We start from the raw sequence: 47,800 nt of genomic DNA on the forward strand, positions 1-47,800 counted from the left end.
CTGTTTCTACAATATTTTCTAGAAAAGACTAGGCATAACTTTGCCAATGTATTATATTACAAGAGTAATAAGTCCCCTTCAGGGGAGTATATGGAAAACATAGAGCTACGCCTCACGCAGAACGAAAAGTTCGACTGCTAACAAAGGCATCCCTCCAATATAAATTTCGATAAACGTCTTAGAGCAATTACATACTCTTGAGACGTTTTTTTCTACAGGATATTCAATTGTTAGTATCACTGCTTAAATCTTAATAAAAAAAGACAGCCACTGAATGACGAATGCATATGGTGGCTGCTTTTCTATTTATTGTTGAGATACTAAAATAGCTTCAATAAAATCGAGTATCGCTTCTGAGTTATTGTCTTTTTCTAATACCACATTTGAGATATCTTTTACGCCTGGTCTTGCATTACCAACCGCGACACCTATCCCTGCTTTTTTAAGCATTTCGATATCATTATCGTTATCTCCAAATGCAAGAATTTCTGAATCATTAACGTTTAATATTTTTTGAATTTTTTCTATCCCTTTAGCTTTGTGAACCCCAGGCTGGATCAAATCTATTGCAGTGTGTCCACTTGTGACCGGCGTGATTCCATCTCCCAAGACACGATGAAAATCTTCGAGTACTGCCTCTAAATCTTGAGGCTCCACAATAAGCGCGAATTTGAGAATGTCATCCGCAATATTATTCAGTGAGTCAACCCACTGAATTCGATGATTATAGTTTATAGCAAGGTCATAGAACTCTTGTGTTTGTTGTTTCGTTAGATATGCGGACTGTTTTCCACATACCAAAATATTTACACCTTCATATCCCCCAACGATATCGAATACTTTATGTACGGTATCCCACGGCATCACTTCGTGATCAACGTCTTGGTAGTGGTGAATCACGTTAGCACCATTATCCGACACAAAGGACATTTCTTTATGGCGAGGAAAGAATGAACGAAGTTGGTAGTATTGATTTCCACTCGCCACCACGAATTCGACATTTTACGTTTTCATCATATCAAATAACATATCAAAGCGTTGTCGGTTGTAATCTTTCATATCATTCAAAAAAGTTCCATCCATATCAACAGCAATCAATTTAATCATATTTTCGTCACCCTTCTTATCTCTAAACTCAGTTTTTTGTGAACTTAATCTTCGAGACTGCATCTTTTTCTTTGCCATTCTCAAAGATGCACCGCAACAATCATCCGTACAGTTCTCGCAAACTTCCAATCAGCTAACTACATTCATTATACAGACCTCAAGTAGTGTTTAACAGTTAGAAGAAACTCTATGTTTTTTCACACGAATACAAGCTTTAATAAATCAAACCAAAGGAATACGTCACCTTAAAACACCTCTTAAAATAGAATCCATACAAAATCCTTTACTTCTTATTGCAAAATAAAGCTACCTTCATAAGAAGGTAGCCTCCTATTGTCGTAAGTCTTTTTTACGTAATCTAATGTTCAAAGGCGTCACCTCAACAAGCTCATCATCACTAATGTAATCCAGTGCATACTCTAAGGTAAGTGCGATGGGCTCTTCAAGTTTCAATGCATCTTCTTTACCACCGCGTCCATTACCACGGTAACTATTTAATCGTTTATTACGAATTACGTTGACCCACATATCGTTTTCTTTGTTCGTAACTCCTACTATCATCCCCGGATAGACTTCCGTTTGGGCACCGATAAAAAAACTTCCTCGGTCTTGAATATGAAACATAGGAAAAGCCATCGAATTACCGAAACTATTGGAAATTAGTGATCCACGTTTGGGAACATTCATGCCACCAGCTTGCACATCATACTTATAATGCTGACGCATCATGATCGCATTGCCACGCGTCATATTAATAAGATCTGTTCTAAATCCCAAAATGAGACGTGCAGGGATGTACCAGTATTGTCGAACCGTATCATTGTGTTGTTCAACATTATATAGATTTCCGTGACGTAAGCTCATTTGTTCAATAATCTTTCCACTATACTTCTCAGGAGTCTCGATAATCACCCGATCAATTGGTTCATACGTTACGCCTTTACGTTCTTCAAGAATTACGTGGGGTTTTCCGACGGAAAGTTCATATCCTTCGCGGCGCATTGTTTCAATCAGAATCGAGAGATGTAACTCCCCTCGACCCGAAACAGTAAAGTAATCTGAAGATAACCCCGGTTCTACCTCAAGACCCACGTTAACCTCCAATTCGCGATCGAGTCGTTCTTTAATATTACGACTGGTGATAAACTTACCTTCTTTTCCTTGCAGTGGTGAAGTATTCACATAAAAGTTCATGGACAGTGTGGGTTGTTCTACCATGATTGCTTCCATAGGCAATGGAGCCTCTAGAGAACAGAGTGTATCTCCAACAGTGATGTTCGATATTCCTGATATCACAACGATATCTCCACTGTGGGTTTTCGTAACTTCTTTATATGTTACACCATTATAAACGAACATTTTTTTGATTCGTGCATGAGAATACTTTCCGGAGTTATCGATGATACAGATAGCTTGCCCTTGTTCTAAAACACCTTGGTGGATCCGTCCAATCCCAAGACGTCCTAAATATGTGTCATAGCCCAGTGTTGATACTTGCATCTGTAGTGGTTGAGTATCTTTATTCGGATAAATTTCTGTATGTTCCAGGATTGTATCAAAGAGTACATCCATCGAGGCATCCCGTATATCTTGATGACGACTTACCTTGAAATCTCGGGTAATACCATAAAGTATCGGAAAGAATAATTGCGATTCATCGGCATCAAGTTCCAAAAACAAATCATATATTTCTTCAAGAACCGCCTCTGGTCGGCGTTCAGTCTTATCCATTTTATTAATCAGTACGATTGGCTTAAGATTTTGTTCTAATGCCTTACGTAGTACGAATCGTGTCTGGGGCATAGGGCCTTCAACTGAATCTACCAACAAAATCACGGTATCCACCGTCTTAATGATGCGTTCCACTTCCCCCGAAAAATCTGCATGACCGGGTGTATCAACTATATTAATTTTGGTATCTTTATACATAACCGAGCAGTTTTTGGAGTAGATTGTAATTCCGCGTTCTTTCTCGAGATCATTACTATCCATCACACGATCCACTGATTTTTGCACATGATTGAAAACACCTGACGCGGATAAGATTCCGTCAACAAGTGTACTCTTACCAGCATCGACATGGGCGATGATGGCAATATTTATTATTTTTTTCAGTATTTATTTTCTTCGCTTCCTATTTATCTTTTAACTAAAGTACAGGAAGGCACACTAAAAAGATCTGTTTTATGTATAATCTTTTAGTACCTTCAATACGCTCTATTTATTTCGATAATATAGGTATTGGAGGTGTCATGACTAGAATTTGTTCGTTTGTTGACATGATATAACCTCGCTTTCGCACATTATATCATAGTTTACAAAAAAAATGAAAAGTAGCATATTCTGATTTACCTGTGATATAGTATACGTCGTTAGGAGATTAATTATGAATTTTACATCTATAATTAAAAAAATAGCTCCCCTACCCGATTTTGATGTTTTTACTCAAGGTATCTAATCGTTAAGAGGATTATTTTTTGATTAAAAACATCAGATTTAGAAAACCAAGTTTTATACTTATAATTATTTTATTGGGCTTCCCTCAACTTCACGAGGCAATGTTTGCCCCTTCATTACAAACTATTACACTTAATTTTGATATTTCTATCGCTAGCGCTCAAGCGACACTAAGCATTTATTTTGTAGCGTTTGCGATGGGTGTCTTATTTTGGGGGTTTTTCTCAGATAAGTTTGGCCGTCGTCCCGCATTACTATGGGGATTTGCTATATACTGTCTGGGAACTGGCGTAATGCTTACGAGTTCATCGTTTGATTATTTCTTAATAGGACGCTTTGTTGTAGCATTCGGTTTAGCGACCGGTTCAGTCACCACTCAAACTATCTTACGCGAGAGTTTTGATACACAGATTCGGAGCAAACTGTTTTCGCAAGTATCCATCGCACTCGCAATTGTTCCAGGAATTGGACCCTTGCTCGGCGGTTATATGATTGAGTCATACAGTTTACGATTACTCTTAGTAGTTTTCTTAGTCTGTGGACTTAGTATTGTAGCTTTAACGTATTTACGTCTTCCCGAGACAAATGTCGTCGCAACGACACGCAATGCTAATTTTTTTGCCGTCTTTATGCGAATGCTTCGATCAAAACGAGTTTGGATGTATGGTTTTTTTATTGCAGCCATGAACGTGATTATGTCTATTTACTATGTCGAAGCACCTTTATTATTCCCAAAATGGTTTGGAATATCACTTGCTACAACAGGTAGTCTCGGCATCAGCCTCGCAATTGCAACAATTCTTGGTGCATCAATTGCACAATTACTGCTTAGAAACCATGCGCCAAAGCAAGTGCTTCAGATTGGAAACTATGTACTTATATCTGGATCTATTTTAATGCTTTTCTTTGGATATATCGCAACGAGCACAATCCTATCACTGACACTGTATATGGGCGGAATGTTCCTTGTTCGTGTCGGAACGGCCATTTCTTTATCAAACGCTATAAGTTTAGCACTTGAGGATTTTCAGGATGTGTATGGTACTGCTGGGTCCATTCTTAGTCTCGGATATTATCTCGCAATAAGTGTGTTGTTACACATCATGTCTGTAATCCACAACGGTTCTTTATTAGTCATGCCGTTGTACTTTATCATTTTAGCGCTCTTAATGATCGCTATGTCCGGACGCAATGACTAAAAAACTCTGCTATGCAGAGTTTTTCTTTTTATATGATTTATATCTTCGATTAATTTGGATAAAACACCAACTTGCTATGTGCGTTAACACAAGCGTGACGAGCGTCAATACCAATGCTCCGAATAGCGTTGTTTGCGGTTTAATTACCCCTAACACACCGTAGATGATGAGCGGATGAATTAAGTAGTAATATTTATAGTATTCACGTATCGACTCCTTGAACGGCATCCTAATTGTAAATGGCAATTGTAATGCTGTTGTAAACATATAGAAAACGGTCGGAATCGTCATAAACATCAAATTACTGTCCAAACGATCTACTTTTTGAAGCAGCATCACTTCAACTAAGAATAGTAGAAAACTAACTACAAGTTTGGTCAAAGATGCTTTTACAAACACAATGTTCTTTGCTTCCATCGCGTATCCCATAGCAACAAAGAATGTTCCAAAGAATAAGAAGTTACGTGTTGTAATGAAAATATTGTAGTAATATGTGTTTAAAATTGTTTGAATTGCATTTGGTAGTAGGCCAAAATAGGTCTCGGTAGCTCCCAACGCAAATAGAAGAAACGACACAATCAGTAGAGAACTCAGCTTGAATCGTTTTAACCAAGCATTCGTGAATAATAGTGCAACAATCAAGGCAGGGTAATACCAAAGATGATAGTATGTACCAGAATAGAGTATCCCAACAAGAAGGCCTACGGGGTACAACATCGGCGAAAGTCCCATTTCTTTAATATATTGGAGTCCAAATGGTAGATAGATCAGGCACCAAATAAGATATGATGGAATCAACCCTTTAATATAGCGGTTGAAGTATGCTGGGTTTTGTTTTTGTTTTTTTGCGACAAAATATCCTGACGTTATGAAAAAGAATGGTACAAACAACCGCGAGATCATATTATTAAACAATAAATCGAGCGGATATGAAATATCTTTAAAGGGTCTCAAGTGTAAGATGACAATTAACACCGCACCAAAATACCGAAGAAAATCTAAGTTCTCAAATCTTGGTTTCTCTGCACAATCATTGTATGTATCATATTGATCAATTGCATGAAAAAAGAGGCCAATTGAAACGGCAATTGGAATGAGATACGTCAAACTATTTTCGTAGCCAGTCAACACTTCATAATTTCTGAGCAAGATTGCAAGAATAAATACAACCACACTGATAATCGTCGCTTTTTTAGTCATTATAATTCTCTTTCTCTTATTTCTATTATACATGAATTTACTTCTCGTTTATCAACCTTACAGAAATGTACTAAAAAAGAGGCTTACGCCTCTATCTCGTGATCCAACCAGGATGCTATTCGTGCAACAATGGCTGTTGCCTCGCGAATTCTTAGTAGGTCATGCTCTTTATCAGGGAGCACTTCGAGTGTCTTATCACTGCTCCCAATGGATTCAAAAAACTTTTGGCTTCCTTGCCATGGTAAAATAGGATCGTTTTCACCATGAAGTATCAATACTGGATGCTTATACATACTTGTGTGTTCCCAAATGAACTCTTGGGCTTCAACTAATGATTCTACAATAAACGTTCTACTTGCACGTTTCAGTACATACGGCGAATCCATCGCCACTAATTGCTTGATACCAGCATCACCCGATGTTCCCATGAGTTCTAAGAACTCATGAATCGAAATTGAAGATTCTGTAATCTCTCGAAATTGTGGTTGTGGCAAGAGTCCAGGACCTAATAATATTTGCCCTGCTATCGCATAAGGATACATGATGCCATAGACTGCCGTAATCATACCACCTAGACTAAATCCCATTGTATAAACTGGAAGACTTGAGTCACGATCTTGAACCCACGTTACGCATACATTCAAGTCATCCGCAAAGTCTTGGAAATGCTTTAATTCGCCAAGAGGGGCTGTCGTCCTGCCATGACCACGGACGTCATATTTAAAGACATTGTATCCATGAGCATTGAACATTGGTGCTAACCGTGAATAGTGAGCACTGTATTCGACAAAACCATGACTGAATACAATTGTTGCTTTCGCATTCTCCACTTCATGATATTGGTAGTAGATATCATAATTATCATATGTTTTTAATGTGCCATCCATACATAAAGACCTCATTTCTAACTTCTGTATCTTATCACAATAATCCTTCATGCTCCACTGTAGCGCCATAAGAAAAGCAAGGATCCCCACCCTTGCTTTTCTCTGCTCTGCATGTCTGCAAGTGATTAAATATCACTTACATCCCCGTCTTTCTAAATACCCCACCGTATTTAGAAGACTTATTAACACAAGGATTATGTCTTGTGTACTTTTAATTTACCACAATTATGATGTTAATGTTATAATATTACCCCATTTTTAGTCCCATTAACCATATTTTTGTTCAAATTGTATAAAATTGATAGGTTTTAGATGAAAAAAGATAGGGTTTCCCTATCTCTCAGCAAGTCGAACACCAACGCCCCATACAGTTTGAATGTATTCAACGCTAGGATCGATGCGACGTAATTTTTTTCGAATACTGCTGATGTGTACATTCACGGTATTCTCATCCAAGTTTTCACTGTCGCCCCACACACTGGCATACAGTTGTTCCTTTGACACAGTACTATTTGGATTCGACAAGAGTAGCTTCATAATTTCTGTTTCTTTTTTAGAAAAGTCAACGACTTCCCCACCCAACTCGAAACGGTATTCGTTTGGAAAGAATCGGATATTTTTGAAACGTATTCCTCGATTTCCACTCATTTCGTGATCCAATGAAAGTTGTTCTTCAATTCTTTTGATGAGAACAGGACTTTCGATTGGATAAACATAATAATCATTAGCCCCCGCTAAAAGCATCCCCATTACCCGACTCGGATCTAATCCGTCAGTCAAAACAATTATAGGAACAGGACTCTCGTCTCGAACCATTTCCAAAATCTTTGCACTTGGCAAATCAGGAAGACTCATATCGAGTAAAATCAAATCTGCAGTATGCGCTTCAAGAATATTGATCGCTTCATAGCCGCTGAATGCGTTAATCGTATGGTAGTGGTCTCGTAAAGTTTGTGATAATTCTACGCCTAACATACGATTGTCTTCGACAATAAGTATTGTTTTCATGCTTTCCCCCTTTGCACTAGTATATCACGTAAATTTAATTAAGTGATTATTAAGCTCCTATATTGGGGTTTTTGACGTTTATATGGTAAAATATCTACGTTTGTTGGAGGAAAAGTCTGTGAAAATTGTATCTCAATTTCTAATTATCGCTGGTTTTACGTTTATCGGCGATAGCATTACAGCATTATTCAAACTTCCGATTCCTGGTAGCATTATCGGATTATGTTTGTTATTTGCTGCACTGCAATTTAAACTCATAAAAGTCTCATCAGTCGAAATGGTCGGCACTTGGCTCAAAGATAATCTCGCTTTTTTCTTTGTTCCAGTTACTGTAGGCATCATGATTTATTTTGATGTCTTACAAGCAACATGGGTAGAGTTCGTGATTATCTTAATTATCTCAACCCTCGTCACCTATGTTGTGAGTGCCTATGCAGCGACCAGGGTTCAAGGAGATAAATAGATGGATAAAATATTTACAAGCCCACTGTTTGGACTAGTTTTGTCGATGGGAGTATATGTACTAATGACAAAGGTACAAAAAGTTCTAAAGTCAGACTTGTTCAACCCACTGCTCATGTCGAGTATTTTTATTATCGCTTTCCTCATGATTTTTAATATTTCGTATGAATCATACAATATTGGTGGCCAATTTATCTCTGCACTCATTGGCCCTGCGACAGTCGCACTCGCAATTCCACTATATATGAACCTTGGAATGCTCGCAAAATATAAGCGCGTTATCCTCGTTTCAATCAGCGCAGGGGTTTTAGCTCACGCCATTACAATCGGTGTTCTAGCATCAGTTTTAAAACTATCACCTCAGATGATTGCTACAGTAATCCCTAAATCTGTAACAACGGCGATTGCCGCTGATGTTGCTGTCTCACTAGGAGGTATTTCAACACTTACTGTCTGCATTGTTATTATTACCGGAATCTTTGGAGCTGCACTTGCACCATTGCTTAATAAAGTATTCCACATTGATAGCCCAATTGCTCAAGGCTTAGCACTCGGAACTGCCGCACACGCGGTTGGAACGTCGAAGGCTATTGAAATGGGAAAAGAGCAGGGAATTATGTCTACCCTCGCATTAATTTTGACAGGAATTTTTACGGTTATCATTTCACCAATTACCAAGATAATAATTTTTGGACTACTTGGTATCTAAAAGGTCGACTTAAGTCGACCTTTTTCATTGTTTATTTTTTATGAATATAACTGATACTCTCAGCTAAATCAGCAAGAATGCCACCAACGTATATATATTTTTCATCATCTTGAGTTGCTTTTTGAACCGAGGATTGTTTGTTTGTCGCGAACAAGTCTTTTTGATCCCATTTCGCGTGCAACGTTACATCTTCAATAACAATGTCACTTTCAAAGTTCCAAGGGTATTTCAGTGCTTCATCGTGGAACCATCCCTTGAAGATAGCGTCATTACGTGTCGGACGTTGTGGTTCTGGAAGATAACTTCCGTCTGCAACAAGGATGCTCGATATTTGCGTTACAGCATCACCAGCGTCAAATTTAACTTTGTAATCATTCATAGTTTATCCTCCATCTGTTCTTGGTGATTTTACTATCTCATGAAGTAGTTTGTTGATGGGGATAATGTCATTAAGTATGTCATTCATGTCACGAATATAAACTTTTTATTAAACTATGAAAGAAAATTGACAAATAAAAAGGATACGTTGTATCCCTTTAAAAATCTAAAATCACAATTTCTGGGCGAGCAAAGAATCGGATAGGCAACATTCCAACTGTCCCTCCCACGCCCGACGATACGTACATTGAGCCTTGTGGTCGACGAATCATTCCGTGAACGAGCGTTTGGTCAAATTCTGAATTTGTAATTGGCGCATATAAGCCAAATAGTGTTACCTGCCCCGCATGTAAATGACCAGCTAATGCCATGTCAACGTATGTGGACTTCGGCAATTTTTCAAAGTAATCCGGATTATGTGTTAGTAAAATTGATAATTTGTCTTCATGAATCGGAAACACCGGGACACCTTTAATGGCATCATCAACCCCAATAATATCGAGACCGTGATAATTATAAATTTCGTTAATGAGCACTGTTACACCAATATCTTGTAGCATCGTAACCGATTTTTCATATTCTCGATAATCATGATTTCCGAGAACCGCAACCTTGGGTGCATTGATACTATTGATATATTCAAAGATAGGGGTATTCTGCTTCCCTTCTTGATGGATATAATCCCCACCTAATAGCACTAAATCCGGTTTGAGAGCATTTACTCTACGAACAAGATTTCGGGCAGCTCCATGCAAAAATGGTCGTCTCTTGTGATCAAACTGTAAATCAGAAATGAAAACAATTCGCTTTCCCTTTAATTCATCAGGAATCTTATGCTTTGTATCAAAATCTATGGGTTTCAAATATATATTCTTTAGCCAACGGTATTCGATAAACGAATAAATGAATATTCCCAGTAACGCAATTAGTAGATATTTAATCAATGGTTCTTGACCTTATTCAGGGCAACTGAAGTCGGTACTGCAATAACCACGCTGGCAATGATTTCGAATATACCATTTGATAAAAGAACAGATCCAATCAATACAAGGGCGCTTGTTGGTGCTGCAGCTAAAATTTCTGGACTTGCAGAACCTGTTGCCGCAATATACATCGCAAGTAATACTGCGACCGTATGAACAAGAGTCGCCACTATTGAGGTAACAGAAGCTACCACGACAAAGTTTTTTGTGAGCCGTTTCATCAAACCAGCTACCACTACGATACTCAGTCCAAAGATAATCCGTGGCAGAACCGATACTAAAGGATTCACAAACAATACATCGAAAACTCCTACTGGTCGTGTTGCAGCAATGAACATCGCAGCGACACCAAATGCAGTTGCGTTTATTAACGCTGCTTTTGCCCCGAGTACAAGCCCGGCAATAATAACTGGAATATGCATTATAGTTATCGAAACAAAACCAATATTGATCATTCCTAAACCTGGCACCAGTGCCAAGATAAGTGTAATCGCAATGAACATTGCGTTCATTGTTATGTCTCTAACTTTCATCGTTTAAATGCTCCTTTCTGATAGATCTCGTAGAGTCCATCATTTAGTAAAAATTCATCATATATAAACGCTTCTGTTGCTCCATGAATAATTGAAGCATAACCACCTGTTATAATTTTTGTACAAGAAGTTCCCAATTCTTTTTCCATTCGCATCGCCAATCCTTCGATTTGCGAGACAAGTCCATATAAGGCACCCGATTGAATTGCATCAATAGTCCCAGAGCCAATCACTGTTTTTGGAAATTCTAATGCAACTTCTGGTAGATGGGGAATATATTCAGCGAAAGCTCGCATGGATGTCCCAATCCCCGGTATAATGGCACCTCCTAAAAACGAACCAGTTTCATCAACAACCGTTAGTTTTGTCGCACTTCCGACATCCGCAATAATCACTGGTGTTTGGTACTTTTGAATTGCACCCCATGATGTTGCAATGAAATCTGCCCCAATGTCATTTGGATTATCCAACTTAATCGTTAGTCCATCAATGGAAGTTGCATCAATCATAATTGGTTTCTTTTGAAAGAGTAATTCAATTGTTTCAATAAACTGAGCTTTGATCATTGGTACAACGCAGGATACGATGATATCCTCCGGAATTTCTTTAATAATTTCTTTAAATTTAATGGTATAGTTTTTAATTACATCTTTTTTGTAAGTGTCAATACGCGCTTCTAAAACTCGCTTGTTATCTTTATAACCGACAATGACCGTATTGGAATTACCGATGTCTATCGTAATAATCATACATTCACTCCTAGCGTTTGTTGCAATATTACAATACACGATATTTCACTTTTTTGCCACTAATACGACATTTATGGAGAGGCGCTCATTGCGCCTCTTGACTGTTGTATGCGTACCCAAAGGCAGATATTTCAACTGTTTGCGGAATATAACTAAAGTTATGTACATATTGAATCAACACTTTGAATTTTCTGTCTTCATTTTTCACAAAATATGTACAGTTTCGACAGTTGTTTTTCGATTGTATTCTTTCTTTCACTGCCAAATCGTATCGGTCATAAACTTCAATCTCATGAACAATTACATCTCTTAGTGTGTGAACTTGTTGAATGCCGATAATCAAGTTACAAAAATCCAAGGTAACCAATACTCCAAGTCCAAAGAAAACCATCAATACATAAAATTCAATTGATATCTTCATTTACGTACTTCTGCCATCCCATTCCACTTCCCTACGAGTGTAGTTCTTAAAATATCCTTAAATTCGTTCGAAAAGACAATCATTCCTGTCGCAATAATTGTTACAACAAGGACCATACCAAACTCTTCAAAAAAAGACTTCAAATGCCCCACCCCCTTTCCATTAATGCAACGATTACTTGCGTCATCAAAATCAAGAACAAGCACCCAACCGAAATCAACGGAACTAAACCCAAAGGAGTATACATTTCAACATTTTGTGAATATGCATGTAAGCGTTGCTGTCTCAGTCTTCCATTATTGATTTCAATAATGCGCTGTAACTGCCGGGTTGCATCAGCCGTCGATTCCACACAATATCGGTACAGATACTTCATCGTTTGACGTATCTCTGGCGTTGACGCGCGCGTCATGAAACCAACAAATGCTCCATGATCTTCTGGATTTGTTTCAATTGTTTTAATTAAGTTTTTCACATCTTGTTCTAAATTCCTAGGTACCGTTTCTAAACTTAATTTCAATGCATGAAGAAGTGTATTCGCCTGAATAAATGTCAAAATTGATTGAATCCAAATCATGAACGAAAATTGAAGTGTAGCGCATGTTTTACGATATACTGAATTCAATTTTTTTTCATAAAATGTAATAAACAGTGGAATTACAATTAGAAATCTATTTGAGATACAAGCGCACACTAGACATGTACCCACCACGACATACACAGTTCTTTCATAAGATACGCCAATTAAGTTATTTCTTTCCCGAATGTCGTGCCACAACAGACTACGTATAAATTTTGTGCCAAAGATAATCCAAAATGCAAGCAAAAGAATATTAAACAACATGCTCCCTCCTTAAAGTTAGTTCACGGCGAAGAATTCTAAAAACGATACATGTAAAACCATTGATTAAGACTAAGAATAGGAACAGCATTATTTCATAGTTAGGAAGTATTGACCGTGGAGTTGCTTGCATCAACATTTCGCATACAATATGGGTAACTAGAATACTGATTGACGAAAGTAATACTAACAATTTAACTGTTTGAATCAAACGCCCACTATACCCATTTACAGCATCGTACCAATAGTCAACTTCAGTTTCTAAATCATAAAGTTTATCGTCGATCTCCTTGTCGCCATGGATGATGTCCACAGCTAAAACAGAAATCAGCGTCTTCCATGAATAATGAGAATGAATCAAAGCGAGTTTTTTGAAGTCAAAATCTCCACTTTCAAATTCTAAGAGTGGGAGTTCTCCAGCATTATTTTCAATATTTCTCATGCTCACTAAAATGTTGTGTGTAAAACGATATCTTATTATCAAACTTAGTGTCATTTGATATTGCGCCGTAACCCTTTCTTTGTTTATCTCGAAAGTCGTAAGAGATGCCACAATATCTTTGATAAAAACAATTAAAGTAAGCAGATACACACCATTTATAACTATCGAAAACTTAAACATCATGAGGATAAACAATTGTGCGCATGCATAAACGCAAATACTCTTTACCTTCACCACTGAACACCATACAGGTCTGCACGACTTTTGATTTTCTCAGGAAGTTTATCCAAATCGACAACTCCACCATGTTGATAGATTGTCACTGTTGATTCCTGATTGAAAACGACAATTTCCCTTACACGTCGCACAATGCCCTCACTCGTGTGCAGTAAATCAATATGTATTCCAACATCAAACAGTGTCTCTATCTGTGCCAACATGCTTACACTATCAAATGACGCCTCATTCATCATGAACAAAAGACGGTTGGGTATCTCTTTAGCACTTCGAGCATGGATAGTACTTATTAAATGTAGTCCTGTTGAAACACATTTTAATAATTCAAAGGCTTCCGAACCTCTTACTTCACTTAATAGCAGCCAATCAGGTCTTTGGCGCAATGATGCTTTAATTGCAGCATCATATGACATCATTTTATTCGTCTTCAGCGCAACACAATCCCGACTTGGATGGAGCACATCATAGTGAATTTCCATACTGTCTTCAAGCGTAATCACGCGTTCTTTGTCACCAATAAACTGTGTTAAAAATTTTAACAACTCCGTTTTCCCCGATCCTGGTAATCCACTTATCATTACATTGCAACGACACCGTATGCTACTCACCAAAAAGTCCAAAGCCGCTTGCGATATGTATCCTTTTTCAGTTATTGATTTAACATCATAACGGCATTGTCCACTTGTCTTACGAATTGAAATACAAACGTCTTTAGATATTGTTGGATGAAGAACACTTATTCTTAGAAAACCAATTTCTGTTTCAAAGATTGGATTACTCACTGTATACGGAAGATTCACAGCATTTGAAAGCCGCAAGACAAATCGGTATACGGCGTCTTTATCACTAAAATCATTAACGACATAGCGCCCCTTATTTAGGTCATCAACCCACAAATCTTTGCCATTGTAATTGAGATCAGTCACATCCTCTTGATCTACATACATCTGGAACATTTCGAAATCAAATCTAAGAAGCATAATACTCCTCAACCATAAGTCTATCTAAAGAATATGTATATCCACTAATTTTTCTTTCAATCCCAAAGCGCATCGCATTAGGGAATAAAGTCGTTTCAAATCTCTTAACTGTGACTTCTTCGCCATAATTCTCATGAAATACATTCATAACATTTACCAGTAATGCCTCTTTAGGATAGTCACTCGCAATATTTCTTCGCATTGCTTGATGGTGGGCAAAACGAATTTGAAAATGATGAGAGGCCAATATAGCCACAAACATTGCGAACCCACTTATACACGCAACAATCGTGATGAGACCAACACTCCAAAATATATGTTTCATAGTTTCAACCTTTCGTTAGTTCAGTTCCATTTTTCACAGAATTGGGTTCAATTTCATTTTTATCCAATCTTCTTTCCCTGACATAACTAAGTATGAAGTGATACCTAAATATCCTAAAAATATCTATGGTATAATACACATATGAAAAAATTCGCATTCATCATGGCGACTCTATTGATCTTAACGGGTTGTTCAATAAAGTCTGGTGATAACTACACAAAATACGAAGCCCGTACCTCCGAAGTTGGATTTGATACTGTCATGACCTTCGTCGCATATACAAAAGATGAGGCAACTTTCAACGACTACTTTAGTAAAGTTAAAGCAGCTTTTCTGCGTTATAATGCTTTATTTGATAAGTATAATGACTATGAAGGCGTCGCAAACATTAAAACTATCAACGACAACGCTGGAATTGCGCCCGTAACCGTTGATCCCCTAATTATAGAAATGCTTGAACGCTCACGCGACTATACCGAAGTTTCAAATGGTTATTTCGATATTACTTATGGCTCTGTTATGGAAATTTGGCATGACTATCGAGAGGAAGGTATTGAAAAGAATGCATCTGGCGAACCTGGAGAAATCCCAACACAAGATGTTCTCGAAGAAGCAGCACTCCACGCAGGATGGCAATTTGTCGAAATTGATAAAGCAAATAACACCGTCTTTCTTACTGATGCCAAAACAAGACTTGATGTAGGAGCGATTGCAAAGGGCTACGCAACGGAACTTGTTGCTTTAGAACTTGAAGAGGCTGGATTAGAATACGGTGTTGTAAGTGGGGGCGGAAACGTTCGTACCATCAATACGAAGCCAGATGGTGAAGCATGGGCGATCGGTGTTGAAAAACCATCAATGCTTGTTAAAAATGAAAGTCTTGATGTATTCCGGATTCCACATTCGATGTCAATTGTTACATCTGGTGATTACCAACGCTACTACATAGGCCCAAATGATGTAACTTATTCACATTTAATCAATCCAAAAACATTACAACCGCAATCAGTATTCCGTTCAGTAACTATATTTACACCTGATTCGACCATGGCAGACGCACTTTCGACTGCTGTCTACATGATGTCATATGAAGAAGCACAGACTTTCATTCAAGACTTCAATACAAAATATCCTGATAAGTCAATTGATGTGTTGTGGGTTTCGGAAGATCATCCTGAATGGTATCAATTGGAAGACTATGACTTTACTTTCACTGACAACATTAAACAATATTCCGCTTTCGCAAATAAATAAAGCAAACAAAACTAACCGAACCACCAATCTTGCACAAGGATATGGAGGTTCGGTTTTTATATAAAAAGAACTCCTTTATAAGAAGTTCCCAATGATGACCATCAAATCATACACAAACATAATTGTTATAAAATTTTTGATGATATATTTAAATGATAGACGTTTTACCAAATCTTTAGTATATGCATTGTAATTCTTTAAGACACGTGGTGCTGTAATTAACGTCAGTAATGCAAGCCAAGGTATCACACCAAGTACAACGGCGGCTACAATCGCTGCATACACACTGATATAAAGTATTTTCATCAGAACTACTGCATTTTCTTTACCAATATAGTACGGCAACGTATACCGCTTAACAAGCACGTCTGCCTCAATATCACATGTATTGTTCGCAAGCATAATACTTGATGTGAGAAGTGTCGGTGGTAAGAAAATTATCAAGAAATAGATAATGTTCACGAGATTAAAGTGCATCGTGACATTTGGAGCCACAAAGTTGAAATCGACCAGTAGCCCTGGGTTGTTAGCATGAATCAAGATAAACGGAATAACATAACCATAGAGTACGCCAGAAATAATCTCTCCATATGGTTGGCGAGAGATTGGTACCGGACCCCATGTATACAAAATTCCAATCCCAAAACAAATCATTCCCAAGATCAAAATGACAAAATCGGTCAAATATACTAAATATAAACCAGATATAGTAGCAATCATAAGCATTGCATAAATGATTGCACGTCCTTGGTTTCGTGTATAACCAATATCTTGGCCATTTTCTTTTGAGTCGATGTAATTATTGATAGCGGTCGTCGTTAAATCAAAGACAAACATACCAACAAAGAAAACAAGTGTTGCATCCCAACGGATCTGTGATCCATTAAATACCATTACGCCAAGCGTTAAGGCAAAGGGAAACAAACTTGTTATTTTAGTTTGTATTTCAGTGTATTCTAATATTTTTTTCATGTATTACTTTCTCATTGCTAAGTTTAAGATACGCATGAGTTCCTCTCGTTTGGTATCTATGATATCAAGATTTTCAATTGCTGTCTTGGCTGTTGCATAATATGTTTCAGCTTTCGCAATTGTTATCGCAACACCTTTGGAATTGCGAACATATTGGTTCACTTCCTTACGTGTAAGTTCATGTTGTTCCGCTTTTTGTAATGCTTCTGGGTAAGTACTAAAAGCATGAATTAATGGTAATGTAATAACGCCTTGCTCAAAATCTGATTGTACAGGTTTTTTAGCAACAGATTCATTATCATCAAAGTCCATCACATCATCCAACAATTGAAAAATCATACCTATCGCATGTCCAATTGTTTGATAGGATTCTTGTTGTTCACGAACATCATCCGATGTTGCGACTCCTGAGTACATTGCTGCTTCAAAGAGTTTCGCTGTTTTACCATCAATAATTGATAAATAATCTTTAACTTTTAACTTGTAATTTCCATTATTAATATGTTGATTAAGTTCACCCAATGCAATGGCTTCCATATACGTCGGTAAACTGTAACCAAGATAGGTTTCTTTTTTCTCTGTTTTATTAGCTAGTGACATTGACGCTGCCATTAGGTAATCTCCACAAATAACAGCTGTTTTACGTCCATACTTTTTATGGAGTGTTGTTACGCCGCGGCGTGTATCTGCATCATCCATGACATCATCATGAACCAGTGTTGCCAAATGTAATAATTCGATCGATGCAGCAAAAATTACAGCATCGTGATGGATTGATCCATCTTTGTTTTGTGCAGCTGCAAGAACTGCTGCTGCGCGGATGTATTTTCCTTCGGATTTTAAAAGGTGTTCTATATACTTTCTAACTATTAAAGGAGAGGTTGATATTGTTACACCAACCTCCCGTTTAACATATTCTAAGTATTCTTCAAATATGTTCATTAAGATTACCTACTAATCGTGGTAGATGTACCACTTCTTAACAAACGGTATTCCAGACCACCATTTTTTGAGTTTTGGCATCACCCAGTAATCTAAGCTTAATGTGTTTCCACCGAAGATTAATGCGATACCCGCTACTACCATCCATACAGTATTTAAGTATAAACCAGTTGTCATTAAGAACATCACTTGTAATACAACTGACATACCTGTTGCCAGCGTCGTAAAGAGTCCTACAATTAATGCTAAACCAATTCCTATTTCCATAACAACAACCATTGTTTGCATAAATACTTGCAATTGTGGGTTAGGAATAATCACGTCATTTACAAACCATGTCATCAAGTTGAAATCAATCTTGAAAGCAAAGTCTTCAAGACCTGATTCTAGAAGAGGTTTTCCAGTTACAAAGATTGGTTGAATAATGTTTAAGAAGTTCCAGTGTAACAAGACAGATCCAGCAGCTTCGCCACCACCTGCTCCTGTTGCCCCTGCGACTGCGTCAGCAGCGCCAGTAGCACCTGCTGTTACATCAGCAGCGATTTTACCAGCACCGTTAACGACTGAAGCTCCAGCGTTCACAACAGTTGTTGTAGCTGCTTGAGTTGCTTCAACGACTTTACCAATAACGGATGATCCAGCATTGATATCGGCACCACCGGCACCAAGTAAGCTATCATACCATTGTTGTGCACCACCGAAGAATCCTGAAAGTTTAGGATCTCCTGCTAACCAGCCTTCGTTAACTTTTTTAATTCCTTCAAATAACCAAATTGCTCCTAACCAAACACGAAGTGGGAAGAGTAAGAAACTTGGAGTACGGTTTGAGAAGTTTCCACCGACAAAACTACGACGGTTACGGATTGTAAAGATTTCATGTTTCAAGTAACTGAATACTTTGTTCCAACCTAGAACTTGGAGGAAGTAAACACAGTTCATCATGTGTTTTGCAAACATTGCAAAGAATGATACAAGATTAAACTCAACTTTTCCAAGTTTAATATTTGCAGTTCCCCAACGTCCACCGATACATACCATTGTTCCATGGAATGCTGGTTTGTATGCTATTAGGTTTTTACCACCACGAATTTGTTCGGCAATATTTTTCGCAACAAGACCACCACTTTGTTCAGCATTTTCAACCATTTGTGGTAATGGACGTTCTTCACCTTCAAGCACGAAGTATGTGTTATCACCGATAACATAAACGTCTTCGCGACCTATTGCACGTAAGTACTGGTCTGTTTCAATACGGCCACCACGTTGTGCTGCTTCAAGTTCTGTACCTGATTGCGCTGTAATGTCTGTACTTTCAATACCAGCTGTCCAAATAACTGTGTGAACAGGGTTTTCTTCAATATTACCGTTGATATCTAAATGAATAGCATCTTCAGTAACTTTGATAACTTTTGCGTTAAGTTTAATTTGTACGCCCATTTTTTCTAAACGGTTTTGTACTTTGTTTGCGAGTTTTTCTGGCAATGTCATAACGGTACGTGGCATTGCGTCAACTTCTACCATTGTTACATCGCTTGGGTCAATTGAGAATTTGTCACATAATACTGGAACGTACTCTGCAAGTTCTCCCATCATTTCTACACCCGTGAATCCTGCTCCTACAACATAGAATGTTAGCAAGAAACGACGTTTTTCAAGGTTTGGTTCTTGTGATGCTTTAACAAACACATCATTGATATGGTCACGTAAGCGAACTGCATCATCGTATGACCACAGTGTAAATGTATTTTCTTTAGCGCCTTCAATTCCAAAGAATGTTGGTTTTGAACCTGCTGCGATTACAACATAATCGTATTCGTAGCTTTCATTTGCACCTTCAACGACTTTTTTGTCAAAGTCAATTTTTTGAACTGTATCAAGTTTTACGTTGACATTACGGCCAGCAAAGATTTTTTTCAAATCCATGCGAATTGAATACTCATCAACACGTCCTGCAGCAACTTCATGAAGTTCTGTCAACATCGTACTGAATGGATTGCGGTCTATAATAGTGATTGATACTTCTGGATCTTTTTTGAATTTCTTAGCTAACTTTTTCGCAGCTAAAATCCCAGAGTATCCTGCTCCTACAACAACTACTCTCTTTCCCATTTTCTATTTCTCCTTTAATTACTTTTGCCTTCATATTATAGCGTATCGCTAATTTGTTCACAATCTTGGGGTTTGTTACATCGAGTTGTTTCATGCCCCAAAAGAAAACTCATGCAATTTCCTTTCGAAAAAGACATGAGTTTGTGAAAGTTGTGTATTTTGTTCACAAAACCTTAGGCAGGTTTCACAACTATATTTACGATTTTATTCTTGATAACAATTTCTTTTAGAATTTGCATTCCTTCAAGGTTCTTTTGAACTTGAGGTTGCTCGTATGCGAGTGCTTTTAGAGCATCATCATCAAGTCCAGTAGCTGCCATGAATTTAGCACGGACTTTACCGTTGATTTGTACGACAATCTCAGTCTCGGATTTCACAAGTTTCGTTTCATCAAATGTTGGCCATTCGGTATAGCTGATTCCCGTTTCTCCACTTAAAATTGTGTACAGTTCTTCCCCGATATGAGGCGCAAATACTGCTAGCATTTTAACAAATCCAACCGCATATTCTTTATAAATTGTTTCGGCTTTGTAAGCATCGTTAATAAATGTCATTAATTGTGCTAATGCTGTATTCATGCCAAATGATTCAATATCTTCAGTGACTTTTTTGACTGTTTGGTTATAAGAGAAATCGAGTGATCCATCATTCGCATCAACAATTTTTCCTGATTCGACAAGCAAACGCCAGACACGATCTAACCATTTACGGTTTCCATCAAGTCCTTGAGTACTCCATGCAGTTGCACCATCTAGCGGTCCAATAAACATTTCGTAAACGCGTAGCGTATCGGCTCCGTGACTGCGAACAATATCATCAGGATTCACAACATTACCACGAGATTTACTCATTTTTTCGTTATTTGCACCTAAAATCATACCTTGATGGAAGAGTTTCTTGAATGGTTCTTTCGTATTCACAACGCCAATATCATAAAGTACTTTATGCCAGAAACGTGCATATAGTAAGTGAAGAACTGCATGTTCTGCACCTCCCATGTAAAGGTCTACTTCCATCCAGTGATTAATAAGTTCTGGATCGGCGATTGCTCCTTCATTGGTTGGATCAATATAGCGTAAGTAATACCAGCATGACCCCGCCCATTGCGGCATTGTATTGGTCTCACGACGGCCTTTCGATCCATCTGGGAAAGTAACATCTAACCAATCACCAGCATTAGCTAGTGGTGATTGACCATCCGGTGCAGGTTTGTAGTTTTCAACTTCTGGAAGTTCAAGTGGTAAATCTTCAAGATCAACTGTACGCATGGTTCCGTCTTCCATATGAACAATAGGAATTGGCTCTCCCCAGTAGCGTTGGCGGGAGAATAACCAGTCACGTAGTTTATAGGTAACTTTTGCTTCACCGTATTTATTGTCTTCTAACCATTTATTCATGATTACAAGTGCTTCTTCTTTGTTTAGACCGTCAAGGAAGCCTGAATTAATATGGTTGCCATCTTCTGTATATGCAGCTTCCGCGATGCTTCCGCCTTCAAGTACTTGAATCATCTCGATATTGTATTTCTTTGCGAACTCATAATCGCGCTGATCATGTGCTGGTACTGCCATGATTGCTCCAGTACCATAAGCTGCGAGCACATAGTCTGCAATATAGATAGGCACTTGTTTCCCATTAACCGGGTTAATCGCATAGGCACCCGTAAAGACACCTGTTTTGTCTTTATTTAGCTCGGTACGTTCTAAATCTGACTTATGCATAACTTGATCTACATACGCGTCCACCGCTTCTTTTTGCTCAGGAGTCGTAATTTGACTTACAAATGGATGTTCCGGAGCAAGGACTGTATAGGTTGCACCGAAAAGTGTATCTGCACGTGTTGTAAATACCGTAAATTCTAAATCATGGTTATCAACTTTAAAGATTACATTTGCTCCTACCGATTTTCCAATCCAGTTGATTTGCATTTCTTTAGTTGATGCTGGCCATTCGACCAAATCTAAATCTTCTAGTAAGCGTTCTGCGTATTCTGTAATACGTAAAACCCACTGACGCATCGGAATACGGATAACATCAAATCCACCGACTTCCGTTTTCCCGTTGATAACTTCTTCATTCGCAAGAACGGTTCCCAAGTCAGGGCTGAAGTTTACAGGCTTCTCATCAACATATGCTAGGCCCATGTCGTAGAGTTTCGTAAAGATCCACTGTGTCCACTTATAGTAGTGAGGATCCGTCGTTGAGATTTCACGAGACCAGTCATAAGAAAGTCCTAGTGACTTAATTTGTTTCGTAAAGTTTTGAATATTTTCTTTCGTAAATGCATCTGGATGATTTCCTGTTTTTAATGCGAATTGCTCTGCTGGCAAGCCAAAAGCATCCCACCCAATTGGGTGTAAAACGTTGAATCCTTTCATACGTTTGTATCGTGCTAACACATCTGTGGCTGTATAGCCGCGGGGATGTCCAACATGAAGTCCATTCCCTGATGGGTATGGGAACATATCAAGGACATAATATTTGGGGATATCAAAATTTCGAATATCTGTTTTAAATGTTTCGTTTTCTTCCCAGTATTGTTGCCATTTTTGTTCAATTTTTAAATGGTTATACATCGTTTTTCCTCCTGTAAAATAAAAAAAGCACCTGCAAAGGACGAATGTCTCGCGGTACCACCTTAATTTCTCATCTCATGTTTGAGACAAGCGCTCTATCCCTTAACGCGGGGCTACGGAATTTCTTACTGAATTCAGAAATTCTGCTCCAAGACGAGTTCTTTATTGTTCACTTACTGATTCGCACCACCCATCAGCTCTCTTATAGTTTTCAATAAATACTATTTCTTTTCATCGCTATGCCTTTATCTTATGTGTTTTGGTTTGAATTGTCAATTTCCAAACACAAACTATTCTAAAAAACCACGCCGATTATTAACGTGGTCTGAAATATTGGTATAATCGCTACGCAACAGCTCATTTCTTTTTATAGATTGCGAACCCAAATTGAATGGGTGTACTGAGTGTATCCAACGCCGCTAGGGTCGCTATTGCATGTTTCGGAGTACGATGATAATACGGAGTCATCGCCAGAAGATTATTGATGGTCGTTTGTCCTGTCAAATGAATGGTATGTTCAACACGAATGAGAGTTTCCAATTCAAACCCTTCATATGTAGGCAATACAACCTCGTTCTCGTAGGGCTTATCATAGAGGATTGATTTCAGTCCCCATAAATGTTTTTCGAGTGGAAAAACCACGACGAAATGTCCATCATTTTTCAGAATACGATAGACCTCATCAGATGAGAATGGTGCAAAAATACTATATGCGAGATCAAATGCACTATCCATCAGTGGTAACTTCGCAGTCGATGCAACTGCAAGCATCATTTTCTTATTTCGTTTCGCAGCACTGGTGACTGCTTGTTTTGAAATATCGATTCCATAGACAGTTTTTTCCTGCTGAAGCAACGGTTCGGCATACCAACCCTCACCACAACCAACATCGGCCAAGCTATTCGCTGAATATTTTGTTACAATATCTTTAAGAGCTTCTCGAAATACATCGTAGTATCCGTCATTAAGGAACTGAGTTCGCGCCTGAATCATTTTGGCATCATCGCCGTGTTGTTTAGATTTAGAACTTTGTGACTGTAATAGGTTCACATATCCAGCCTTTGCCCTATCAAATTGATGACCTGTTTCGCACACATACGATTTGTTTTGGAGTACCAGTTGTTTTTTACAAACCGGGCATTGAAATAAGCTCATAGTTTTACCTCATCTTGTCTTCACAATTATATCACACAATTTTACTTTGATTTAGTTGAATTTTGTACCACTTTACTTATAATAAACACAAGGAGAATTAATTTATGAGAAAAATATTGCTTACAGCAGTTGTTTCGTTGTTGGTACTTGTCGGATGTACATCGGCAAATACAAACATTATGAAAGGTTACAAAGGCTTTGATAAAAAAGACCACCACTACCAAGCAATGAGTGCTAGTGATATGGCAACAGCACTTGAGAATAAAACTGAAGGTATTTACTATTTAGGATTTGAAACATGCCCATGGTGTGTCGCCCTTGTTCCTGTTATGGAAGAAGCTGCTGCAGCAGGAAACCACACAATCAACTATGTTGATACACGTGGCAACGATTACACACAAAATGCCGATGCTCAAAAACGTATTGAAGCATTCTCAAATTCATTACCTGAAGAGCAACGCATGACTGGTGTTCCTTATGTTGTCATTATTGGTGGCGATGGATCAATCCAAGTTAACATTGGAACAGTTCCTGGACACAATGCGCCAGTTGACCCATTGACAGAAGATCAAGCGAAATTCTTACAAATCAGACTTACTGAGATGTTTAGTTCCGTTAAATCAAACGCCTAGTTTGTCCATTTTATATAAGCACCTAAAAAGGTGCTTTTTTTATTAAAAAGATAGCAGCCGAGCTGCTATCTAATAAGGTTCTTAATTAAGATGAGTTCTAGATTTTCACCCGGGAAGAGTATGTTTCCCGAATCTTGGTAGCCTAGTGCTCGAAAAAAATGCTGTGCATCTTGGTCTGCTCTTCCGGAAGTCATAACTAGGTAATTTCCCAATGCCATCATTTCCGTTTCCCAGTAATTAATCATTTCAGTACCATAACCGCGGTGACGGTAAGGCTCTAGAATTTTAAAGTAATTGAGGAATGGATACTGATCCCAGAACATATTGTATCGAATGATACCTACAATTTTATCGTCGACTTCGTACACCAGAACACGTCCAAGTTCAAGTTTTGATTCAAACTCTTCACGTTCGACGTGTGTGTCCAATTCCATTAGAATATCAATGTCTTCTACTGTAGCTCTACGAATCATGTCAGCCACCTCCATGTTAATTCTATTGTAATGAGTAATTATTTTTTGTGCAAGTTTATTTGTTGAATAAGACCTAACCTTTTCTGTACTTTTGCGTAACGACGTCGCGCTACTGGTAGTCTTATCCCATTTTTCAGGACTAGAAAATCTGTTTCTAAGCGCTCTACAGCCGCCAAGTTAACAACGACACCGCGATAGATCTCTATGAATGGCGATTTTCGTAATAAATGAATCCAGTAATGAATCGGTCTTCGATCCTTGTACTCTCTTGTTTGTGTTCGGATCAGAATATGGCGTTTGCATGTTTCAATTGTGCAAATCTCAGAAACATCCACGACCGAGCACTCCCGTCGTCCCACTTGGACAAACTCTGGGTTGTAAAGTGGGCGTTGGATTAGTCGCGACACAACCCGCAAGGTCATCTGACAGTTATCTAAGTTCTTAAGACAATGGTGCCTTGGTATTTTAAAACCGATGAGGAGCGTTTTGCGGCGATCATAACGGTGATTTGCGTAATCAACAATGTATAGACCCACCGGCGGCTCTTTAGTATATGTTATTGTTTCTTCATTAAGTTCGGAATATAAGTCAAGCACTTCTTTTACGCAACGACGCGAAAAGCGGTCACGCAAATCAACATGGACATGAATCATTGGACTCCTTTCAAAAGTTCATTGACATCAAAAAGTTCGTATCCAGCAAGTTAATTTTATAGGTTTACTATGAATAATCCGCTATTTCAGCACCTAACATGCTGTAGTATCCTATGTTCCCGATAGTAGTATTGTAATGAGATTCAACGTAAGACGCAATGTTTTTATTCATTCGTCAAATAGCGCATTTTCGTTAGTATTTCCTGATAGCGACGACGTGCGACTGGCAGTTTTAGGCCATTTTTTAGAATGACATGATCCTTGTTGACGGTTACAACTTGGCATAAATTTACCAGAACCCCTCGATAGATTTCCAAAAACGGCCATGCTTCAAGATAGTCTTGCCAATATGAGATTGTATTCGTATCAAGATATTCATCGGTCGCTGTTTTAATCGACAGCCTGCGTCCTCTTGTTTCAATAACACAAATCATCCCGACATCAATGCGCACAACACGACGTTTACCAAGCGTTATCTCTTGGGGTTCATACTTTGGTCGATTGATAATTTTTCGAATTGCTTTGAGAATCTGTTCTTTGTGGTGGCAGGACTGAATACAGTGATAGGATGGAACATCAAACCCTATTAAAATTGTCTTACAGGGATCATGATATTTCATAATACAATCCGCAATCATCAAATCTACATTTTCTGGCGAATCAATAACGGTGAAGGGCTGATTGAACAAATCTTGATATAGCACTAAAATTTCTTTAACACGTATGTTTGAATTCCGATTTCGGATGTTTAATTGAACTCGAATCACTGGCATCTCTCCTCGATTTTTGCATAATCTAATATGAACCAGTTTTATTGTAAAGATTCTTTGTATTAGCGGTCGTTTATGTATGGCGAACGGTCATATTTTTAAATAAGTAACCGTTCGCCACATTCCTATCTAAATAAAAAAACTCGCCGAAGCGAGTTATTTTATTTTAAGAAGCATTGCATTGATTGCGACGATAACTGTTGAAAGTGACATTAATACAGCTCCAACTGCTGGAGACAGAATAAATCCAACGCCCGCCAGTATACCAGCCGCCAATGGAATTGCAATGAAGTTATATCCAGCTCCCCAAAGTAGATTCTCTTTCATCTTACGTGACGTATTACGTGCTAAGGACACGAAATGAAGAATATCCGAAGGATTACTCTTAACAAGAATAACGTCCGCTGAATCGATTGCTACATCCGTTCCAGCACCAATTGCTACACCGACGTTGGCACGTGCTAAACTTGGCGCATCGTTAACACCATCACCAACCATAATGACGGTCAGCCCTTGATCTTGATACTCACGAACAATGCGTTCTTTGTCTTCTGGCATCAATTCACCATGAACATCATCGATACCAAGATTCTTAGCAATCACTTGAGCTGCTTGTTTATTATCACCCGTTAACATTACTGGTTTGATACCTAGTGCTTTGAGTTGACGAATCATCTCACGAGAGTCTTCTTTGATTTCGTCTCCTTGAGCAATCCAACCCGTATTGCGATCATCCACGAGTAAGAAACTAATAGAATAACCTTCACCTGATAACGCCTTAAAGGCTGCATCATCATATGGAATATTATTGTTTTGAAGATATTTCACACTTGTGATTTTCACGTCGTGACCTTCAAGCGTTCCTTCAAGACCAATCCCTGCAATTGTCGTGACATTTTCTGCCTTCAAGAGTGTGATGCCTTGCGCTTCTGCTTCATCAAGAATTCCAACTGCTAATGGATGGGATGATGACTGTTCTAAGGTTGCGAAGTATTGTAGTACTTTTTCTTTGGAATATGACTCATCAAATGAACGGTAATCTGTAACAACGAAGTTTCCTTCGGTTAATGTTCCTGTTTTATCCATCATGATGACGTCAATATTTTGTGCAACTTCAAGCGCTTGGCGTGACTTGATAAGTAACCCGTTTTGAGCTCCTAATGATGTTGATCGTGCTGTTACTAATGGAATTGCCAATCCCAATGCATGAGGACACGCAATAACAAGGACAGTAACCATGCGTTCAATTCCAGTATTCACATTGGTAAGTATTGACCAAATAATCAATGCTAAGATACCCACAACAACTGCGATATAGAATAACCATTTTGCAACCACATCAGCCATTGATTCTGCTTTAGATTTATCTTTAGATGCCTGATCGACGAGCGTCATTACTTGAGCAAGGAAACCTGATTCACCGGTTCCCGTTACTTCAACGGTAAGCGTTCCAGATCCATTAACAGATCCACCAATAACTTTATCACCTGGTTTCTTTTGAACAGCTCGTGATTCACCGGTAATCATCGATTCATTGACAGATGTTTTTCCATCTACAATCACACCATCTGCTGGCATATTTTCTCCTGCTTTAATGATGACTTTATCGCCGATTGTGATATCTTTCAACGAACGAACTTCTGTCGTTCCATTTTCAAGGAGCACAGTTGCATCACTTGGAAGCAATTCGGCCATTCGTTGTAACGCATTACCGGCATTCGAAATTGCCTCCATTTCAATCCAGTGACCGAGTAGCATAATGAGAATTAAGCTCGCAAGTTCCCAAAAGAAGTCCATGATGTGCACGGGACTGCCGAGCACTGTATTCATTACGAATGCATACATACTATAAATATATGCGACGGATATCCCCAATGATATTAATGTCATCATTGCTGGATTTTTAGATTTTAACTCTGATTTCGCTCCTGCTAGGAACGGCTGTCCACCATAGAAGTATAGAACGGTCGCTAGAATTGCGACAACCCACTCACTTCCTGGAAATGTAAATTGGAAAGGAAGGGTTACCCCCATCATTGGTGCAAGAAAGAGTATTGGAACACCAAAGAACAAAGAAACGATAAACTTTTGTTTGAATGCTGTACCATGTCCCGAATGGTCATGCCCTGAATGTTCTCCATGTGCTGAATGATCTCCATGTCCTGAATGATCTCCATGTCCTGAATGATCCATATGTTTCGAATGATCCATATGTTCCGAATGATCCATATGTTCCGAATGATCCATATGTTCCGAATGATCCATATGTTCTAAATGATTATCATGACTCATAGTTCCTTTTCCATCGCTTGAATGGTCATGGTGGCTATGATCGTGCATTGCTTCTTTGTTTTCACTCTTATTTTTTTCTGTCATATTAATCCCTCCACTTTCTTATAGTTTACAACTGTAAACGATATATGTCAAATTACATGCATTTTCATCATGTAAATGGCTCGTTACCACCCTCATCGTAGCAAAGTACGAATCATTAATTGTGACTTAAGTATGACATTTCGGAGGGAGTCTATATTTGATCAATACAACCTTAGCAATAGTTATAATTCACAGTGAATATAGATGGTTAGGAATTAAAGTGAATTTCTTGACACATTTTGTCTACAACTGTAAACTAATAGTAAGGAAGTGATAACTATGGAAGATATAACAACAGCATCCTCAGCTGAATGGGAAGTAATGCGTGTCATTTGGAGCCTTGATGAAGCAACCAGCCGCAGCGTTTCAGAAGTTCTCAAAGACACACAAAATTGGGAAGTAGCAACGACTAAAACCCTTTTGGGACGACTCGTCAAAAAAGGATACTTAGATACACGTAAAGATGGTAACCGTTTCATTTACTTACCGCTTGTAACAGAAGAGGAAAGTGTATCCAATCGCGTCGACAAACTATTTACATCAATTTGTAATAGCGCTGTTGGTGGTGCAATCGCAAAAGTAATCGACACCCACAACCTGTCAAAAAAAGACCGAGAAATTATTCTCGCAGCTCTCGAAGCAAAAGAGTTTGTTGATTCTGTACCCTGCAGTTGCTTACCGAATCAAACAACAAAATGTAACTGTGAAACTGATAATTGTAAATGCGGTCACAATAATAACTAACAAAAAAAACACCCTGATTGGAATTTTTCTCCACTAGGGTGTTTTTATGGGTGATAGGGCCCAATTATAATCATTACTGTGCAACTTTGAATGTATTACTGATCGCTAATGCATCTTTAACATTGACGTCAAATGTAAGTTCTTGATTTAAAACATCAGCAGGAACTTGGGCTGCAAATTGAATTACAGCATCTGCTTTGGGTTGGAGTCGTTCAAACTGACTGAATTTTTCTTGATTACTAATCTCGAAGAATGTTGTTGTTTTGATGACTTCTGAACCAACTTTTAGTGTTCCTAAAAGATCAGTTTTTGAATCTAATTCATCTTTAGTATTGTTGGTTACTTTAGCTTTTACACTAACCCAAACTGTACCCTCTTCTTTAATAGGGTATTCCAATTTATCAGAAGGTGCTGCTGTTGGTTTTAAACCTGTATTTGCTTCAATTGAGATTATTTCATAAGATAATGCATTTCCCTCAACTGCTTTACCAATTTCTGCTGGTGACGTTGTTACTGTTTTTGATCCACAACCAACAAGTACAAACATTAATGTCACCAAAGTGATTAATTTCTTCATTATATTCCCTCAGCTTTCCTCAACTATTGTACACAATTATTGCTTGGTTGACTACCTTGATTCACTGACTTTCATAGGATAAAATAAAGAGAAAACGGAGTCGAACTATGAATCATTGGACAGTAACCAAAGCCGATATTGGCAAACGCATTGATGTGTTTATCAGTGAAAAACTTAACCTTTCACGAAGTAAGGCATCAGAGATGATTAAAGATGGTATCGTATACGGTAACGATACATGCTTAAAATCGAAGTATAAAGTGAAAATGAATGATATAATCAAAGCAGAAGACTATCACGTCAAAGCCTCAACACTTGAAGGTGTTGCGATGCCTTTGGATATAGTTTTTGAAGACCCTGATATTTTGGTCCTTAATAAGCAACGTGGGCTCGTAGTTCACCCTGGGAAAGGTGTTCATGAACCCACGCTTTTGCATGGCTTAGTTCATTACTTGAATCAAGGGGATGATGTTGTTAAGCCTGGGATGGTGCATCGTATTGACCGCGATACCTCAGGTCTTCTTGTCATTGCAAAAAACGATAAAGCTCATACATTTTTAGCAGACCAACTTGTGGATAAAACGATGGCCCGTACCTATCTTGCTTTGGTCCATGGTGTTATTGAAGACGCTATGATTACAATTGAAGCGCCAATTGGTATGGATCCCTTAAACACAAAGAAAATGAGTGTTACTGAGAAGAACAGTAAATATGCTAAAACCGATTTTATTGTGAAGCAACGGTTTGATACGATGACGCTAGTTGAGTGTCATTTGTATACCGGTCGCACACATCAAATTCGTGTGCATGCAGCATATTCTGGTCATCCTTTGTTAGGCGATCCTTTGTATGGAATTGATGATGACAAATCATCAGGGCATTATCTTGTTGCTTATCAACTCCAGTTTATCCATCCGCGAACACGCCAACGTGTATCGTATCACGTCGATATTCCTGAATATTTTAAACAGGCATATCCCCTAAAGTAGAGATGAGGTAGCTATGAAGCAGAAAATAAAAGTGCGCGATATCTTTAAATCGACCTTTAAATACATACGTTTTGATATGTGGCGTTATTTGGTCGTTGCGATTTTAGCAGAAACCATGGTTATATTATTAACCAAACAAATTACAAATCGACTCTTCGATCTGGCACTTGTCAGTGCGAAAGTTCACGGAATCAATAATGAAAACTTTTTAGGCATCTTATTCAATCCTATCGCGGTTATTCTATTACTGGTAATGGTTGTCGTGCTTGGAAGTATTGGTGTTGTTCAATTGATTGCAATTCTTGCGTTTGCTGATCGTAAATACCATCCTGAAGCCTTAACCGTAAAATCAATCTTTGCACCCTTAAAACGGCTCCGTGCAAAAGACATTCCAATTTTCTTAGTCTATATCTTTATAATTATGCCGTTTGGAAATATCGGATTAACGTCTACAGTAACATCCAGTTTGCAAATACCACTTTTCTTAATTGATTTTATCTATGAATTTGCATGGATGAAGTATGCATACATTACTTTGGGATGGATTCTTTTCTATCTCAACTTGCGACTTTTCTATGCTATCATCATTTTCTATAATGAAGATGTCAATTTCTTTGAAGCACTCAAACGTAGTTGGAAAATGACCCGTCGCCAAGAGTTCACCATTCTTAAAATCGTGGCGGCGATTGGATTCCTTTCGGTCTTGTCAATTTTAGTCGGTTCTATGGTACTCCTTGTTTCTGGATCATTTATCGAAACAGTCTTACCCCAATATCAATTTATCATTGAAACGGTTACAAATACCTTAGTCATCTTCTGGACATTCACCACGATCGCATTCGCAAGTGTCTGGCTCATTCAAACTGTTACTGTGAGCTATCACGAAATTAAGGGCACACAAATTCATATCCATACGTTAACACCGAAATCACGTCGTCGTCTACAGATCATTAACGTTGGCGTCATCTTTGTTTATCTTGGATTTTCTGCACTTCTGTATATGGATATGCCCAATAATGAACTTCGAAACGATACACAAATAGTTGCCCACCGCGGTGATACGAAACGTGCTGTGGAGAACTCTTTAGAGTCCCTGCAATACGCGAGTGAATTCAAGCCAGATTACGTTGAAATGGACGTTCAAGAGATTTCAGATGGAACTATCGTTGTTTTCCATGATCCTGATTTAAAACGTGTTGGAACAAATTCCAACGCCATCTACCCTTACACATGGGAAGAACTTTCAAAAGAGAAACTTATTAGCAAGGGACACGAATCAACGATCCCAACTTTCAAAGAATATATGGAACTTGCTCGTTCTCTCAATCAAAAGATTATGGTCGAAATTAAAGCACATAAAACAGACAGTCCTGACTATCTTGCGAATATCATGCAAATCATTCGCGATGCAGATATGGAACATATGGTTTCATTCCAAAGTCTCGATAAAAACGCAATTGTAACTTTCAAGGAAATGTTCCCCAATGCATACACGGGATATATTATTGGATTTAACCTTGGTGGCATTGAACCGATGCCTATCGATTTCTATTCTATCGAAGATACTTCTATCACAACGCGTGCTGTCAACGATATTAAGAATCAGAAAAAAGCCCTCTATGCATGGACAATCAATACCTCTGATCTTATGGAAGTGTATATTCGTACAAACGTGAATGGTATCATTACCGATGACCCGGAAACTGCGAACCAAGTGAAGCAAGACATAAAAAATGGACCCTTGGACCGCCTCTTTTGGTCTCTAGAATCCATTGTGGATAGTATAAATTAATCCTTAAAAACGCCGTGAATGATCACGGCGTTTTTTTATTATTGATGAAGCACATGTTTGGCAATATAATCTGCTACACCATCTTCATCATTTGAAAGTGTAATTGCGTCTGCAATCGTTTTGAGATTCTCGCGTGCATTGGCCATTGCGACACCACATCCTGCTTTCGCAATCATCGTTAGGTCATTATCGCTATCACCAAATGTCATAACTTCCTCTGGTTTGATGCCTAAAGAAGCAGCATAGTTTAGAATGGCATCCCCTTTGTTCACTGAGCGTGGCATAATCTCTGCCCATCCATCTCCAACAATCAATAAATTGTAACGGGAGTCAAATTCTTTTGCAATGCGTTCTTTTACCAATTCGGTATAATCGCCATTTTGAATATAAACCATTTTTAAAATTTGATGTCCTGTTTCAAAGAGATGTTTGATATCTTTTAATCCTGTAATTTTTTCGGCATTGAGAGATTCGTTAAAGAATTTAAATTGTTGCTCAGAAATTCCCAACTGGTAATCTTGGAATGCTACATCATCCATATGATAATAAATCTTATCTTCAAAACAATAGAGCACTCCCATAAAATATTTGTTTCCGATTGCTTCTTTTAGCTCGCAATCTTCATAGGTCATGGTCGGTGCATGGTAATGGTAGTCTCGTGAATCATTATCAACACGTAGACCGTTTAAGCAAATTATGGCTGTATCATCACCTTCAATACCAAGTTGTCGTGCAATACCACTCGCACTTTCATGGTCACGTCCGGTTGCTAACGCAAACTGTATTCCTTGTTTCCGTGCTTCATGAATAATTTTTTTGGTGTAATCACTCACTTCATGATTGCTGTTTATTAAAGTTCCATCAATATCACTTGCTATTAATTTAATCATTGCCTTACCTCCCTATGCAACAAAACCAACATTGCGATGCAATGCTGGTTTATGATTATTTCATTTTTTCGATTGCGTCTTTTAATTTTGGATGGGGATCTTCCCAACCTTGTGGTTTAATCGTTTTTCCGTCTTCATTATAGTGAGGTTTCCCATCCTCCCAAAGTTTCGACATATTTGCATGCTGAACTATTTCAAATAATGCTTCCGGCTCAACGCCCATTTCAACCAATGTTCCCAGTGCAAAATAGATTGTGTCAATCATTGCATCTGCTTGTTCAACAATTTCATCGGCTTCCAAGAATTCATTAATTTCCTCAAGCATCCACTTATAACGTTTTTCTGCACGTTCTTTTGCCATGAATGTAGGTTTATTGGAAACGGGGTGATTAAACTTTTCGTGGAAAAGCTTCACATCATTCCATTCTTTATTCATTCCCATATGTCATAATCTCCAATCTTAAATTTGTTTGTTAAATTCTTATATATTATAGCATACTCGCGATTTTAACCCGATGCTTTTCAACGATTATGAAAAACTTTTAACAGATTTTCGAGAAAAGTTGCAATTTCCAATATCATCGTTTATAATGAACATATGAACACATACTCATATGTAAGGAGGTAAACATATGGCACACAAACATTCACACGAACATGGACAAGATCACAATCACGATCATAACCATGGACATGAACACAACCACGGAAACCTTCCAGTAATTATGTTCTTTATTGGACTCGGTTTCTTTATCGGGGCATTATTCTTACAAGCAGGGATGCTCCAGAATACATTCTACTTTGTTGCAATGTTGGCATCGGGATACCACATTATTATCGAAGGATTTGGAAGTACAATTACCGAAACACGGCGTTTAAAGAAATTTGCACCAAACATCCATATATTAATGACACTTGCAGCATTTGGGGCATCACTCATTGGTAACTTTGAAGAAGGTGCATTGCTGATTGTTATCTTTGCAGCAGCTCACTTCCTTGAAGACTACGCAGAAAATCGTAGTAAACGAGAAATTACAAACCTTCTCAAAATGAATCCTACCGAAGCACGCAGAATGCTCCAAGATGGAACCATTGAAGTCGTTGCTGTCGATGAACTAAAAGTTGGGGATCACCTTCAAGTTCTAAACGGTGACCAGATCGCTACCGATGGTGTAATCATCTCTGGGGTCGCAACCATTGATGAATCATCCATTAACGGAGAAAGTATTCCGCGCGAAAAAACAACCGGTGATACAGTCTTCGGAAGTACCATTAATGGAAACTCAACATTTATTATGGAAGTTACGAAAGACAGTTCTGAAACCGTCTTTGCTAAAATTGTGGAATTGGTTAACCAATCACAATCCAACCTTTCTAAAACGGCTACAAAAATTAAAGAACTCGAACCAATCTACGTTACAATCGTTCTGATTATTGTTCCAATCTTTATTCTTCTCGGAACATTTGTTCTCGGTTGGGGTTGGGATACAAGCTTCTACCGCGGCATGGTCTTCTTAACAGTTGCATCACCTTGTGCTCTAGCAGCTGCTGCGATTCCTGCGACACTATCTGCTATTTCAAACTTAGCAAAACGTGGTGTTCTCTTCAAAGGGGGATCATTCTTATCAAATCTTAGCGAAGTTAAAGCTGTTGCTTTTGATAAAACGGGTACATTGACAGCTGGGAAACCAGTTGTTACTGACATCTATTTTACTGAAGATATTGATCAAGAAACAATGACTCTATACGAAGATGTGATTGTTGCAATGGAAAAAACAGCAAATCACCCATTAGCGAATGCAATCTTAAATTACTACTCCGCAACATTTGATTATGAACTTGAAGTTGAAAATGTCATTGGAAAAGGACTCATTGCACGTCATGAAGGTATCAACTATCGAATCGGTAAACCCGAAACATTTGATAATGTTCCAGATGCCATTGAAGACCACAATGACCGTTACTCAAATGACGGTAAGACTGTTGTCTACTTCTCCGCTGATGACCTTGTAGTTGGAATGATTGCAATGATGGACGTTCCAAATGAGAAATCAGTTGCTGTTATCAAATACTTACGCAGTCAAGGCATTCATACAGTTATGATTACTGGTGATTCTGAACTGACAGGACAAGCTGTTGGACGACAAATCGGTATCGATGAAGTTATTGGAAACGTTTTACCAGAAAATAAATCAGCAATTGTTGAATCGTTGCAAGCTAAATATGGTGTTGTAGCCATGCTTGGTGATGGAGTTAACGATGCACCTGCACTTGTTAAAGCCGATATTGGAGTTGCGATGGGTGATGGAACTGATATCGCTATCGATGTCGCTGATGCCGTACTCATGCAAAATGACATGACAAACTTCGCATATGCACACCGTGTCTCCAAACGACTTGATAAAATTGTCATGCAGAACATATGGTTCTCAATGTTAGTTGTTTTAACCTTAGTTCTCTTGAACATATTCGGTAAAATGACATTACCATTAGGTGTCCTTGTTCACGAAGGTAGTACCTTAGTTGTTATCTTCAACGGCTTACGCCTACTTGCGAACACCAAAGAATAACGAACTAAAAAAAAAGAGACTTCCACAATGGAAGTCTCTTTTTTACAATGTTTCCCTAATACGACGGGGTAATTTATCCACAATGAGATTGTATGAGTTTAAAGCAAGTTGTTGTACGAGTTCATCGTCATGAATTTCATCCAATCGAACTGATATCCAATGGCGTTTATTCATATGATAACCCGCTGTAATAATGGTCTCATAGTTCTGCCGCAAATACTCACCATCCTCTGGTTTTGCTTTTAACGTTAAAATCCGATAATTTTCTTTATCAAAACCATGAATTGCAAAGAGCTTATCTGCTACAAATGCAACTTCGGTTTCCCATTCGATTTTAAATTCGAAACGCGCACTTGGAAATGATTCACAAAGCGCTTTTACTGCTTGCGGGCTCATTGTTTTTCACCTGAAAGTGTTAATACATAACCATCCGGATCAACTAAATAAGTTTCCAACGTTCCATAAAACGTTTCATAGATATCTGGCATTTGATAGCCCTTTTCCTTCAAGGTTGCTACGAGTGCCTCAATGTCATCAAATCGAAAATAGAGCGCAATACTAGCCTTCAGGGCGTCATGTTTGAGTACTGGATACTCCTGGACCATTGCTTCCATTGATTCCATCATAATCAAGACATTGTCACGCCCCAAAATGACAAAATTATTTTCGACACGATCCACAACGTCAAATCCAAGCGTATTATGATAAAAGTGGATGCTTTGTTCAATGCTGCTTACCATTAAATTCGGTGTCATTCGTTCTAGTTTCATCGTTTTCCTCCTTAATATTAGTATCGCAGATTACTATTAAATTCTATTGGAAAAAATGGACATCTTCAAGCCGTTTTAATACGGCGTAAGGAGTCATTCCTAAATTTAGCTTTAAGTCATTGATGAAATGGGATTGATCGTAGTAGCCCATCTCTAATGCTAATGTCGTTAACGCTTCGGATGGGTCATTGATTAGATGAGACAGTGCTTTTTGCATTCTGATAACCATCACCACCGCCTTAACGTTCATCCCATAATATTGTAGAAACAGACGATTCATATGCTTGGAGCTATAACCAAAATGCGCTGAAATTGTATCAACACTACTCAAGTAAAGATCATTGAAAAGTACCTCAAACCATTCGAGTGCTTGATGCGATGTTGTTTTAATACTTAGCGTTTCAAGATTTGTCGTGAGCACACCTTCTTGTTCTTGAACACTAAGATTCCAAAAAGATGAGTCTACAAGACGGTCTGTCACGTCAAACGGTTTATCCATGGCTTCGGTTGCGTGGATACCAAAAAGCGCGTGAGCAGCCCCTGGACGCATTCTGATGCCAAATGAATCACCCGGGTGTTCGGTAATGACATCATGATACATAGTCGATAAACCAGACAAAAAGATTGTCTGGTTTTTTTGATCAACAATACAATCTATACAGGCATCCGCAACAATGATATTTGTAACGGAATGGCCTTTAGGTATTGGCTTGACTTGATGAAAATGCCACATACAAATAACCCACGCATCGAATGACGTCAATTCGGTTTCGTAGTAATTAATATATTCCGAGAAGGTATCATGAAGATACGTAGGTATTTGAACAGGCGTATACATATTATCGTAAGGACGCGTTGACCGCTTTTTGAACGCGACGTGGTTTCCCTTTAATAGAATGTGTTTTAAGGTGTTTGAGAACTTGTTCTCCTTTGCCATTATGAATATCAACATACGAAGAATCTTCCAACACTGAAATAACGCCAATATCATCCGCATTCATTCCTGCAAGGCTTGTGATTGCACCAACAATGTCTCCAGGACGAATTTTTTGGTTTTTTCCACCACGGATATGGAGCTTCATAATTTCGGCTTCAAAATTTGCACCCTTTGTTTTGCGTGGTTTTTGTTTTCGATTCTGTTTATTTAAGAACATTTCTTTACGTGCTTCTACTAGTGATGCACTCGGATGTTTCATATCAAGGATTTCATACATTGAGTCCGTGCCATTTTCTTGAATCCAATATTGATCATCACGGCTCAATAACGAAACAGCAAGTCCCTCTTTATCTAAGCGTGCCGTACGGCCAATACGGTGGGTGTATGTTTCCAAATGATGTGGTGTATCAAAGTTTACGACAATCTTCACATCATCAATATCAAGACCGCGTGATGCAACGTCTGTCGCAACTAAGAATCGGAATTGACCCGTCTTAAATGCGTGAATTGTTTTTGTGCGCTCTTTTTGATCCATACCACCGTGAAGTTTGCGAATATCAACTCCAGCTTCTTGAAGTTGTGATTCAATCTGATCTACTTTTTCTTTGGTGTTTGCGAAGATGAGACCATGATCCGGATTTTTTACAATTAAAACGGATTCAAGGAGTGCAATTTTATCTGCTTCGTCGACGGTGTATGCCTCTTGCACAATCCGTGTGCTTACATCATTTTGGGCATCAATGCTTACGGTGATTGGATCGTTCAGAATACTTTCTGCAAATGTCTTAATTGCTTCAGGGAATGTCGCTGATAATAGGATAATTTGGATTCCCTCTGGCATATATTGTAAAACATCATCAATTTGTTCTAAGAAACCCATACTGAGCATTTCATCTGCTTCATCTAAAACAACCGTTGTTACTTCAGAAACATTGATTGTTTCTTGTGTTAAGTGATCAAAAAGACGACCGGGTGTTGCCACCACAATATGTGTTCGTTGTGCCAAGTCACGGCGTTGATGTTCAAATGAGTCTTTACCATATACCGCTTGGACTTTTAGACGTTTATTGCGTCCAATATTTGTCAGTTCATCACGAACTTGTAATGCAAGTTCACGTGTTGGTGTTAAGACAATGGTTTGTGGTGTTCGAATGTCCCAGGATGTTCTATCGACAACCGGTATTCCAAATGCTGCCGTTTTTCCACTCCCAGTTTGTGATTTAATGAGTACATCACGTTTATCAAGAATGGGTTGTATCGTTTCTAATTGTACGTCTGTTGGCTCTGTATAGCCTAATGTTTCTAGTGCTTGTAATGTTTTTGGATCCAGTCCAAATTTATTGAATGATGTCATATTTATACCTCTTGTACGTATTATAACCTATCTTAGAAAAAAACACGCAATTTTGCGTGTTTAAAATGAATCTAAGACCATTTCAGGTTCAGATTACTGGAAGATGTCTTTTCGAATCCGGCAATGGACCCCTTTGACACCATTTGCGACTTGGCTAATATGGAAATCAGCATGAACACTTAAAATTGAGTATGCCAGGGTGCGTGATACACCGTAGTGTTGGGCTAAGAATTCAACCCCCTCTAGGGCTGCTTGGTGTGTTGCTTTATCTAAATCTGCATCAAATCCGTGGACCATCCAATGCGTATCAGTTTCTAATATTGGATTCTCTTTTAATTTCATATTTTTATGAAGAATGAGTTGAATGCGACCATTAACACTGCCTTCAATCGCTGTTCCACTAAGTTCAGCATCGCCTTGCGCAAAATGACTATCGCCAACATAAAAGCCAGCGCCGGGATTGTTGACTTCATAGTACATGGATGTTCCCACTACAAAATTTTTATTATCAACATTCCCTCCGAAATACTTGGGATGAGTTGTGTCTACTTTACCTATCTCTTTCGGCGTCACTCCGGCAATCCCGAAATGTAAGTTAAGCGGAATCTTAATGGCGTCTGTGACTGCGATTCGCTCAACTTCAGATTCATAACGAATTTGTCCTGGTTTTTCAATCTTTCCAGGGTATGCATACATAAATTCTGGAGATGCAGTTACCCCATCTTCATTGATTTTATAGATGTAGATGTATTCTGTTTGGTCAAATGCATCTGCCAATTCTCCCCAATTCGCAAGTACGTTTGAACCGTAAGGCATCCGAGGTTGAAGGTCAAGTATTTTTGCCTCCAATACATCCCCAGGTTCTGCACCTTCGATATAAATTGGTCCCGTTACGATATGATCTCCCATATTCCGATTTGGAAACGCATCATAAATTGCAGCAATTGCTTCATCCATCAAGAGTTCGGGGGCGTCTCCTGATTGGTGGCATATTGCTTCAATTTCTACTATATCTCCTGATTTCACTACAAGCGCTGGTTGCCAACTCTTGTCATAATATCCCCAATGTACCGTGTGGGGCGTTGCGGGTAGTTTGTGTATCTGACTCATAAGTATCACCATGACTTTGTATAGGCTTGTGACTATACTCCTTGTACTCTAATTATAATTTCCACGAGTTCAGAACGCTTTTGCCATATTGGACAAAGAAAAAGGGATAATTTTCGAAGTTTTATCCCTTTTTGCTATCCGTCTATTTAAACTTAATTTGAGTCTTTACTTAAGAATCAGCAATGTCTCTTTGGGCTCTTTATTTTCGTTTTCGACTTAGGACCGCTTCGATCCATGCTGGAGCATATGCTGAAGTACATCCTGGCGCTACCTTCATATCACGATACACCCCTAACGATTCACCAATCATTATGCATCTTTGTGTGTAATCGGCATAGCGAAATCCAATTTCACTCAACGCCCGATTCATCATCCATTGTGTTTGTGGTGATGCTGCTACAAGCCCAGCTTCAATTGCGTCCAATATGACCTCAATTCGATCTGCCTCCAACGTTTCATCATGACCGATTTCATGCACAACCATACTCCAGTATGCGCGTCCAAATGCATCTCGTGCATCTTCCTTAAGTTCTTTTTTCAAAGCATCGGAGTCTGGAATTGCTACAAGTGTTCGAAACATGAGATCATCTTGTAACGGTTCATATGCTGCTTGACCGATCATTGAGATGGCTGTTACTACCGATATTTGTTTCGGGTCCAGAAGCATGACAGCTAATAGCTGCGCATCCACGACTTCACTTTTCCATAACTGAAGGGCGAGTTCATGATGGATTCCAATTGTTTTTGCGAGTTTTCGAACTGGGCCCAACGTTACACCCAATGTCGTTTCAGGTGCTCCTTGTTTGATCATTGATTTGCGCCGGGATGGACTTGCATGTGTCTTAAGGAATTCCATCGTTTCTTCATAGGTCATAGTGATTGCCTCCATTTGCAACATTATAAAATAGATTGGTGATTCAAGCCACTGCAGTGCATAAAAAAGCTCGGATAATCCGAGCTCATTTTATAATTCACGTTTTTTGTAAATGATGATTCCTGTACCTACAACAACGAGTATTGCTCCGATATTAAGCAGTTTATCGCTCATTCCTGTTTTGGGAAGCCCTTCTTGTGGTTCCTTTGGCGCTACCGGTTTAACTGGTTCAACTGGTTTCACAGGATCTACTGGTTTGACGGGATCAACTGGTTTGACAGGGTCCACAGGTTTGACGGGATCAACTGGCTTAACAGGATCGACTGGTTTGACAGCATCCTTCTCGAAGACAATCGTATATTCGCGATCAGCACGATCATAAATACCACTTAGAATATTACCTGCTTTTAGTTTAAAACCATCTATCTTTGGTGCGAGTATCTCGTAGGCACTTGCAACTTTACCTGTGATGGTGACATCTTCTATCAATGCATTCCCTTCTTCATCAACAAACTTAAATGTATTAACGGGTTGGCGCAATTGAACATTGTATGTTTGGTCACCTTCAACAAAATCAATCGGTGCTTCGCCAACTGGGCCAACTACAATGTAGTCATCCACAATACTATTGAATGGCATCGTATCCGCTGGAACATCAATTTGCATCGCAGGTTCACTGTCATCATAAAAGCTAACTAAGTGACGACCTGTCATTGTTTCAGTTAAAAGTACTTCTTCACTCCCATCAGCATTTACCAAGGTATAGGTTACCGTGTTTGTCGGTGCGAGTGCATACATCACACGAACGCCATCTATGACCAATCCCTTTGCATCGGCATCGGCCACTATGTCGTTATAATTTACAGTTGCTCCATAGTAAGCAATTGCTGAATCATCTGTGAATGTTATCAATGTGTAATAGAATGCATACGTACCGTCGGCTGGCGTCGGATAGAATGGATTCGCTACCGTTTCCATTGGACTTACGACATCTGATCTTTTCGCAGTAAAAACGGGATTGGATGGGCTCAGTGCTCTCGAATCCTCAACAAGCGGATTCACAACCATAGTTTCTTCACCTTTACTTGCTGCTATTAAATTCGTCTTATATTCAATGACGGGTATCTCATAGTCTGAGGTTTGTGCCTTCGTATAACCAACACTTCCGAATACAAGTAAAACCATCATCAATGATGCTATTATTTTCTTCATAATTATCCCCCGATTATGTCTATATGTGAAGTCTATCATATACTTTTATTGTATTGCAATTATTCTAATCGAAGCTTAATAATTAAGAAAAACCTGTGAACATAACAGTTCACAGGTTTCTAATCGCTTAAAAGAAGTCGTGTGATGCTTCAAACGCATCAATCATTGTGCGCGCTTCATCTGTTGTGGTAGTTTCCATGAGTTGAACACGAAGGTCACTTGCTCCAGGAAAATCGCGAACATAGATTTTAAAGAAGCGACGCAGTGGTTTAAACACACTTGGTTCATCTTTGGCATATTTGTCAAATTCATCTAAGTGGAAACGGAAGAGGTCGAGGAGTTCTTTCGGACTGTGATCTTTCGCCTCTTTTTCAAATGCAAAAGGATTGTGGAAAATACCACGACCTATCATCACCCCATCAACACCATATTTTTCTACCAGTTCCATGCCAACTTGGTAGTTGGGAATATCACCATTAATTGTTAGAAGGGTATTCGGTGCAATTTCATCACGCAGTTTTTTTATTTCTGGAATTAATTCCCAGTGTGCATCAACTTGACTCATCTCACGTTTCGTTCGTAAATGGATTGATAAATTCGCAATATCTTGTTTAAAGATATGGGTTAACCAGTCGCGCCATTCTTCAACACGTGATGTTCCCAAACGCGTTTTGACACTTACAGGAAGTCCCCCGGCTTTAGCCGCTTGAATTATTTCGGCAGCGACTTCTGGTCTTTTAATAAGGCCTGATCCACGACCATGTTTGAATACATTGGGCGCTGGACATCCCATATTAATATCGACACCTTTGAATCCCATTTCTGCCATTCCAATACTCATTTCTCGGAAGAATTCAGGGCGATCACCCCAAATATGTGCAACAAGTGGTTGTTCATCTTCAGTAAATAAGAGACGACCACGCAAGCTATCACGCGCTTGGGCATGGCAATAACTTTCGCTATTCGTGAATTCTGTAAAGAAAACATCAGGACGGGCTGCTTTCGCAACAACATGGCGAAAGACCACGTCAGTTACGTCTTCCATGGGTGCTAAGATAAAAAATGGTTTGGGCAAATCTTGCCAAAAATTATGGTTCATGGGGAAATCCTCTCATAACAGGACTTCATCATGCCTGTTGCTTCTATTCTTTGTATTTTAGAGTAACTCTCGCGTGTTATTGTCACATTTTTTTTGACTTTTTTCAAGCAGTTAACCCAACGCATTAAAAGAGATGCCGTGGCATCCCTTCTTTTACGATTCTAAGATTTCGCAAACGCGGCCGACAATACCACTTTCCAGCATGACTTTAATCCCATGGGGATGATTTGCGGAGTTCGTCAGAAGACGTTGAACAACACCTTCGGTTGTCTTACCTGTTCGTTGGTCTTGCTTCTGAACAACCAACACACGGAGTCCAGGTTTAATATTCTTGCGAAGTTTTGGATCCATTAACGTTTACCTCGTTTCGGGCCATTTCCTTTTTTACGATCGGCATAGAATGGTTTCTCTGTGAATGAGCGGGATGCATTTTTCGTACGAGCTTCCCCACGCATATTGAGATCCTTCGGCTTTCCAGTACCTTTTACTTTTTTCGGTTTAGCAGGTTGGCTGTCACGTCGGTCATATTTTTTCTCACCTTTCGCATCAAAACGTTTATCTGAGAAACGGCGATCAGTTTTTTTATTTGATTTACGTGCATTATCTTTTGCGGCAGGTTTCTCAGATTCTACCCGTGGTGAATCATCAAAACGACGACGTTTGGCACGTTTTGCTTCTTGACGTTCAAGATCACGTTTGCTTGGATTTTTTTCGCTCTTACGCCCACCTTGTCCTGGTTTGGCCTTCGGTGTTTTGTCTTCCAACGGGAAGTCGAGATTTTCAAGCACTGTTATTTTTTGTTTCGTTAATGCTTCGATGTCTTTAAGCAACGGAATCTCATTATAGCTTACATATGAGAGGGAGTTTCCACTATGACCCGCACGTCCAGTACGACCAATCCGGTGTACGTACGTTTCTGGGACATCTGGCATATCGTAATTAATAACATAGTTTAATTCATTGATATCAATGCCTCGTGCTGCAATATCCGTTGCTACCAAGACTTGGGTTTCATAGTTTTTGAAATTATCTAAAGCCATTTGACGCGCATTCTGTGATTTATTACCATGAATGGCCTGTGCTGAAACTCCACGACGCATCAAATCGCGGACGACACGGTCTGCACCACGTTTTGTTCGTGTAAATACAAGCACTGGCCCGGGATTTGCTTTCGTGAATCTTTCGAGCAAGTGAATTTTATTGACTTGATCAACATATTGGACTGTTTGCGTAACGGTCTCAACGGTTGATGATACAGGTGCTACCGATACATGAACAGGATCAACAAGTAATCCGTCCACAATATCCGTAATCTCTTTTGGCATTGTTGCGGAGAAGAAGAGTGTTTGTTTCTTTTTCGGCAGTAATTTCACTAAACGACGAATGTCATGAATAAACCCCATGTCTAACATTCGATCCGCTTCATCAAGAATAAAGATTTCAATTGACGATAGATCAACATAACCTTGATTGATTAAATCCACCAAACGCCCGGGTGTTGCAACCAATACATCGACACCCGCACGCAAAGCGCTGACCTGTTTCCCTTGACCAACGCCACCGAAGATGACAGTTGATTTGAGGGGAAGGTGATGACCGTATGTTTCAAAACTTTCATAGACTTGCATTCCTAGTTCTCGTGTCGGTGTTAAAACCAAAGCCCGAATTGGGCGACGACGATCTTTACGCGGATTTGTTGCAAGAAGTTGCAGTGTTGGAACGGCAAACGCTGCAGTTTTACCTGTTCCTGTTTGTGCCAATCCTAAAACATCACGACCCTGTAATGTGACCGGGATAGTTTGCTCTTGGATTGGTGTTGGCTGTGTATAGCCTGTGTCCTGCAGTGCATTTAAGATTGCAGGCATAATTCCTAATTCTTTAAATTCCATAATTTCTCTTTCTTTTCTAATTGTGATATCTTTTGGTAATTATTCTGACCAAAAGAAAAGAGTGTGACCACTCTTATTCATCTACTAATGATTTTGTACAAATGAATGACTCAATACGTTAATAATACGTTTTTTCACGAAGAATGTAAACCAAAGCGTATTTTAAGAACACGAGTCTAGCGATAAAAATCCGTAATCATGACGCATCATCCTGTAATTCTTTATTAGTTTATTGTGCAGTTTGTGTTTTTTGAAGTAAGACAACAGTCTCAACATGGGCAGTATGTGGAAACTGATCAACAGGTTGAACCGATATCAGTTCATATCCAAAATCTCGAAGTGACTTAATATCTTGGGCCAAACTCTTCGGTGCACATGAGACATAGATCACTTTATCAGTACCAAAACGACCGATACTACGCATGACTTTTCCACCAGCACCACTACGCGGCGGATCTAACAGTAGAATATCCGGTTGTCCCCATTCTTCTTTGAGTTTGGGCAATCCACTGCGGGCATCACTTGTCATAAAGAAGGTATTCTCTAAACCATTATCATGGGCATTACGACGTGCCGAGATTATTGAGTTTTCCACAATTTCGATTCCAGCTAGCGATTGGCTTTTTGCTGCAAACGGTAAACTAAAAGTCCCAACACCACAGAATAGATCCAACATCTTCATGGAATCATTCACGTCTGCCATCTCAAGTGCCAAATCAACAAGTTTTTCTGCCTGGACTGGATTTGCTTGAAAGAAAGTATCAGGCCAAATTCGATATTTAAAGCCATTGAGGACATCTATCAAATAATCGCGACCGTGCAAGATGTGAACTGCATCGGCTTGGATACGCTCTACCGCTTCAGCATGTTCAATCCATTGCAGACTGACCAATGAATCAAATTGTGTGGTCATGATTTCGACAAGTTCTTTGATTGCCTCTGGGAAATCCTCTGGTGATTGTGTTGCATAGAAAACAACCATTAACTCTTTGGTTGTGAAGGAGTAACGCATCATGAGATTTCGCAGCAAACCTGTTTCTGTTTCTTTATTGTATCCAGAAAGTTCATATTTATGTTGCCAAGCGCTAACGGCATGTTTTACTGCCACCATAATTTCTGGCATCAAAACTGAATCTTTAAGGTCAATAACTTTACGGAAGTTTCCCTGCTGTGTCATACCTAACTCACCATTCACACCAAACGTTAGCTCCATCTTATTACGATAACGCTCTGGTTGTTTCATTCCAATGATTGGTTGAACCAATGATGTATCAAAACCTTCCTCGTCCAGATACTGTTTGACCATATTTTCTTTGAATTGGAGTTGTGCGTCATATTGCATGTACTGTAGCGGTGTACCACCAGAAACCGATTCATCGATGGGAACATCCATATTACGAGTTGGCCCCGGTTGGAGCAATGTATCGTAACCAAGTGTAGCCTTTCCTCGTCCCTTTGCATTCGGTACACTCACCCGAACAACATCTCCAGGAACAACATTTGTAATAAAAAGATTCAAACGTCGACCCTGTGATCCTTTTTCAGGTGCATGTGTATAACGTGCGTATCCATATCCATATTCATCAATGTGATCAATCGTGACATCAAGCACTTCAGTTGGGTATGTAATTTTCTTCATTGTTTCACCTCAAGTTTGTAAATTTAATCGTCTATCATTATACGATAAATAATGTTAATTAACACCTATTAGCTTTCTGTTAACCCTAACAACTAAAAAAGGCGCCTAGATTCGACGCATTTTCGGCTAGATCTTATGGTTCAATAAATTCTGTTCTTCTATTGGATAAATACCGTAATTTTATAGGCTCCATTATACTCAAAAGAACCAAAGCTCTTCGTTACGTTTATTACATATTTTTCACCAATATTCGGTATCCTAAGCATTTTTACATTAAAGGTCACATTCTCAAAATTTGTCGATGTGGTACCTTATTAGTTTTTGTCGACTTTCATTACGTTTTTTTAAGCATGTTTGTTCGAACGATGTTTAGAACCAACATTCCGTGTGTTAGTCTTACAACGGTCTCCACATGGGGTGAATTAGTATAATTGGTGAAGCACATTTACATCATTATCTTTTTGAGGAACTAATTTTCAAACATTTTATATACACTAAATATTCAATTACTATAAGTATTCAAT

General features: G+C 38.8%; 47 protein-coding genes and 1 other annotated feature. Of the genes, 9 read left to right on the forward strand and 38 right to left on the reverse strand.

The window, feature by feature from the left end:
- Positions 1-306: 306 nt before the first annotated feature.
- Together GVV20_RS05565 and typA are read right to left on the reverse strand one after the other, a co-directional pair.
- A complete protein-coding gene (locus tag GVV20_RS05565; RefSeq protein ID WP_328597875.1) occupies positions 307-990 on the reverse strand; it encodes a Cof-type HAD-IIB family hydrolase in 684 nt (227 codons plus the stop codon).
- A 447-nt stretch (positions 991-1,437) separates the two neighbouring features.
- Positions 1,438-3,222: a translational GTPase TypA gene (gene typA, locus GVV20_RS05570; RefSeq protein ID WP_159740844.1), complete on the reverse strand. Its 1,785-nt coding sequence runs from the start codon at positions 3,220-3,222 to the stop codon at positions 1,438-1,440.
- A gap of 362 nt (positions 3,223-3,584) precedes the next feature.
- Between typA and GVV20_RS05575 the strand changes: the two genes are divergently transcribed.
- Complete coding sequence (locus GVV20_RS05575; protein ID WP_159740843.1) at positions 3,585-4,763, forward strand: MFS transporter; 1,179 nt, start codon at positions 3,585-3,587, stop codon at positions 4,761-4,763.
- 9 nt (positions 4,764-4,772) lie between these two features.
- On the opposite strand, the gene GVV20_RS05580 is transcribed toward GVV20_RS05575, so the two are convergent.
- The 3 genes from GVV20_RS05580 to GVV20_RS05590 all read right to left on the reverse strand — a co-directional run bounded on the left by GVV20_RS05580 (position 4,773) and on the right by GVV20_RS05590 (position 7,858).
- Positions 4,773-5,963 carry an acyltransferase family protein gene (locus GVV20_RS05580; protein ID WP_159740842.1) on the reverse strand — a complete coding sequence of 397 codons (1,191 nt, stop codon included), beginning with the start codon at positions 5,961-5,963 and terminating at the stop codon, positions 4,773-4,775.
- An 83-nt stretch (positions 5,964-6,046) separates the two neighbouring features.
- Positions 6,047-6,850 carry an alpha/beta fold hydrolase gene (locus GVV20_RS05585; RefSeq protein ID WP_159740841.1) on the reverse strand — a complete coding sequence of 268 codons (804 nt, stop codon included), beginning with the start codon at positions 6,848-6,850 and terminating at the stop codon, positions 6,047-6,049.
- 333 nt (positions 6,851-7,183) lie between these two features.
- On the reverse strand, positions 7,184-7,858 hold the full coding sequence (locus GVV20_RS05590) for a response regulator transcription factor (protein WP_159740840.1): 675 nt from the start codon (positions 7,856-7,858) through the stop codon (positions 7,184-7,186).
- Positions 7,859-7,976: 118 nt separating this feature from the next.
- Here GVV20_RS05590 and GVV20_RS05595 point away from each other — a divergent pair, with 118 nt between their 5' ends.
- Positions 7,977-8,321 carry a CidA/LrgA family protein gene (locus tag GVV20_RS05595; protein ID WP_159740839.1) on the forward strand — a complete coding sequence of 115 codons (345 nt, stop codon included), beginning with the start codon at positions 7,977-7,979 and terminating at the stop codon, positions 8,319-8,321.
- Positions 8,322-9,029: an LrgB family protein gene (locus GVV20_RS05600; protein ID WP_159740838.1), complete on the forward strand. Its 708-nt coding sequence runs from the start codon at positions 8,322-8,324 to the stop codon at positions 9,027-9,029.
- Between the two features lie 31 nt (positions 9,030-9,060).
- On the opposite strand, the gene GVV20_RS05605 is transcribed toward GVV20_RS05600, so the two are convergent.
- The 10 genes from GVV20_RS05605 to GVV20_RS05650 all read right to left on the reverse strand — a co-directional run bounded on the left by GVV20_RS05605 (position 9,061) and on the right by GVV20_RS05650 (position 14,918).
- Entirely contained in the window at positions 9,061-9,408 is a 348-nt protein-coding gene (locus tag GVV20_RS05605) for an InlB B-repeat-containing protein (RefSeq protein WP_159740837.1), read from the reverse strand.
- A gap of 157 nt (positions 9,409-9,565) precedes the next feature.
- Positions 9,566-10,351, reverse strand: coding sequence for a metallophosphoesterase (locus GVV20_RS05610; RefSeq protein ID WP_159740836.1), 786 nt, complete (start codon positions 10,349-10,351; stop codon positions 9,566-9,568).
- A complete protein-coding gene (locus tag GVV20_RS05615) occupies positions 10,348-10,923 on the reverse strand; it encodes an ECF transporter S component (RefSeq protein WP_159740835.1) in 576 nt (191 codons plus the stop codon). Before GVV20_RS05615 ends, GVV20_RS05610 begins: the two co-directional genes overlap by 4 nt.
- Positions 10,920-11,672 carry a type III pantothenate kinase gene (locus GVV20_RS05620; protein ID WP_159740834.1) on the reverse strand — a complete coding sequence of 251 codons (753 nt, stop codon included), beginning with the start codon at positions 11,670-11,672 and terminating at the stop codon, positions 10,920-10,922. Before GVV20_RS05620 ends, GVV20_RS05615 begins: the two co-directional genes overlap by 4 nt.
- An 85-nt stretch (positions 11,673-11,757) precedes the next feature.
- Positions 11,758-12,093: a hypothetical protein gene (locus GVV20_RS05625; RefSeq protein WP_159740833.1), complete on the reverse strand. Its 336-nt coding sequence runs from the start codon at positions 12,091-12,093 to the stop codon at positions 11,758-11,760.
- Positions 12,090-12,236 carry a hypothetical protein gene (locus tag GVV20_RS05630; protein WP_166083462.1) on the reverse strand — a complete coding sequence of 49 codons (147 nt, stop codon included), beginning with the start codon at positions 12,234-12,236 and terminating at the stop codon, positions 12,090-12,092. Before GVV20_RS05630 ends, GVV20_RS05625 begins: the two co-directional genes overlap by 4 nt.
- A complete protein-coding gene (locus GVV20_RS05635; RefSeq protein WP_159740832.1) occupies positions 12,233-12,649 on the reverse strand; it encodes a hypothetical protein in 417 nt (138 codons plus the stop codon). Before GVV20_RS05635 ends, GVV20_RS05630 begins: the two co-directional genes overlap by 4 nt.
- A gap of 277 nt (positions 12,650-12,926) precedes the next feature.
- Positions 12,927-13,376 carry a hypothetical protein gene (locus tag GVV20_RS05640; protein WP_159740831.1) on the reverse strand — a complete coding sequence of 150 codons (450 nt, stop codon included), beginning with the start codon at positions 13,374-13,376 and terminating at the stop codon, positions 12,927-12,929.
- Positions 13,377-13,606: 230 nt separating this feature from the next.
- The gene (locus GVV20_RS05645; RefSeq protein ID WP_159740830.1) at positions 13,607-14,593 is read right to left on the reverse strand and encodes a CpaF/VirB11 family protein; all 987 of its coding nucleotides are present in this window, start codon (positions 14,591-14,593) and stop codon (positions 13,607-13,609) included.
- Positions 14,583-14,918, reverse strand: a complete 336-nt coding sequence (locus GVV20_RS05650; protein WP_159740829.1) for a hypothetical protein — start codon at positions 14,916-14,918, stop codon at positions 14,583-14,585. The genes GVV20_RS05645 and GVV20_RS05650 overlap by 11 nt, the downstream gene beginning before the upstream one ends.
- A 141-nt stretch (positions 14,919-15,059) precedes the next feature.
- Between GVV20_RS05650 and GVV20_RS05655 the strand changes: the two genes are divergently transcribed.
- On the forward strand, positions 15,060-16,172 hold the full coding sequence (locus GVV20_RS05655; RefSeq protein WP_159740828.1) for an FAD:protein FMN transferase: 1,113 nt from the start codon (positions 15,060-15,062) through the stop codon (positions 16,170-16,172).
- Positions 16,173-16,247: 75 nt separating this feature from the next.
- On the opposite strand, the gene GVV20_RS05660 is transcribed toward GVV20_RS05655, so the two are convergent.
- The 5 genes from GVV20_RS05660 to GVV20_RS05680 all read right to left on the reverse strand — a co-directional run bounded on the left by GVV20_RS05660 (position 16,248) and on the right by GVV20_RS05680 (position 23,926).
- A complete protein-coding gene (locus GVV20_RS05660; RefSeq protein WP_159740827.1) occupies positions 16,248-17,144 on the reverse strand; it encodes a UbiA family prenyltransferase in 897 nt (298 codons plus the stop codon).
- Positions 17,145-17,147: 3 nt separating this feature from the next.
- On the reverse strand, positions 17,148-18,086 hold the full coding sequence (locus GVV20_RS05665; protein ID WP_159740826.1) for a polyprenyl synthetase family protein: 939 nt from the start codon (positions 18,084-18,086) through the stop codon (positions 17,148-17,150).
- A 12-nt stretch (positions 18,087-18,098) separates the two neighbouring features.
- Positions 18,099-20,195 (reverse strand): FAD-dependent oxidoreductase, encoded by a 2,097-nt coding sequence (locus tag GVV20_RS05670; protein WP_159740825.1) that lies wholly within the window; start codon positions 20,193-20,195, stop codon positions 18,099-18,101.
- 173 nt (positions 20,196-20,368) lie between these two features.
- Entirely contained in the window at positions 20,369-22,771 is a 2,403-nt protein-coding gene (gene leuS, locus GVV20_RS05675) for a leucine--tRNA ligase (protein WP_159740824.1), read from the reverse strand.
- A 33-nt stretch (positions 22,772-22,804) separates the two neighbouring features.
- Positions 22,805-23,015: a binding site (T-box leader), on the reverse strand.
- 113 nt (positions 23,016-23,128) lie between these two features.
- Positions 23,129-23,926, reverse strand: a complete 798-nt coding sequence (locus GVV20_RS05680; RefSeq protein ID WP_159740823.1) for a putative RNA methyltransferase — start codon at positions 23,924-23,926, stop codon at positions 23,129-23,131.
- Between the two features lie 104 nt (positions 23,927-24,030).
- On the opposite strand from GVV20_RS05680, the gene GVV20_RS05685 reads away from it, so the two are divergent.
- Positions 24,031-24,558: a thioredoxin domain-containing protein gene (locus GVV20_RS05685; RefSeq protein ID WP_159812752.1), complete on the forward strand. Its 528-nt coding sequence runs from the start codon at positions 24,031-24,033 to the stop codon at positions 24,556-24,558.
- Positions 24,559-24,623: 65 nt separating this feature from the next.
- Here GVV20_RS05685 and GVV20_RS05690 read toward each other — a convergent pair whose 3' ends face one another.
- From GVV20_RS05690 to GVV20_RS05705, 4 genes are all read right to left on the reverse strand, one after another.
- Positions 24,624-25,031, reverse strand: coding sequence for a GNAT family N-acetyltransferase (locus GVV20_RS05690; protein WP_159636130.1), 408 nt, complete (start codon positions 25,029-25,031; stop codon positions 24,624-24,626).
- Between the two features lie 38 nt (positions 25,032-25,069).
- Positions 25,070-25,567 carry a LytTR family DNA-binding domain-containing protein gene (locus tag GVV20_RS05695; RefSeq protein ID WP_236261975.1) on the reverse strand — a complete coding sequence of 166 codons (498 nt, stop codon included), beginning with the start codon at positions 25,565-25,567 and terminating at the stop codon, positions 25,070-25,072.
- 281 nt (positions 25,568-25,848) lie between these two features.
- Positions 25,849-26,451, reverse strand: a complete 603-nt coding sequence (locus GVV20_RS05700; protein ID WP_159741399.1) for a LytTR family DNA-binding domain-containing protein — start codon at positions 26,449-26,451, stop codon at positions 25,849-25,851.
- 159 nt (positions 26,452-26,610) lie between these two features.
- Positions 26,611-28,830: a heavy metal translocating P-type ATPase gene (locus GVV20_RS05705; protein WP_284693465.1), complete on the reverse strand. Its 2,220-nt coding sequence runs from the start codon at positions 28,828-28,830 to the stop codon at positions 26,611-26,613.
- A gap of 279 nt (positions 28,831-29,109) precedes the next feature.
- Here GVV20_RS05705 and GVV20_RS05710 point away from each other — a divergent pair, with 279 nt between their 5' ends.
- A complete protein-coding gene (locus GVV20_RS05710; RefSeq protein ID WP_159741400.1) occupies positions 29,110-29,574 on the forward strand; it encodes a CopY/TcrY family copper transport repressor in 465 nt (154 codons plus the stop codon).
- A 73-nt stretch (positions 29,575-29,647) separates the two neighbouring features.
- Here GVV20_RS05710 and GVV20_RS05715 read toward each other — a convergent pair whose 3' ends face one another.
- Positions 29,648-30,151 (reverse strand): hypothetical protein, encoded by a 504-nt coding sequence (locus GVV20_RS05715; protein ID WP_159741401.1) that lies wholly within the window; start codon positions 30,149-30,151, stop codon positions 29,648-29,650.
- A 107-nt stretch (positions 30,152-30,258) separates the two neighbouring features.
- Here GVV20_RS05715 and GVV20_RS05720 point away from each other — a divergent pair, with 107 nt between their 5' ends.
- Positions 30,259-31,140 carry an RluA family pseudouridine synthase gene (locus tag GVV20_RS05720; RefSeq protein ID WP_159741402.1) on the forward strand — a complete coding sequence of 294 codons (882 nt, stop codon included), beginning with the start codon at positions 30,259-30,261 and terminating at the stop codon, positions 31,138-31,140.
- A gap of 13 nt (positions 31,141-31,153) precedes the next feature.
- Positions 31,154-32,932 (forward strand): glycerophosphodiester phosphodiesterase, encoded by a 1,779-nt coding sequence (locus tag GVV20_RS05725; RefSeq protein WP_159741403.1) that lies wholly within the window; start codon positions 31,154-31,156, stop codon positions 32,930-32,932.
- A gap of 38 nt (positions 32,933-32,970) precedes the next feature.
- Here the strand turns inward: GVV20_RS05725 and GVV20_RS05730 are convergent, their stop codons facing one another.
- Both GVV20_RS05730 and GVV20_RS05735 read right to left on the reverse strand, forming a co-directional pair.
- Positions 32,971-33,822, reverse strand: coding sequence for a Cof-type HAD-IIB family hydrolase (locus GVV20_RS05730; protein WP_159741404.1), 852 nt, complete (start codon positions 33,820-33,822; stop codon positions 32,971-32,973).
- Positions 33,823-33,877: 55 nt separating this feature from the next.
- Positions 33,878-34,264, reverse strand: coding sequence for a pyrophosphohydrolase domain-containing protein (locus GVV20_RS05735; RefSeq protein ID WP_159741405.1), 387 nt, complete (start codon positions 34,262-34,264; stop codon positions 33,878-33,880).
- Positions 34,265-34,454: 190 nt separating this feature from the next.
- Between GVV20_RS05735 and GVV20_RS05740 the strand changes: the two genes are divergently transcribed.
- Complete coding sequence (locus tag GVV20_RS05740) at positions 34,455-36,392, forward strand: heavy metal translocating P-type ATPase (protein ID WP_159812750.1); 1,938 nt, start codon at positions 34,455-34,457, stop codon at positions 36,390-36,392.
- Positions 36,393-36,434: 42 nt separating this feature from the next.
- Here GVV20_RS05740 and GVV20_RS05745 read toward each other — a convergent pair whose 3' ends face one another.
- From GVV20_RS05745 to rlmD, 11 genes are all read right to left on the reverse strand, one after another.
- Complete coding sequence (locus GVV20_RS05745; RefSeq protein WP_159740508.1) at positions 36,435-36,788, reverse strand: MmcQ/YjbR family DNA-binding protein; 354 nt, start codon at positions 36,786-36,788, stop codon at positions 36,435-36,437.
- Complete coding sequence (locus GVV20_RS05750; RefSeq protein WP_159740507.1) at positions 36,785-37,162, reverse strand: VOC family protein; 378 nt, start codon at positions 37,160-37,162, stop codon at positions 36,785-36,787. The genes GVV20_RS05745 and GVV20_RS05750 overlap by 4 nt, the downstream gene beginning before the upstream one ends.
- Positions 37,163-37,205: 43 nt before the next feature.
- Positions 37,206-38,114, reverse strand: coding sequence for a helix-turn-helix domain-containing protein (locus GVV20_RS05755; RefSeq protein ID WP_349252234.1), 909 nt, complete (start codon positions 38,112-38,114; stop codon positions 37,206-37,208).
- Positions 38,002-39,453 (reverse strand): DEAD/DEAH box helicase, encoded by a 1,452-nt coding sequence (locus tag GVV20_RS05760; protein WP_159740505.1) that lies wholly within the window; start codon positions 39,451-39,453, stop codon positions 38,002-38,004. The genes GVV20_RS05755 and GVV20_RS05760 overlap by 113 nt, the downstream gene beginning before the upstream one ends.
- Positions 39,454-39,546: 93 nt before the next feature.
- Positions 39,547-40,563, reverse strand: coding sequence for an acetamidase/formamidase family protein (locus GVV20_RS05765; RefSeq protein WP_159740504.1), 1,017 nt, complete (start codon positions 40,561-40,563; stop codon positions 39,547-39,549).
- Between the two features lie 199 nt (positions 40,564-40,762).
- Positions 40,763-41,437 (reverse strand): DNA alkylation repair protein, encoded by a 675-nt coding sequence (locus tag GVV20_RS05770; RefSeq protein WP_159740503.1) that lies wholly within the window; start codon positions 41,435-41,437, stop codon positions 40,763-40,765.
- A gap of 90 nt (positions 41,438-41,527) precedes the next feature.
- On the reverse strand, positions 41,528-42,649 hold the full coding sequence (locus GVV20_RS05775; protein ID WP_201287519.1) for a MucBP domain-containing protein: 1,122 nt from the start codon (positions 42,647-42,649) through the stop codon (positions 41,528-41,530).
- Between the two features lie 127 nt (positions 42,650-42,776).
- Complete coding sequence (locus GVV20_RS05780) at positions 42,777-43,748, reverse strand: tRNA dihydrouridine synthase (RefSeq protein ID WP_159740502.1); 972 nt, start codon at positions 43,746-43,748, stop codon at positions 42,777-42,779.
- A gap of 153 nt (positions 43,749-43,901) precedes the next feature.
- Positions 43,902-44,099, reverse strand: coding sequence for a YwbE family protein (locus tag GVV20_RS05785; RefSeq protein WP_159648956.1), 198 nt, complete (start codon positions 44,097-44,099; stop codon positions 43,902-43,904).
- Entirely contained in the window at positions 44,099-45,637 is a 1,539-nt protein-coding gene (locus tag GVV20_RS05790) for a DEAD/DEAH box helicase (RefSeq protein WP_159740501.1), read from the reverse strand. Before GVV20_RS05790 ends, GVV20_RS05785 begins: the two co-directional genes overlap by 1 nt.
- A gap of 229 nt (positions 45,638-45,866) precedes the next feature.
- On the reverse strand, positions 45,867-47,276 hold the full coding sequence (gene rlmD, locus GVV20_RS05795; protein ID WP_159740500.1) for a 23S rRNA (uracil(1939)-C(5))-methyltransferase RlmD: 1,410 nt from the start codon (positions 47,274-47,276) through the stop codon (positions 45,867-45,869).
- Positions 47,277-47,800 lie beyond the last annotated feature (524 nt).

The sequence above is a fragment of the Erysipelothrix aquatica genome, from assembly GCF_009828775.2.
In the GTDB taxonomy this organism is placed as follows: domain Bacteria; phylum Bacillota_I; class Bacilli_A; order Erysipelotrichales; family Erysipelotrichaceae; genus Erysipelothrix; species Erysipelothrix aquatica.

Coding starts and splice junctions, on each gene's coding strand:
- GVV20_RS05580 (WP_159740842.1), bottom strand. CDS start 5,963: ATGACTAAAAAAGCGACGATTATCAGTGTGGTTGTATTTATTCTTGCA.
- GVV20_RS05585 (WP_159740841.1), bottom strand. CDS start 6,850: ATGGATGGCACATTAAAAACATATGATAATTATGATATCTACTACCAA.
- GVV20_RS05590 (WP_159740840.1), bottom strand. CDS start 7,858: ATGAAAACAATACTTATTGTCGAAGACAATCGTATGTTAGGCGTAGAA.
- GVV20_RS05600 (WP_159740838.1), top strand. CDS start 8,322: ATGGATAAAATATTTACAAGCCCACTGTTTGGACTAGTTTTGTCGATG.
- GVV20_RS05605 (WP_159740837.1), bottom strand. CDS start 9,408: ATGAATGATTACAAAGTTAAATTTGACGCTGGTGATGCTGTAACGCAA.
- GVV20_RS05615 (WP_159740835.1), bottom strand. CDS start 10,923: ATGAAAGTTAGAGACATAACAATGAACGCAATGTTCATTGCGATTACA.
- GVV20_RS05620 (WP_159740834.1), bottom strand. CDS start 11,672: ATGATTATTACGATAGACATCGGTAATTCCAATACGGTCATTGTCGGT.
- GVV20_RS05625 (WP_159740833.1), bottom strand. CDS start 12,093: ATGAAGATATCAATTGAATTTTATGTATTGATGGTTTTCTTTGGACTT.
- GVV20_RS05640 (WP_159740831.1), bottom strand. CDS start 13,376: ATGAGAAATATTGAAAATAATGCTGGAGAACTCCCACTCTTAGAATTT.
- GVV20_RS05645 (WP_159740830.1), bottom strand. CDS start 14,593: ATGCTTCTTAGATTTGATTTCGAAATGTTCCAGATGTATGTAGATCAA.
- GVV20_RS05650 (WP_159740829.1), bottom strand. CDS start 14,918: ATGAAACATATATTTTGGAGTGTTGGTCTCATCACGATTGTTGCGTGT.
- GVV20_RS05655 (WP_159740828.1), top strand. CDS start 15,060: ATGAAAAAATTCGCATTCATCATGGCGACTCTATTGATCTTAACGGGT.
- GVV20_RS05660 (WP_159740827.1), bottom strand. CDS start 17,144: ATGAAAAAAATATTAGAATACACTGAAATACAAACTAAAATAACAAGT.
- GVV20_RS05665 (WP_159740826.1), bottom strand. CDS start 18,086: ATGAACATATTTGAAGAATACTTAGAATATGTTAAACGGGAGGTTGGT.
- GVV20_RS05670 (WP_159740825.1), bottom strand. CDS start 20,195: ATGGGAAAGAGAGTAGTTGTTGTAGGAGCAGGATACTCTGGGATTTTA.
- leuS (WP_159740824.1), bottom strand. CDS start 22,771: ATGTATAACCATTTAAAAATTGAACAAAAATGGCAACAATACTGGGAA.
- GVV20_RS05680 (WP_159740823.1), bottom strand. CDS start 23,926: ATGAGCTTATTTCAATGCCCGGTTTGTAAAAAACAACTGGTACTCCAA.
- GVV20_RS05685 (WP_159812752.1), top strand. CDS start 24,031: ATGAGAAAAATATTGCTTACAGCAGTTGTTTCGTTGTTGGTACTTGTC.
- GVV20_RS05690 (WP_159636130.1), bottom strand. CDS start 25,031: ATGATTCGTAGAGCTACAGTAGAAGACATTGATATTCTAATGGAATTG.
- GVV20_RS05705 (WP_284693465.1), bottom strand. CDS start 28,830: ATGACAGAAAAAAATAAGAGTGAAAACAAAGAAGCAATGCACGATCAT.
- GVV20_RS05710 (WP_159741400.1), top strand. CDS start 29,110: ATGGAAGATATAACAACAGCATCCTCAGCTGAATGGGAAGTAATGCGT.
- GVV20_RS05715 (WP_159741401.1), bottom strand. CDS start 30,151: ATGAAGAAATTAATCACTTTGGTGACATTAATGTTTGTACTTGTTGGT.
- GVV20_RS05720 (WP_159741402.1), top strand. CDS start 30,259: ATGAATCATTGGACAGTAACCAAAGCCGATATTGGCAAACGCATTGAT.
- GVV20_RS05725 (WP_159741403.1), top strand. CDS start 31,154: ATGAAGCAGAAAATAAAAGTGCGCGATATCTTTAAATCGACCTTTAAA.
- GVV20_RS05730 (WP_159741404.1), bottom strand. CDS start 33,822: ATGATTAAATTAATAGCAAGTGATATTGATGGAACTTTAATAAACAGC.
- GVV20_RS05735 (WP_159741405.1), bottom strand. CDS start 34,264: ATGGGAATGAATAAAGAATGGAATGATGTGAAGCTTTTCCACGAAAAG.
- GVV20_RS05740 (WP_159812750.1), top strand. CDS start 34,455: ATGGCACACAAACATTCACACGAACATGGACAAGATCACAATCACGAT.
- GVV20_RS05745 (WP_159740508.1), bottom strand. CDS start 36,788: ATGAGCCCGCAAGCAGTAAAAGCGCTTTGTGAATCATTTCCAAGTGCG.
- GVV20_RS05750 (WP_159740507.1), bottom strand. CDS start 37,162: ATGAAACTAGAACGAATGACACCGAATTTAATGGTAAGCAGCATTGAA.
- GVV20_RS05755 (WP_349252234.1), bottom strand. CDS start 38,114: ATGTTGATATTCATAATGGCAAAGGAGAACAAGTTCTCAAACACCTTA.
- GVV20_RS05760 (WP_159740505.1), bottom strand. CDS start 39,453: ATGACATCATTCAATAAATTTGGACTGGATCCAAAAACATTACAAGCA.
- GVV20_RS05765 (WP_159740504.1), bottom strand. CDS start 40,563: ATGAGTCAGATACACAAACTACCCGCAACGCCCCACACGGTACATTGG.
- GVV20_RS05770 (WP_159740503.1), bottom strand. CDS start 41,437: ATGACCTATGAAGAAACGATGGAATTCCTTAAGACACATGCAAGTCCA.
- GVV20_RS05775 (WP_201287519.1), bottom strand. CDS start 42,649: ATGAAGAAAATAATAGCATCATTGATGATGGTTTTACTTGTATTCGGA.
- GVV20_RS05780 (WP_159740502.1), bottom strand. CDS start 43,748: ATGAACCATAATTTTTGGCAAGATTTGCCCAAACCATTTTTTATCTTA.
- GVV20_RS05785 (WP_159648956.1), bottom strand. CDS start 44,099: ATGGATCCAAAACTTCGCAAGAATATTAAACCTGGACTCCGTGTGTTG.
- GVV20_RS05790 (WP_159740501.1), bottom strand. CDS start 45,637: ATGGAATTTAAAGAATTAGGAATTATGCCTGCAATCTTAAATGCACTG.
- rlmD (WP_159740500.1), bottom strand. CDS start 47,276: ATGAAGAAAATTACATACCCAACTGAAGTGCTTGATGTCACGATTGAT.